We start from the raw sequence: 57671 nt of genomic DNA, 5'->3' as shown, positions 1-57671 counted from the left end.
ACAGCGCGCGTTAACGTCGAACTTACTGATCAATGCTTCTACTTTTGCACGGGTTGAGTCAGTAGAAAAGTCATCAACAACAATGACTTCAAACTTGTCTTTTGGGTAGCTCTGCTTCAATAGAGAGCCAAGGCTGATTTCAATATTGTCTTCTTCATTTCGCGCAGGAATAATGACGGAAACAGTCGGCCACTCAGTTCTTTTGAACGATATTTTAGGTTCAATGTGAATACGATGGCGCTCTAAGTTCGCAAGTGTGATTAGAAACTTGACGGTAACGATGCAAAGCAAGGTCGTAATAATAGCTAAAATCATAATGACTGTGGTCGGAATAAAGTGATGGAGAGACGGGAAAGAATATAGTGGAGTGTGATCTAACGCACATCTTGTATGTAGGACTTAACCCTTCAAACTGGAATGCGCTTCTGTTAGCGTTTGCCTTGGAAAGATGTGAAACAGTGACTGACAGGCGGTAAAATAAGCATTGTATTCACCAGCGACTCTAGCGATATAATCGAACCCAGAACCGTTACTCAAGATAACGAATGATCATAATCCAATAATAGGTACGCCCGACATGCCCCAACAAAACATCAAATTTATCGCGACTGATATGGATGGCACCTTACTCGATGAGCATGGAAAGCTCGACCCTGAGTTTTTCAATCTTTATGAGCGCTTAGAAGCGCAAGATATTATTTTTGCTGCCGCGTCTGGCCGCCAGTATTACAGCTTGCTAGAAACATTTTCCCCGCTTAAAGATCGCATGATGTTTATTGCTGAAAACGGCACATTAGTGATGCACAAAGGCCAAGAACTTTACAGCTGCTTGCTTGATACCGATGCCATTAAAGAGATCATTAAAGAAGCTCGAGCTATTGAAGGCGCGCATGTGGTGCTATGCGGTAAGAAATCGGCATACATCGAAACCAAAGATGAGCGTGCTCTGGCGGAGATCTCTAAGTACTATCATCGCCGTGAGCAAGTAGAAGACTTACTGGCGGTAGAAGACGATTTCATCAAGGTGGCTATCTGTCACTTCGACGGTTCACAAGAGAAAGTGAACCCAACTATTGATGCCAAATTCGGTGAGAACTACCAAGTGGTTGTAAGCGCAAAAATTTGGTTAGATGTGATGAACGCTGAAGCGTCAAAAGGTGCGGCGATTAAACATCTACAGAACACATTAGGTTTCACTTACGAGCAGACCATGAGCTTTGGTGATTACCTAAATGACTTGGAAATGCTTAAAGAGAGCTACCACTCTTACGCGATGGAAAACGCGCATCCAAAGTTAAAAGAGATCGCGCGTTTTGGCGCGCCAAGTAACGTTGACGCGGGTGTGTTCCAAGTACTTGAGAAGTTGCTAGCGTAACGCTCTTAAGCTAGATTCGATTTTTATCAAAGCCAACTCGTGAAAATGAGTTGGCTTTTTTGTTGGCTGCTGTTGTATTGAGTTAAATTTGAACGAGTGTTCAGCTTGTTGTAGTCTAACCAGAAAGATGGGTATTCACTTTGAATTGGATACGCCTTAGTAACGATATTTGGAATGATTATGAGCAAGAAACTTCAACTTGATATTATTTCTGACGTAATGTGCCCGTGGTGCGTAGTCGGTTACAAAAACTTAGAGCTAGCCGTTGCGGAACTTGGTTTAGAAGACCAGATTGAACTTGAATGGCAGCCGTTTGAGCTTAACCCTGACATGCCGCAAGAGGGCGAAAACCTGCGTGCCCATATCATGAGAAAATACGGTTCTAGCGCAGAAGAGAGCCAACGTTCACGAGAACAGCTTTCGGCTCGCGGCCAAGCGGTTGGTTTCGATTTCAATTTCTATGACAGTATGAGAATGGTCAATTCACGTCATCTACATGTACTTCTCGATTTTGCACTAGCGCACGGCAAACAGACTGAGTTAAAGCTACGCTTCTTTGCTGCTCACTTCACAGAGCAAAAAGACCTGTCCGATCTTGAAGTCATTGCACAAGAGCTTGAAGCGGTTGGCTTAGACTCAACGAAGGCACTGAAGCGCCTAAAGAACACCGACAACTTGAAGCAAATTGAAGCGCAAGAGTTTGAATGGCAACGCATGGGGATCTCTGCGGTTCCTACTGTGGTGTTCAACCGTAAGAGTGCAGTAACGGGCGCGCAGACGGTAGAAACCTACAAGCAGATTCTTCAAGAGCTTATTGCTGAATCATAAACGGATCATTGCTATCAATTAGAGTCTGAATTTCATGGAATCACTGTCACTCGCTCAAGCGCAAAAACTGGTATTGCTTTCGCAAAAGCTGCCGCCTAAGAAGTTGCCACCTAAAAAGCAACGCAATGGGGGCGCTTTGGCGAACACGTTGTCTGCGATTGAAAACCTTGGCTATGTGCAAATTGATACCATCTCTGTGATTCAGCGAGCTCACCACCACACGCTTTGGAATCGCAATCAAGATTACCAACTGAACCATCTTGATAAGCTGTTAGAGCGTCGAGAAGTATTTGAGTATTGGTCGCATGCCGCCGCGTATTTACCCATGCGTGACTTCCGATTCAGCCTACACCGCAAGAATGGCTTTGCGAGCGGTAAGCTCAAGCATTGGTATAAAAAGAATGACGCACTGATGGCTCATGTTCTCAAACGTATTGAGAATGAAGGGCCGTTGATGGCGAAAGATTTTGAAGGGGATAGGCCAAACCCCGGCGGTTGGGGCGGTAAACCGGCCAAGCAAGCATTAGAAACATTGTTCATGCAAGGCGACTTAATGGTGCCAAGCCGAGTTAACTTTCATAAGGTGTATGACCTAACCGAGCGAGTTTTACCGAGCGGAATTGATTCCTCTGAGCCGACAGAACAAGAGTACATCGAGCATCTGATAACACGTTATTTAGAGGCTAACGGAGTTGGAATAGCGTCGGAAATGAGCTACCTACTCAAGAACACAAAGCCTTTGATTCAGAGAGCACTCCAACAGATGCTTGAAGATAAGCAGGTTCTGAAAGTAGATATTCAAGGCTCTGATTACTATGTCCTGCCAGGTGCTTTTGAACTGCTGAATCAACCTCTTTCCAGAACCAAGCTTAAGATACTGTCTCCGTTTGATAACCTGCTGATTCAACGAAAGCGAATGCAATCATTGTTCAACTTTGATTACCTCCTAGAATGCTATGTTCCAGAGGCCAAGCGTCAGTTTGGTTATTTTAGCTTACCGATTCTGTGGCAAGGTGAGCTGGTGGCACGAATGGATTGCAAGGTCGACAGGAAGAGTGGTTTGCTCAATATCCGTAACTTGGTTGTGGAAGAGCGAATTAAAAACCATGAGTTGTTGGTTCATGCTTTATGCGATGAACTAAAACACTTCATGGTGTTCAACCAATGTGATGAGATGATCGTCCATAACACCACGCCCTCTGATCTTGGCAAGCGCTTGATGAGCCAATGGCAAACAGTCTAGCGGTCTTTGTTGTTTAGAAAGCGCTTAGTTACTCAGCAAACGCAGCTAACAAGAACTCGACAAAGGTTCTGTTCTTCAACGACAGTTGCTTGGTTTTGTAGAGCAAGTGAATCGGCTTTGGTAACGGCGCCATGCCGGGTAGGATTTCCAACAGCGCTCCACGATCAATCTCTTCTGCGACTAAGATAGTCGGTTGCAACAACACGCCCACACCCTGCAGGGCGGTATACCGCAACACATCCCCATTATTCGACACCAAACGCACTTGCCCTTTATTCACTGCGCTATCCGTTGCTTGGTGTTTCTGAGAGGCTAGGATTTGTGATTCACTGCTTTGCGCACTCCGCGTTTGTGCATCTCGACCACTCACATCACGACGACTGCTATAACTGAATCCAAGCGATGGGTGTTGTGCCAAGTCTTCTAATACTCTGATCTGAGCATGTTGGTTAAGGTATTCGGGCGCCGCGCAATAACACATCTCATAATCCCCTAAATACCTTGCGACCAAGCTTGAATCGGACAGGTCGCCAATTCGCACAATCAGGTCAATGTCGGATGAATAAGGGTCGACAAGGTCATTATTCAACATCAGCTCAACGTTGATGGTTGGGTGATGTGCGAGAAATTTGGCCACGATAGGGGCGAGCACCTTGTTTCCATAGGTAACTGGGCAGTTAATTTTTACCGTGCCTTGCGGTTGATTTTCTAAGGTTTGAATCAGGTTCTCTGCATTGCTGATGTCTTCGAGAATTCGCTTACACTCACGATAGTAAAGCTGTCCTGAATCGGTTAACGATTGCTTACGCGTGGTGCGGTGGATCAGCTGAGACTTCAAACTGGCTTCTAAGGAATGGACATGTTTGCTTATCATGGTCGCCGACAGGTTGAAGTGGTTTGCGGCGCTGCGAAAGCTACCTTGTTCCACCACATAGACGAAGACTTTCATGCTGGTTAACTTATCCATTGAACACTCTTGGTTGATAAACAATAAACAAAAGGTGAGTTTATCAATTATTAGGGGGTAATTATATTAATGGCAAACCGATAATTAACTAAAATAAGAGCGTGCAATGCCTCAAACGAATGAAACTATCTTTGTTACTGCCGAACTTAAGATCAAAACCAACATAGAACGAGCAGCTGCGCTCGAAGCTATCGAACAGTTTTGTTTAGACATGCAAAGCGAACCGGGCTGCCTACAAGCAATTGCAACCTATGATCAAAGCCAAAGCGATCGTGTGATCTTGCTTGAGCAATACGTAAACCGCGAGGCGATCAATCAGCACTTTGTGATGCCTCATACCCAAGCGTTTATTGAGCGTGATATTACCGAGTTGGTTCAAGCATTCGAAACGCAACGTGGGCCTATCAAAGCACAAGAGCAGGAGATCTAAGACATGAAATGGGGAATCCTAGGAACCAGCTTTATCTCAGGCGTAATGGCGGATGCGATTAAAGGCGATGCTCAAAGTGAGCTGTATGCTGTTGCTGGACGCACAGAGAAAACACTCAATGAGTTTGCTGCCCAATACCAGCCAACACGAACCTTCAACAACTATGAAGCCTTGATTGAAGATGAGTCGGTCGACATTATCTACATTGCTCTACCAAACCACGTTCATCATGAGTATGTGATTAAAGCGGCTCAAAAAGGCAAAGCGATCTTGTGTGAGAAGTCTTTGTCGGTAGATATGGAAAAAACCGAGCAAGCTTTACTAGCCGTGAAAGAAGCGGGCGTATTCTTTGCTGAAGGTTTGATGTATTTAAACCATCCACTTATCACCAAGTTTCATCAAGAACTGGCAACTGGTGAGATTGGCGAAGTGCGTTCAATTCAAGGTTCCTACGTTGCGGCGATTGATCAGTTCGTGAATCCTGCGAGCAAAGGCGCGCTATACAACCTTGGCTGTTACCCAATGTCGCTGATTCACTCTGTTGCGCAGCAGCAATTTGGTGAGAGCGTGTTCGATGACGTGCAGATCTCAGCAATCGGTCGACGAGGCGAAGATGGCAATATCTGTGAATCGTCGGCGATGATGCATTTCAACGACCGTTTTACCGCACAAATCCACACTGCTGAAGACCACGGTTTAAAGCATGGTTTTACGATTTTAGGCAGTAAAGGCTGTATCATTCTCGACACCAACCCATGGTTACCGACCGAAGACAACACATTCACGGTTGAGATCTACGAAACATCGACACGTGAAGTAAAAGTCGAAGCGCAAGGTGATGGTTTCCATTATCAAGTGCGCAATATCCGCCAAGCGGTTGAGCAAGGTGATACACAACTTGCTGCGCCAATGGCAACCCTCCAAGACTCTCGCGTAATCATGAAGTTATTAACTGATTGGGAACAAGCGGCGAGCTAATGTTTTAGTAAATTCTATACTCGTCTCATGTTTGATCGCCTCGTAAGCTATCAAACATGAGGCGTTTCCTCTATATCTTCCAGTCGACTCTCCCCAATAAATACTTTGCATTTGAAACCGCCACAGTGTCCAATATCAGGTAGTACAAAACTGACCAAAAAACCTTATTTTTTAAGGTGTTAAATAGGACCTTTGCCGCATGCGTAAATCAGATAAGAAAATCGAGAATCAAATCAGAGACGTGTTAACTGACGTTTGTGAAGACACGCTGAAAGGCTTCGATGGTTTTTTATGGGTGACTCACTCGGTCAACTTCTCATCTTTTCCGCAAAGTTTGAAAATTGTCTGTGTATTCGATACCAATCAGGATAGAACGAACTTCTTAAGTGGCGAAGGTCAACAGAGTGTCTCAGGGGCTATTCAACAAGCGTTCAATCAAGTTGGAATTCAACTGAAGAATATCGATAAGCATGTTAGCTACGATACGCAAGAAAATTGCGATCGCGACCATCAAGGGAAGTGGAACAAGAGGCTTTAAGGAGCGTTGTCATCGTTCTTGTTTAGACAGCCTATCCAAATTGAGTTTCAATAGTGTGGCACTCAAACTGAGATTCGATACAGCAAATCCAAGTCCTATTCTGAGTTCTAGGCTCTGATAACTTCTCATCTTCCAAACCGTATTATTCTCATTTTGAGAAAATCTGAGCTGATTTCTCGTTAGCCGGAGATACTTGGTTTCCAAATAAAATTAAAATCACAAAAACTTATATTTTCCTTAATGCATTGATTTTGAATCGGCATTTGCTCGTTTTACTTGCCACCGATGAAACAAGACAGACGAGCACTTGAACAATAGAGCCATGTAGTCGATACTTTTTTCGTATTTTGATTCCTAAATTGACACGTAAGTTGGCTGACTTTTCGTTTTGTGATTTAAGGCATGACAGTATCGATTAGGAAATTTGAATCATGAAAACCTACATTTCTGGGCTGCTCGCACTCATACCGTCATGTTTAATCGCTGGTTACGCTTTTGCTGTTGGTACAGCGGTTGTGCTGCCAGGGCAACATGAAGTTGGTGTTGATCTTTTGGGCTCCCCACTATCTACGAATGCCGTCATTGATTGGGAAATTTCCAACAGTGATATTGTGTTCGGAGCTTATGCCGACAAAGCCGACAATGAGCGGGCCACGACAATTGGTTATATGTACAACCAAGTCATGGCGATGAACTCGGGTTGGTTGGAGAACGATCTCCGTAACCAAGCTGAGTTAGAAGGCCTCAATTTCGAAGACTATTTCCTGCACTTTTCTGAAGATACTGTCATTGCCGAAGTTGATAAAACTCATGGCGAAAAGACCCTTTTAAACCGAAAACCTATGATTTTGGGTTATACAGCCAGTGAAGACCATGCTGGTTTTTGGTTGTATCAAGAGCCTCCGTGGGATGCCGATGTGTTTGAGAATTTCGAACAGGGTGGGGCTTTGTATGTCTATCATGCTGAACAGTTCGAACGGCTGACCTTTAAGTTCTCACAGTTTGCTGGCAGCGGTGAATTTTGGATTGAATACCCAACTGCTATTGATTCTCAGGGTAGGGTTTCACAATGGGAAAGGCTTGATGTAAAGAAAGACAAAACGCTCAATATGACCAAAAACCAATCGGTGATCTGGAACCTTCCGGATAACTGGTTAAGAGCTACAACTCATGATGGGAGCGGTGCGAGTTATGGCGGCGGCCAGTATTTTGGTTCAACCTTTTTGAGAGATGGTGGGCGCTTATACGTTGTGAGAGTTCGTTGGCAAAGTGAGAATGCCGACGACAGGCCGCGTTTAAAAGAAGTAAAACTCAAAAACAGTTTTCCAACCGTCAAGTTAACCGATGCTCCGACTTCAACCCCGGACGGCAATGCTATCAGCCAATGGCGAAAAATCCGTGGTTTTGATGTGTCTGCAGACCTAGATGGTGATAACTACTTGTCGCCAAGCGAGTATCGAAATCGAACCAATAAGAACGCGACAGCACGTTTTCGTTGGGAATCAAGAGTGGTGCCATTTGGTCGAATGTGGAGCGCTAACTCATCTTGGTCGCTAACGAACGTCGCAAACGCGGATTATCTATCTGCTATTCATCGCTACTACAAGCAAAGCTGGGCAAGCCAAGGTTTGAATGGTGCGTACAACGACGACACAAATAAGCTTATTGGTTCGAATCAGTTCTATGTTCACTCTGGCGGGCATGTTCAAGAATTAGGAGCTGTTGTGGGTTCGAATCAAGCGGATGATCTCTACAAACAACAATTTTCAGAGTTTCTCAAAAATCTATCTGCTTTAGAAAGTGATGCGTCGATTGGGTTGAATATCGGAACTGCGAACTTGCTGGGTCGAAATGGACAGTCTCATCTTAGCGAGGCGGGCTCTCTGTATTTACGCGAGCACTACATTTTTCCGTCTACTGGGTTTAGTGGTTACTCGGGGATCTCAAAATTCTGGGATAATTCTGCGCTCGCCTACAATGGGCAAAGTGTTATTTTTCAGGCGACAACGCGTTATGGGCGAGTTCAGTATCTTGGAAATAGTGAAGAGAATTGGAAGCAAGACCAATACTCGACCCTAGCGATCTACCACCTCAATCGACACGCTCAACATAGCTACTTTAATCAGTGGAACAATGGTTACGTCTATGGAAGTGGCAATACGACGGCTGACACTTTCTGGCAAAGTGGTGTCCCTAAAAACATCGCCTACCAACCCAGTTCGTTATTGGCCGTTGACTTGGGAGAGCCGAGTCATCAAATCCCACATGGCTTTGCGCCGATTCCTTTGATGCTTTCGACAACGACACCTCAGCCTGCTGACTACACCATCGTTGGCGATTCCTCGATGAACGAAATGGTGCATGCTGATCTGCCCAATGGTATCACTCACGTTCTACCGACGTTCACGTACTTTATGTATCAATCTGAAAATCAGGTGGTTGCTGGTGGCCCTGAGGACATGGTGTTAGCGAGAGAGTTCAGCAATGGTCGTGTGTTGTATCGCACGGATTTCCACGGTAAGAATCCGAGCTTTTATGACGCGGCAAAACTCACCATCGCGCTGGATGTTCCAATGAAACCTGTTGATGCTAACGGTAACGTTGGTGACTATGTGAGTGAAATAGAAATTGGCGGTTATGAAGGGCTGTTCTTACTTTATTAGAACTAATGCGAGTGAGCACTCTCGAACCAGAGCAGACTAGAGCTTAGGTTCGGGATATGAGCTTATTCTTTTTACACTGCTTAAATTCTTTGGCGATCCACGATTGCTCGTTTAAACCATTGTCGATTAGAGCAAAAAGGTAGCCATCGACTTTGCCTGAAGCCGCAGGATATTCTTGAAAAGCGTGCTTAGGGTAGCCGGGGTAATCCATCTCGTATTGAGCGTCTAACTGCTTACCGAGTTGACGCCATTTTACGAATAACTCAGAAGAAGATGTCTCAACCTTATATTGCCCCAAAATGCGTTGGTGATGGGTTAACGCCACTTTAGCGCAGTGGTTGGTCTGTACGACTTTTTGTATCAATTCAACTTGTTCTTCACTCATGGTTTTCGCCAGTACATTCTCTTGTTCGATGCGCGCCATTCGTTCACCAAACGTTTCAGCATGGGTGGAAAACACAAAAGTAAGCGGTAAAGCCAATACCAAAAGACGCTTGTAGAACATAACCTAACTCTTTGAATGGATTCATGACTATTATGCCGTTGAGTAACAATATTATTAACGAATAAACACGCTTAATTGTAAGAATTATTTTTATCGAGTGGATAAATAGATGATTTTGGAGTTGTGGTATTCAGGCTCTGAATGTTTGGTTGGTGAGCCTGAAATTTGATGAGGGCTCCGTTACGAATTAATGACCTTGATGCCTTTGTCTTGAAGCTCATCAATCACACTACTCGAAAGATCAATGTCGGTGATCACGCCATCAAGCGCACTTAAATCTAAGGCGTGGAAAGTAGCGATACGTCCGTATTTGGTTGAGTCTGAAATCAGATAGTTTGAATGAGCTGCTTGAACAATGGCTTGTTTGACTAATACCTTATTTTCACAAGGTGTCGAGAGCCCTTTTAGATTCCAAGATGAAGAAGAGATAAACGCAATATCAATATTCATCCCTGCCAAGAACTCAGCTACTTTTCCCCCAATACTCGATTGATTTTCACGGTCAATCTTGCCACCAGTATGGTAAATCTCAGATTGTGTGCTGTTCATTAGGTATGCGGCAATCGCGAAGTCATTGGTGATGATAAGCAGATCATCTCGCCCTGCAAGTTGGTGAGCGATCTCCAAAGAGGTTGTTCCAGCGTCTAAGTAGATAGTCGAATACTCAGGAACCAATTGAGCAGCTAGTTGACCTATTTGAGCTTTTTCGCTTGCTTGCTGTTCTACCTTGATGTCGTGTGACAATTCGCTGTGAAGTGCTTTAGTCAGCTGAACGCCACCCGAAACTGAAATCACTTTCCCTGATGTCTCTAGCTTTACGATATCTCGACGAATAGTCATATGAGACACCTCTAAGTGCTCAACAAGCTCAGAAATACTGATCACTTCTTGGTGTGATAATAGTGACAAAATGGTTCTCTGACGTTCCGCTGGAATCATGATTCTTCTTCTATGTTCTTATTTTTCATCATCCTATCAATCTTTCTCTGTTTTGTGAATATCTGTGAATATCTGTTGTTAAATAGTAATTAGAACTGTGATAGTCGCCGAAATTACCATTATCAAATGCCTCGAAAGGGTTAAATTACTCATTAGTGTTAACTTTTGTTAAAAGTGTGACTTATCACTAAGTCGCATTCGATTGCTTCACATATAATCACAAACATAAACAAGAATTAACAAATTTAGAGTTTAACAATTACGTGAAAGGCATCTTGCTATGAATGAAGTTCAATCTGTTGGTGTTATCGGTTTAGGTTCTATGGGCATGGGCGCAGCGAAGTCATGTGTGCGAGCAGGGCTTGATGTATATGGTTTCGATTTGAATCCGCAAGCGCTTGAAACCTTGGGTGAATATGGTGCAAAAGTGGTCTCGACAAGTGCGGTTGAGTTTGCAGACAAACTTGATTCTGTTTTGATATTAGTTGTGAATGCTGCTCAAGTTAACACGGTACTGTTTAAGACTGGTCTTGCGGCGGCACTAAGACCTAATACACCGATTATGGTATCGGCGACGATTTCCGCGGAAGACGCAAAACAAATCGAAGCTCAGTTATCTGAGTACGGTCTTGTGATGCTTGATGCTCCCGTTTCAGGTGGTGCAGTAAAAGCAGAAGCCGGTGAAATGACCATTATGGCTTCAGGCGCAGTAAGTACATTTGAAGCTCTGGCTCCTGTACTCGATGCAACTGCAGCAAAAGTCTACAACATCGGCGAAGCGGTTGGACTTGGCGCGACTGTGAAGATTATTCACCAGTTACTTGCAGGTGTTCACATTGCTGCAGGCGCGGAAGCGATGGCATTAGCGGCACGCGCAAACATCCCTCTAGATCTTATGTACGACGTAGTGACCAATGCTGCGGGCAATTCTTGGATGTTTGAGAACCGTATGAAGCACGTAGTGGATGGCGACTACTCTCCAAAATCTATGGTCGATATCTTTGTTAAAGACCTCAATCTAGTATCCGATACGGCTCAGGATCTTAAATTCCCACTTCCGCTATCCAGTGCAGCACTGAATATGTTTGTGAGCGCAAGCAATGCTGGCTTTGGACAAGAAGATGACAGCGCCGTTATTAAGGTATTCCAAGGTATTGATCTACCGGGTGTGAATACACCAAAAGTGGAGAAGTAATCATGTTATTAGGCGTTATTGCAGACGACTTTACTGGTGCGACAGATATCGCGGGTTTCCTTGTTGAAAACGGTATGCGCACTATCCAATTAAATGGCATTCCTACTGGTGATTTTGAGGTTGCAGCGGATGCGGTCGTGATCAGCCTTAAATCACGTTCTTGCCCCGTTGATGAAGCTATTACCGACTCCGTTGCCGGGCTTAAATGGCTACAAGCACAAGGTTGCCAACAGTTTTACTTCAAATATTGCTCCACTTTCGACAGTACGGCTGAGGGCAATATTGGGCCTGTCACTGATGCGCTTTTAGCGGAACTTGGGGAATCATTTACGATGGTTTGCCCTGCATTGCCAGTAAATGGTCGTACGGTTTACAACGGTCACTTGTTTGTTTTTGGTGAGTTGCTCTGTGATTCAGGTATGCGTTATCACCCTGTTACACCAATGACGGATTCAAGTGTGGTTCGAATGATGGACGCACAGTCAGCAGGTGTTTCCGGTTTAGTTAACTTTCAAACGATTGAACAGGGCTCTGATGCTGTTACCGCTCGTCTTAACGAACTCAAAGCTCAAGGTAGTCGCTACGCCGTGGTAGACGCATTTAATGCAGAGCACTTGGTGACGTTAGGTCAAGCGGCTAAATCTCTGAAACTAATCACAGGTGGCTCAGGCCTAGCTGCTGGTATTGCTAAAAATTGGACGAAACATCTTGCTGACCAAAGTGATGCAAAACATGCAGGTAGCCCAGTCAAAGCACCAACGGTTGTATTCTCTGGTTCTTGTTCAGTGATGACTAACCAACAAGTTGCGCTATACAAACAGCTTGCTCCTCACTTTGCTATCGATGTGAAGGCTTGCTTAACCAATGATCAATACGCCAATGAAGTATTCGATTGGGTGATGACTCATATTCAAAGTGAATTTGCACCGTTGGTATACGCGACGGCTGAAGCAACGGCACTAAAAGCTATTCAAGAAGAGTATGGCGCGCATGCCTCTAGTTATGCGGTTGAACAGTTCTTTAGCCAGCTAGCGATTAAGTTGCAGCAGAACGGAGTGAAGAACTTCATTGTCGCTGGTGGTGAAACCTCTGGTGTAGTGACCCAAAGCTTGGCTGTGAAAGGTTTTCATATTGGCCCTCAAATCGCACCAGGTGTGCCTTGGGTGAGGTCGGTTGAAGGTGATCTTTCATTGGCACTTAAATCTGGCAACTTTGGTGATGAAAACTTCTTCGCTAAAGCTCAATCATTCTTTTCATAAGCGAGATTCAAATGAGTAAAGTTTTGATGAACGAGCAGCAGTTAAGAGAGCAAATAGTCACGCTCGCTCGTTCAATGTTCGAACGAGGTTACGCCACTGGTGGTGCAGGTAACCTGTCTATCAAATTACCTAATGGGCATTTTCTAGCAACACCAACAGGCTCTTCATTTGGTCGCCTTGTCGCTGAGGAATTGTCGGTTGTTGATATCGATGGCAACCACATCTCAGGTAAGAAGCCTTCTAAAGAAGCGGCATTCCACTTAGCGATTTATAGAAATAATGCAGAATGCAATGCGATTGTTCATTTGCATTCTACTTACCTTACCGCGTTGTCTTGCCTTGAAGGGTTGGATCGTAATAACGCGATTAAGGCTTTCACACCGTATTTCGTGATGCGAATTGGTGAGTTACCAGTGATTCCTTACCTACGTCCGGGTGACCCACAAATCGCTGAAGAGTTGGCAAAACGAGCAGGTGATTATCGAGCATTTTTGTTAGCAAACCACGGCCCAGTAGTAACAGGCACTGACTTTGTTGATGCCGTTGATAACGCTGAAGAGCTAGAAGAGACCGCCAAATTAGCATTCTTATTGAAAGGGAATGATATCCGTTACCTAACGGACGAAGAAGTGATGGATTTAAAAGGGAGAGGCAAATAATGGCTAAGTTCGCAGCAAACTTAACGATGTTATTCACAGAAGTACCATTTCTAGAGCGTTTTGAAAAAGCACACCAAGCCGGTTTCAAAGCTGTTGAATACCTATTCCCTTATGCATTTGAGGCCGAAGAGCTTGCAGCAAAAATGCAGAGATTTGGTTTTGAACAGGTGCTGTTCAACCTGCCTCCTGGTGATTGGGACGCAGGCGAACGTGGCTTTGCAGCGATTCCTGGCCGTGAAGATGAGTTTAAAGCCAGTGTTGATACCGCACTTATGTACGCCAAAGCGCTGAACTGCAAGAAAGTTCACGCGATGTCGGGTCTGCATGATGCGAAGTTCACGAGACAGCAACACGTTGAAACCTTTATCTCAAATATTCGTTTTGCCGCAGATAAGTTTGCTGAGCATAACATCGAATTGATGATTGAACCGCTAAATAGCCGTGATGTTCCGAACTATTTTGTGGCGCATCAACGTGAAGCTGTCGAACTGATTAAGTTGGTCGATAGACCAAATGTGAAACTTCAACTCGACCTTTATCACGCGCAAATCATGGATGGTGATTTAAGTACTTTGATTCGTGAAGTTGCTGCTTATACCGGTCATATCCAAATTGCTTCTGTACCAGAGAGGCATGAACCATCGGAAGGCGAACTGAACTACCCGCATTTATTTAGTGTTTTGGATGATTCAGGTTACCAAGGTTGGATTGGCTGTGAATATAACCCAAGAAGCACGACAGAAGAGGGGCTTAGCTGGGTAAAAAGTTATTTATAGCGCGGTGTGAATGGCGTTTATATGTAACGAATCATAAAAGTAAAAACTGATTTAGATAACACGGCTTACAGGTAAGCCAACACATAACGATAAAGTGCAATGGGTGACCCGGTATCACCCATATGCACCACCCTACAAATTTTCTAAAAATGAAGAAAGAGACAAAAGGAATATAAAAATGGATGGAGCACTGATAGGCATCGTAATTGGCATTTTAGCCATGATGGGCATGATCATTAAAACAAGAATCCCAGTGTCGCTTGCGATGATTATTGCAAGTATCATCATGGGGCTATTCGCTGGTATGGCACCAACAGAGCTGATCAACGCAATTAAAGCCGGCTTTGGTGGCGTGCTTGGTGGTATTGGTTTGATTATCGCGTTCGGCGTTATCATGGGCGCGTGTTTCGAGCGTTCTGGTGCGGCTGTTAGAATGGCAAAAACGTTTGTAAAGCTGTGTGGTAAAGGTCGTGAAGACTTAGCACTAGGTTTTACAGGTGTACTTGTCGCTATCCCAGTTTTCTGTGACTCTGCGTACATTATTTTACACTCTCTTGTTCGCGCAATTTCACGTGACACAGGTAAATCAGCGGTTGGCTTAGGTGTGACTCTGGCGCTTGGCCTACTGATCACTCATGCGCTTGTGCCACCAACACCGGGTCCAGTTGCTGTGGCTGGAATTCTGGGTGTAGATCTAGGTGAATACATGTTATGGGGTTTGATGGTTTCTATCCCTATGATGCTTCTTTCTATGATTTATATTCGCCGAGTAGGTAACGAGTACTACCGCGTACCAAACGGTGAGACATGGATTACTAACCAAGCTGATTGGGCAAACCTTGAGAAAGTAAAAGAAACAGATGACAGAGAGCTACCAAGTAACTTTTTATCATTCGGTCCAATTCTGCTGCCAATCGCATTCATCCTAATCAACACGCTTGTTGGTCAAGGTGACACTGCAATGCACAACGTTATTTCGTTGATTGGTAACCCAGTGGTTGCTGTTGGTATCGGTGTTCTTATGGCGCTATACGGTCTTACTCGTCATATTGAGCGCAAAGACATGGTTAGCTCTATGGATGATGCTCTGTCTACTACAGGTCTAATTCTTGTGGTAACTGGCTGTGGTGGCGCAATGGGTGCAGTACTTAAAGCATCAGGTGCTGGCCCTCAAGTAGCCGAAGCTATCGCGAGCAGCGGTATTCCACCTCTACTTGTACCACTAGCAATTGCTTCAATGCTTCGTCTAATCCAAGGTTCAGCAACGGCATCAATGATGGTTGCAGCAACGATGACGCTGCCATTGGTTGAAACGTTAGGTCTAGACCCAGTATTCGTAGCACTTGCATGTGCGGTAGGTCCGGTTGGCTTCTCTCATTTGAACGATTCATACTTCCACATCATTAACCGTACGTTAGGTATTACTGAACTTGCTGACCAAATTAAGATCTGGTCTGTGTCTTCAACTATCGCATGGGCGATTGGTGCAAGCATCATCATGATTCTAAACTTAGTGTTTGGTAAAGGCGGTACGTTGATCGACCCACTGATTCCAATTGCGGTTCTAGGTGCTGTATTCGTGTGGCTAAAAAGCAAAGAGAAATCACAAGTAAAGACAGCCGTTACTAACTAATACTACTTACCTTTATATACTGCCCCTATTAAGTGATTAGCTTGCTGATCTTCAATAGGGGCATTTTTGGATCGGGCACTCATCAAAATTACTAATCTTTTGGATCTCTCAGTATGAAAATTGTTATTGCACCAGACTCGTTTAAAGAATCTCTATCGGCTGTATCTGTGGCGGCGTGTATTGAAAAGGGCTTTCGTGAAATCTTCCCAGACGCTGAATACGTAACATTGCCTTTGGCTGATGGTGGTGAAGGGACTGTGGATGTATTGCTCCAAGGGCTTGTTGGTGAAAAGCGACATAGGCAAGTCGAAGGGCTGTTAGGGCAACAAGTTAATGCTGAATGGGCGATGCTTGAGTCATCCGATAGCAACCCGAACAAAACGGCACTGGTTGAAATTGCTGCTGCATCGGGTTTGGACTTGTTGAAACCAGAGCAGCGTGATCCATTGATTGCTTCTTCATTCGGAACGGGGCAATTGATTTTGGAGGCGCAAGCCCAGAACAAGTTGTGATGCTTGATAAGGCGCTTGAGAATTTTGCTCAAGTAGTTGAATCGCAAGGTTGTGTTCGTGGGGATGATCCCGTTCACAAGCGTACTGGTTATGGCGCGGCTGGTGGTGCTCCAATGGGGCTTGGTTTGTTGTTTAACATGCAGATTAAACCGGGTATTGAGATGGTGCTTGATGTTTTGCAAGCCGATGAAGTATTGAAAGGCGCAGATCTTGTGATTACCGGTGAAGGGCAAATGGACAATCAAACTCTGCAAGGAAAGACGCCTTATGGCATTGCCAAACGTGCGAGCTTACAAGGCATTCCGACCATAGGGATTGCAGGTTCTTTAGGTACAGAAGTCGAAGCCTTATATGGTGAAATGAACAGCTTGTTTGGTACAGTGCGCTCTCCTCAGTCACTCGAGCAAGTACTGCGAGAAGCTGAATTGAACCTAACCAGAACGGCGAGGAACATTGCCTCAACTCTGAGGTTAGGCCATGCCATTTTTAAATAAACCGAAGTTATACATAGGCTTATTCGCAGTGAAGTTCAATAGGTTTCATAGATAACAACGATAAATATAAACGATTATATTTTCTGCCAACTCAGGTCTATTCTTTATCCATATTGTTTTAGTGGTTTTTAAAGTATTGAATCCACTTAAATCTAAGATGTGGCAACGATGCGATATCTTTAACCTTAAGGAATAGACCATGAGTAAAAAAACTGACCACAGCTGCGGGTTGTCCTGTCGCTCATAACCAGAATGTTCAAACGGCGGGCAAACGTGGTCCACAACTTCTTCAAGACGTTTGGTTTTTGGAGAAATTGGCCCATTTTGATCGTGAAGTGATTCCAGAGCGTCGTATGCACGCGAAAGGCTCAGGTGCTTACGGCACATTTACCGTTACACACGACATCACCAAATACACCAAGGCAAAATTGTTCTCTGAAATAGGTAAAAAAACCGACTTGTTTGCACGTTTCACAACAGTTGCGGGTGAGCGCGGTGCTGCCGATGCTGAACGTGATATTCGTGGCTTTGCATTGAAGTTTTATACTGAAGAAGGCAACTGGGATATGGTGGGCAACAACACGCCAGTATTCTTCCTTCGTGATCCTCTTAAGTTCCCTGACTTAAACCACGCGGTGAAACGTGACCCACGCACCAACATGCGTAGCGCGAAAAACAACTGGGATTTCTGGACTTCTTTGCCGGAAGCTCTGCACCAAATTACTATCGTAATGAGTGACCGTGGTATCCCTGCGACTTACCGTCACATGCACGGCTTTGGTAGCCACACGTTCAGCTTCATCAACGCTGATAACGAACGTTTCTGGGTGAAATTCCACTTCAAATCTCAGCAAGGTATTAAGAACCTTTCTGATGCAGAAGCGGCACAAGTGATCGGTGATGATCGCGAAAGCCACCAACGTGATTTGCTAGACAGCATCGATAACCAAGATTTCCCGAAATGGACGTTGAAAGTACAAGTGATGCCAGAAGCGGATGCAGCGAAGGTTCCATACAACCCGTTCGATTTGACTAAGATCTGGCCTCATGCAGATTACCCGTTGATCGAAGTGGGTGAGCTAGAGCTTAACCGTAACCCTGAGAACTTCTTCGCTGAAGTTGAGCAGTCTGCATTCAACCCAGCGAACGTGGTTCCGGGTATCAGTTTCTCTCCAGACAGAATGCTGCAAGGTCGTCTGTTTGCTTACGGTGATGCACAACGTTACCGTTTGGGTGTAAACCATCAGCACATTCCAGTGAATGCGCCTCGTTGCCCAGTACACAGCTACCACCGTGATGGCGCGATGCGTGTCGATGGTAACTTCGATGGCACATTAGGTTATGAGCCAAACAACGAAGGTCAATGGGCTGAGCAACCAGATTTCGCTGAACCAGCACTGAACCTAGATGGCGCAGCAGCACACTGGGATCACCGCGAAGATGAAGATTACTTCTCGCAACCGGGTGACTTGTTCCGCCTAATGACACCAGAGAAGCAAGCGATTCTTTTTGATAACACTGCTCGCAACCTAGGCGGCGTGCCAAAAGAGATTCAATTGCGTCACCTAAGACACTGTTACAAAGCTGACCCTGCATACGGTGAAGGCATTGGTAAACTGCTTGAAATCGATGTGAGCGAATTTAAGTCGTAATCAATCATCTTGATTCGTTAATTGAAAGGCCGTTGAGTGAACTACTCGATGGCCTTTTTTGATCTCGCTGAATATCAAGCAACCCTAAGCCATTGAAAAATCTAACAATCCACATTGATAGTTTTTACCTATCGAATTGATAAATCTATCCCATTATCTTTGTAAGAGTGATGGGATTATTCTACGACTATCAGTTTATAAAGTAGAAGAGTTTGAGATGAATAAGAGCGCATTAATCGTTGAAGGTGGAGCAATGAGAGGTATTTTTGCTGCTGGAGTTTTAGACGCCTTCATGCAAGACGATTTCCGTCCTTATGATTTTGCCATCGGCGTATCTGCAGGTGTGTCGAATCTGGTTGGCTACTTATCTCATGCACCAAAACGCAGTTATGATGTGATCACCACGATGGCGACGGATAAAACTTTCTTTAATCCTGCTCGCTTTGCCAAAGGCGGTAACTTAGTGGACGTTAAGTGGTTATGGAACGAATCCAATCAACGTTATCCGCTGGACTGTGGCGAGCTATTTTCAAGTATCCCACTCATTGCTGCTGTCACAAATGTCGATACGGGCAGTGCAGACTACTACCATATTAAGCCAGAAAACCTTTCTAATGTTGTTGAAGCAACAACGGCTTTACCTATAGCTTACCGCGAAACACCGTGTTTCTCGGGTGGTTGTTATACCGATGGTGGTGTAGCGGATTCGATTCCGGTTCGTGAAGCATATCGCCGTGGCGCACGCGATATTACCGTGATTCTGTCTCACCCATTGAGCTACCGAATGAAGCCTCAAAAGCACCAATGGATGCTGAAGAAACTATTAAAGAAATTCCCGAATATTGCTGAGTCGATGGCGGTACGTGCTGAAAACTACAACCAGTCTCTGGAGTTCATTCGTAACCCACCCAAAGATGCGACTATTAAAGTGATAGCGCCACCTGAAGCCTTCGCGGTTAAGCGTTTAACTATGGATCAAAGTACTCTTAATACAGGTTACGAGATGGGCGTCAAAGCCGGTGAAGAGCACCTTGCTATTAGAAAAGGCGTTTATGGTTTAGACACTGAAGATTGTCATTTCTGCGTCTAGGAACGGCTTTAGAATACTGAATAAACGACGAAGCCACGCTGTTCACTTCAGAATAGCGTGGCTTTGTATCTGTAGACCTAGTTTGTTTTTAACTCAGCCTGCTATTAACTCAATTAGCGATTAAACGAGTTCGTTACCGCTGGTGTTGCCAGCAAAGAAGGCATCAACACTGGTGAGCGTTGTATTGGCGATGTTGAACAGAGCATCTTTGGTCAAGAAAGCTTGGTGACCTGTGAACAATACATTGTGACAAGCAGATAGGCGACGGAATACGTCATCGACAATCACATCGTTAGATTTGTCTTGGAAGAACAGCTCTTTCTCGTTGTCGTAAACATCAAGACCAAGCGCGCCGATTTTGCTTTGTTTGAGCGCTTCAATCGCTGCGGTTGAATCCAGCAGTTCACCACGGCTGGTGTTGACGATCATCACGCCATCTTTCATCTTCTCAAATGCCGTTGCATCCAATAAGTGGTAGTTCTCTTTACTCATCGGACAGTGCAGAGAAATCACATCAGACTCTTGGTAAAGTTCGTCGAGTTCAACGTATTTAGCGCCTAACTCAACAGCTAACGGGTTTGGATATGGGTCATAGCATAGGATATTCATGCCTAAACCCTTCAGAATTCGCATCGTCGCTAGGCCAATCTTACCCGAGCCAATCACACCGACCGTTTTACCGTGGAAGTTAAAGCCAACTAACCCCTCAAGAGAGAAGTTCGCATCACGAGTGCGTTGGTATGCCTTGTGTAGTTTACGGTTCAAACACATCATCATGCCAACCGTGTGTTCTGCTACCGATTCTGGTGAGTAAGCCGGAACGCGAACCACTTGCAGACCAAACTCTTTGGCTGCGTCTAGGTCGACCTTGTCAAAGCCCGCACAGCGCATCGCGATTAACTTGGTGCGGCCCTGAGCAAGAATCTCTAACACGTCTCGCGATAGGTCATCGTTTACAAACGCACAAACCACTTCGTTGTCGTGCGCCATTTTTGCTGTTGTTGTGGTGAGTCGAAAATCGTGAAAATGAAACTCGGCGTTGAGTTTGCCTTTTGCAAGTTCAAATGATTTTTCGTCGTATGATTTTGAGCTAAAAAAAGCAATGTTGAGCATGGCTTCCTCTCTTACCTAAAATATAAACAACCCACTGATTCATTATCTGAAACGGGATTAAAACTAATAACTCTGTTCAGTGTGCTAGAGTTTTTTTTCTTGTCTATCACCATTAGTCATTGTAATTATTATGGTTATTTGGTCTTTCGTCTTCACTTCTTGAACATTAAAAATCACAGTACGAGGCAGCTTGCTTATAAGTTCATCAATATTGAATGGATCTTACTTTCGGGTGTTGAACATCTTCTTGGTCTCTTTCCCTGACCAAAAGTTAATGTTGAATTGTGTCAAATCGACTTATTTAAACTTGAGTCTAAATGACTCATTTGTTTTTTTAAATCCTGATTTTGTTGATTCAGAACGATGAATTGCTCTTTCGACACAGACAAAATGAGTACAGTGGTTTGACCCCTAGTGTATTCAACCAATTACTAAAGAGAATATTTTGCAGATGAGTATAATGGCGGCCTTCGATCTCAATATAGCCGTGTTTTATGCTTGATAATCTTCGTATGGCCTTGAACGTATTGTTCGTGACCATCAATACCGCAGTAGCAGCGTTAACCTTGAGTCTGTTTGCTTTCATTAAACTTATTGTTCCCATCTCTGTGGTGCAAACGTCATGTACTCATTTAGCTAACTTCACATTTTGGTGCTGGGCTTCGCTTAATCTTTGGATGCTGAATATCAACAACGATATTGATTGGCAGGTCGAAGGTGGGGAAGACATTTCGACCAAGCAGTGGTACTTAATGATATCGAATCACCTGAGCTGGGCAGATATTGTAGTCCTCTCTTCGATCATGAAAGACAAGATGCCGATGGCTAAGTTCTTCGTTAAGCATGAGCTGCTGTACGTCCCTTTTGTTGGTTTAGCTTGCTGGGTATTGGATATGCCCTTCATGAGACGCCACTCGCGTGATTTTTTGCTGCGTAACCCAGAGCGTCGTAATGATGACTTTAATGCCATCCACAAAGCATGTAATAAGTTCAAGCTGGTACCGACAACCTTGGTCAATTTTGTTGAAGGCACTCGCGCTAACCACAGCAAACTGGCGACAGCAAACACGCCATATCGACACCTATTGAAGCCGAAAACGGGCGGTGTCGCATTTGCTTTATCTGCCATGGGCCCGATCTTAGATGGCATCGTTGATGTAACTCTGGCTTACCCAGAGAACCAGACCTCTCCGTTTGAAGATATGCTGAAAGGAAAAATGACGAAAATCGTGGTGCGTATTAAATTACACCTGATGGATGAGAACGTGAACGGTAATTACTTTGAAGATAAGGCTTTTAAACGTCGCTTCCACAATTGGTTGAACAGCACGTGGAAAGAGAAAGACGTCTACCTTGATACGGTTTATGGGGTTGATAAGCCTTCTGAGGTAGAGACAGTTGACGAGCCTGATGTGGCTTATAAGAAACAAGAACAGTAAGCTAAAACTGAATCGATAGCATTAATAAAGCCGATAGCTCATTGAACTATCGGCTTTTTTATTAATTTGACTTTCTTAATATTCAAACCATTAAGTTAGTACTTACTATGGCTTAACCGCCTGGTAAGCATCAATAATATGCTTTACTTGGCTAGGTTTGCCTTGCTTCTCTTGTCCTTGATGGATACGTAAGTAGTGCTGCAATGTTTTGGCTTTGTATTGCTGTGATACCTTCACTTGTTCATCACAACTTGGTGTCCAGATCTTGTCACCGACGTTTGATATCTCGCTAACGGTTTGGCTCTTTTCTGAATCACCGCGACTATTACTCACCAATAAAATCTCGTAGTAACGACGGTTCTCTTCAATCAACACTTCATCAATAAGACCAAAATGGATCGCCTTTAAATGGCTTCTCAACTCGAATTGCTGATGCACCGGACAAAGCAAGAAATCGATCGCTTTGTCTGGGTGTTGACGATGAATATCATCGACGAGCTTTTGAGTAAGATCGCCACCGACGCCCGCAATAATCACCAGGTGTTTGCCAGTATGTTTCTCAAGCGGGATAGCGGCGACATCCATACAGTAGACTTGCCATTGGCTAGTCACTTTCTGTTCTGCTATTGCACCTTGCGGAAAGTAACGCGTAAGTTTGCTTTCCAAATCGCTCATCAGAGACGGGACAATATCGACAAAGTGAAGCTGAGGTGCTTTGTTATCCGACAACAGTTGAACACCCAAGAAGCCGTGATCACAACAACAGTCCCAAATATGTTGGTAGTCATTGCTGACAAGGGAATGGAGAGTTTGCAGTCGGTTACTTAGCTTCATAAGGCTCGTGTCGTTAGAAAAGGGGTATTGTCGTGTTGAACGCGCATTGTAATGACTTTCCATAAAAACAAAAGCACCTAGGGTATGAATCCTAGGTGCTTTGTTTTCATCGGTATCCAAGTAAAGGATAAAGTGAGCTTGTTAGGACAACCTATGAAGCCTTTGCAACAGCCCTGATGTGGCCTTCAACTCGATTTTTTCCAAGCTGTTGAGCAATCAACTTTGCTTGCTCCGCCAGTGCTAGAGCTGTATCTGGCTCTCCCTCTATTTGTGAAAAACCGACACTCACGCCTAAAGAGAGGCTGATGTCTGGCGTCACAATAGTTTTCTCTGCTACGCCAATTCGGCACTGGTCTAGTTGGAACTTGGCGTCGTTGCCGTCGTTTGCTTTAAATAATACTGCGAACTCTTTGCCTCCAATACGAGCAAGGCATAGTCCTTTAGGCTTCGGAAAGTACGAGCGTAGTGCTTCTGCTGTCAGCTTGATCATCTTGTCACCCACAGCTTCACCATAAGCACGGTTCACGTGGTCAAAACTATCGATATCGAGTAGAGCTATATAGGTTTCAGGCTGGTTGGCGTAGTTTTCCAGTGCAATATTAAAGCTACTTTTGTTGTCTAATTGCGTCATCAAGTCCTTGCTACTCAACTGGTGCTGAAGCAGTAAGTTGGACAGTGAGACTTCCGTGTAATCTCTGATCATACGCAGAATACTCTGGCTGATCGGTAAGTTTACGTTTACGTACAACACTGCGATCAACTGCTGACGAGAGTGCAAAGGAATACAGTAATGACGTTGGTGTATTTTGAGTTTACACGCCAGTGGATCGGCGTACTTACCACTTCGGTAAGCCATAGTGTCCGGTGTAAATCGCTCTGCAAGGGCTTTGTCACAATGTACCGTGGATTTGTTTCCGTGATAGTCGATGGTACTGAATGCGTGGTTCTCAAGCTGATAGAGACAGAATTGAATGCCTTTTTGGTAGGTGAAACTATCCAGTATGGATTTTAACTCTCGCTTAAAGCTTACAAGGTCATCGACTTTATTCAGTTGCGACAAGGACACGTTCAAACGATAAGCCAGATAGTTGGCACCAATCCACAATAGCAGGAGTGAGCCCAGTACTAAGCCCGTCAACGTAAATTGATGTGAGCTGGTTAAGATGTCATGGCGGTCAGTGCCCGCAATGAACACCCAATTTAAGCTGTTGTCTGCGTCAAATACTGATATTTTGAAGTTATCTTGATAGTAATATTCGTGCTTACCAACGGTTTCACCTTGTGAGAGTTGGTGGCTGATCCCTGCATGGAAGCTGATGGATTTAGAACCGATACGCTGTGGATCCGGGTGGAATACCAGTCGCTCTGTTGCTCTGTCTACAACAAATACATAGCCATTATTAAGCGTTTTTAAATCTCTTAAACCTTGCGTGGTATGCATTAAATCAAACTCAATCCATATTTCTTCGTTGAGCTTTTCTGCAGTGTGTTTAACGGCGAAAACCCATCGTCCATCGGCTTTTTGGTAAACGGAAGAGATGTAAAAATCTTCTACAACACCGTCTATTGAATGCCATTGTATTGTGGCGATTTGTTCATTGGAAAGAGGAAGGCCACGAGTGGAGACATAATGTTGGGAGTTAGGTTGGTATCGAACGATATCGGAGAAATTTGGTGTTCTTCTTAGAATATTATCACTCAATTCTCTGAATTTTTTATCACCGATTGGAGCCGTTTTAGGCAAGCCTAGACTGGTTTCTAAAAAATAGAGTTTGCCGAATGTGGCTTCGATGTTGGAACGAATGGTAGAGCTTGCGATACGAATGTTTGATGATGATTGTTCTGTTGCTGCTGTTTCTACTTTTTCAAGCTGAGTCATAGCAAGATAGAGCATCCCTCCAGTTAATAAAATAATGTATGGTTTAAAAAGCCGAATTAATGTTTTAGGTAAAGCCATGATATCCAAAGACGTTATAGATTCATTTTTATAGTACGGCAATACTAAACAGTTTCATTAACCACATCAATGCAAATGATTCCATATGGATGAATGATTTTTGTTATATTCAGCTAACAAAAAAGCCAGCTGTAAATATAACTGGCTTCTATGGTTTTCGGTGTTTTATTAAGCTGACTAAGCTTTTGCTTTAATCAAATCAGCCTGATCTGGCGAATAGTGCAAAATTGCCATCGAAGTTGGCGACAACAACATTTCACCTTCTGCATGACCGGGTTTAACGTTTCGCAAGTTGGTATCACAGATGGTTACCCAGTTTTGTTCACGGTCATTCGGTAACGAGAAACGTGCTGGCGCATTGGTTTGGTTGATAAGATAAATTAACTCGTCGCCATCTTTACCAATACCTAAATGCAAAGCGACTGAGCTTAAGCGGTTCCAGTCGTCATGCTCCATAAGTGTGCCATCGACACGGCTCCAGAAGATGCGGTTAGAGTTACGCTTTTCGCCACTGAATGCCTTAATAAACGGCACCATGTATTGCTGACGAGCAGAGATCATTTCAGATAACCAAGTCTTGAAGTAAGTCTTGCGCTCTGAATCTTCCCAGTTAAGCCAGCTGGTCACGCCATCTTGGCAGTAAGCGTTGTTGTTACCTTTTTGAGTATGAGATAACACATCGGCCGTCAAAATATGAGGAATACCAAAAGCAAACAGCAGGCTCGCCATGAAGTTGCGTTTCTGCTTTTCACGTGTTGCGATAACTAACAGGTTTTCGGTTTCACCTTCAACACCGTAGTTTTCAGAACGGTTATCCCCATGCCCATCGCGGTTATTCTCACCATTTTCTTCATTGTGCTTGTGCTTGTACGAGACAAGGTCCTGCATGGTGAAGCCATCATGGTAAGTGATGTAGTTGACGGTGAGTTTGTAAGGCCAGTGCGCTGCACTGTAGATATCACGAGAGCCCATTAGGCGTGTAGCAAACTCTTTTAGGTAACCCTGATCACCGCGCCAGAAGCTACGTGTGATGTCTCTCAGCTTGTCATTGCATTCATTCCAACCAAGCGGGAAATTACCCACTTGATAACCATTAGGACCAATATCCCACGGCTCTGCGATTAACTTAGTTTCTTTAAGTACAGGGTCTTGAGCTACGGCTTTAAAGAAAGCAGCCTCAGGGTTGTAGTTGTCACCTTCGCGCCCCAGTGTCGCTGCCAAGTCAAAACGGAAGCCGTCGATTTGGAACTCACTTACCCAGTAGCGAAGCGTATCCATCACTAGGTTAAGTGCAGGCTGGTGGGTGAGATCAACGGTGTTACCACAACCCGTGAAGTTCGCGTAATGACAGCCATGTTTAATGTAGTAGCGGCTATCTAGCGCTTTGAGGTTGAAGGTTGTACCACCTTCGCCACCTTCTGCCGTGTGGTTGTATACCACGTCTAGAATGACTTCGATGCCATTGCGGTGAAGTTCACGAATTGCGGTTTTGAGTTCATTAACGGCGTCTTTTTCTGCGTAGCGTGGGTCTGGCACCATGAACAAGTATGGGTTGTAACCCCAATAATTCACTTTATCCATGTCCAATAGATGAGGTTCATGCATACACGCAGCAACGGGTAGAAGCTGTAGCGAGTTGATATTTTGTTGTTTGTAGAACGCAAGCATTTCAGGGCTCACTAACCCTAAGTAACGACCTTTAGTATTGGCTGCCACTTCTGGGTGCAGTTGAGATAGGCCTTTGACATGCGTTTCAAAAAGAACAGTATCTTCACGGCTAATGCGTGGCTTTTCTACGTCTTGCCAGTCGAAGGTGTCATCAACAACAACACATTTCGCCATCGCAAAGCTTTTTTCATTGGTATATGGCGTGACGTAATCGAGCGGTTCGCTTATTGCTTTGGCATACGGGTCTGAAAGCAGGATAGGGCCATTGTCCGTTTCTGCAATGAAACCGTATTTTTGTCCCGCTTTAATACCATCAATAAAGACATATCTGATATCAGCGTATTCATTTTCCAATTTATAAGTGGTGAATTCGTCGTTCTCGTCAAAAAGAGCGAGAGAGAGAGATTTACAGTCAGGAGAATAAATTGAAAAGTTACAGCCAGTGTTACCTAGCGTTGCGCCTAGCGGATAAGGGCGAGCGAGCGTTCTAGTCATTGCTTGATTTCTTGTTCGTTTATCAACATCAGTGAACTATAAGTAAAAAGCTTTGTCACAGTAAGGTCAAGCAACTTCACAGAATAATTATTGTTAAAAAAATAATTTACCGATTAGGTTCAAATTATATATTTGAACTAGATCTCACTTATGTTGAATAATTAGATCTGTGTGCTGTCTACTCCTCCTATATTAAGTGATCTACCTCTTTAAAACACCATTCTGTATATTTTCTACTCCCCTCTAGTCCCCCTTAATTAACTTAGGGGCGGAGGAAGTCAAACTTGTCATCCCCTCTTAATATTGACCCCGTTGAAACGAATCAGGGGAAACCCTAAACCTCTCTATCTTACGTCCGCCATAACTGCCTTTGGTTGTCGCAAGAGAGCAAAAAGATAAAAACCTAAAATAAATCGTCCTTAATGGAGTTAAGAATGAAAAAAGTAAGTTTGATTGCTGCAGCAGTGGCTTCGACATTGATGGCTGGTTCAGCTTTCGCTGCCGAAGTTGATTTTCATGGGTATATGCGCGCAGGCTTCGGTATGAATGCTGATGGTGGCTCGCAATATTGTTATGGTAATGGTGGCCCTACTACATTTGGGCATGCAGTTGGTCGTTTAGGCGATGAGTGTGATAACTATGCTGAACTTTCTCTAGGCGTAAACAAGATTTGGGAAAGTTCAGATGGCGATGCATTCAATATCCATACTCTAATGGCATTTGGCACGTATGAGAATGGTGGCTTAGATGGACGTGGTAATTCGTTCCAAAGTATCGGTACAGATCCTGATGACCCATGGTCTGGTGAGAGAGCTTCGTTCCGTGAAGCTTGGGCTGACTACACTATGGCAAACGGCATGAGCATTTGGGCTGGTGAACGTTATTACGGACGTAAAGATGTTCATATTATGGATATGTACTACGTAAATAACTCCGGTGCTGGTGCCGGTGTTGAAAACATTGATTTGGGCTTTGCGAAGCTTCATGCTGCAGTTGTTCAGCATAAATGGAAGGCTCCATTACTAACTGCAGATGATCCATCGACACCTGAAGATGAAAGACAGCCACTTGAGGGTACACAAGTTTACTCAACTGCTAATTCAATCGACCTTCGCTTGACAGGTATTGAAACAAATGACAAGGGTAGTATGGAGTTCATTTTAATGGCTGCAGACCCTTCTCATACAGATGTACAAAGTGATGCAATTGACGGCGGTATTGGTAATGCAGGTGATTATGGTCTAGATAAAGCAGGCTTTTTCCTTACAGCTGAACACACTCAAGGCCATAGCATGGGCTTTAACAAAGCTGTTATTCAGTATGCAACTGAAGGTTATGCTTGGGCTGGTTTCGTAGGTAACCACGCAGGTGATTCGTACAACATGGAATTAGGTCAGGAAGGACGAGAGTCTTTACGTCTAATCGATTGGGGTGTAATCGAAGCTGAAAAATGGAATCTTGGTTACTCGTTCGTTTATGCTCAGTTGTTGGATGACGGCAATGGCAATAGTGATGGCAAAGCTATGAGTGTTGTTCTTCGTCCTGGCTACAAATGGTCTGAAACAATGAGCACTATTCTAGAGCTTGGCTATCACCAAGATGAATACCCTTGGGCTGATAAAGAAGACTTAACGAAAGTTACAATTGCTCAACAATGGCAAGCCGGTTCAAATTTCTGGGCTCGACCTGCAATTCGAGTATTTGCATCTAGTTACAGTGGCGACAAAGCTGTTGATAACAATGACTTAATGTTCGGTGCACAAGTTGAAGCTTGGTGGTAATCTAGCATTTAGTCATTAATAAAAAACAGTAGCCAGCTTACAAGCTGGCTACTGTATTACAAGGGATAAGTGAATGAAAAAAATAGTATCGATTCTAATGGGGGCGACCGTTTTATTTGGTTGTGCGAGCCACCAAGATTTTTCTTCTTCGAGCTCGGAACAAGCAAGTATCTCTACGGTGGAGCAAATTAGTTGGAATCAAGTTGGCGTTCCATCAAGCTTTTCTATTCACTTTTCTGAAGATTCTCAGATTTTAAATAGCACAGACATAATGGGACCAGTGGCTGGTTTTTCTTTTGATGTTTCTGAGCCTCAGGTCATAATAGAACTTTCGGGCATGGTTAAACGCTTAGAAGTATTTTCTCCAAATTTAGCCATTTATGATCAAAATTTTAAATTATTGCGAAATTACGACTCATCCTTTTTTGATTATGATAAAAATGACTTTATAAAGGGTGATGTTTTATTTGGTGAAGTTGAATTGAATCTACCGATGAGTACCACTCGTATTTATGGTGTTGTTTACACTACTAAACAAGATTTAACACAAACTACCCAGCTATTGCACCCGGCCAAAGCAATGGCTATTGCCAAGCGAAATGTTGTCCCTGCTATTGATGATCCTGAAGCGAAGCATGTTGACATTGGTGAAGTTAGAGTTGCTATAAAACGTGAAGGTTTCTTTAGTGGGTTAACGAAACCTTCAAAATCTGCATCAGCTCCTGAAATTCCTGTTATTGAAAGCAAGAAGCTAACAATAGAAGCAATTCAACCAGAAACACAAACTTACTACCATAATGCCATTCAAGCAGCAGTAGACGCAGACAATATTCCCAAAGCACTTAGCTTATTAGATGAAGCAAAAGCCCTTGGTATTGAAGGTGCACAAGAAGCCTTTGTGCGAGCCGTCAACGCCAAGTAATATAGATAAAGGGTTCCTTTAAAAGTGCAATGCTTGTAAGTTAAGCATCGGTTAGCATCTTCTAAGGAACCCTATCGAATACCGCTTTAATGTATATGCTTTTTATTTGCAATGTTCAGCAACTTTCTCGCCTAAAGGGACTTCTGTATTTTCGCATTTTGATACGTGACCAGTAGTCGTTTCCCCTGCTTTATCCGTTTCCATATATTGATCAACATTACCGTTGCTTTCAAGTGTTTGCAGTGCCTGTTTGTGCGCGGCATTTTCAGCTTGTATTTGTTGCGTTGTTGCAGTGCTAGGAGTATGTGCCAGGGCGCGAGCAGCGTCGGTAGATTCTACAAGATCAGTGGTATTAGCCAAAGCCATCCCGCCCATCAATGCTGTAGTCACGATGCCCATTTGGATGGTTTTGATGATATGTTTACGGTTCATGGAAGTTTTCCTAATCAAAATTTAACGACACCGCAAACAACTGCGGTGTTTTGCTGTTGATAGAATATTACATCGAGAATTGAATGTATTTTAATCGTAATTGTAGGGCGTAACCCTTCAAAAAAGGCTGCCAGGATTAATTCTGTTCACTTAAGGGAGAGCGGCATTCCTACTATGATATATCGTTAAGATTTGGTTTTAACGGTTCTAAGGAATATCCTTTCCCTTTAGTTCTAAGTTTTCAGCCATGTAATCGAATGTAGGGGCTATAAAGTATGGTTGGAAATGCCCCGAATTTTAATGGGCGATGCAGTTGTTTATTATTTGCTTAAATCTGCTGGGTTCAATAGTTGTAAAAAAGGGAGACTGACGTCTCCCAAAGGCTAGCTTTCGCTTGTTTTATTATCTGTTACTTGAACCTAAGCTTGGAGCTTAATTCTTAGTGACAGATACCACAGCTTTGTCTACATTGTCGTCAAGCTCGTGAATGGCATTCAAGGTGAAGGTGTAGCTGCCCGCTTCCGTTACGCTCAATTGGCAATTGCCACCTGTGCCAATATCGATTGACCCGCTTGCAAGCTCTACAGAATCGCAACCAAAGTTAGGTGTTTTCCAATCAGCATCTGCAAACTTGAAGCCATAGTTACCTGCTTCCAAATTGCCTGTTACAGAGTACACTCCATTAGCAACAAAGTTCATTGCCCAAGCATCAACAGGGTTCCAACCATTCATATCCCCACGAACATACACGGTTGTTTGGCCGTATGGCGGAATGCTCGATACATCCTTGCCAGAGTTATCAACTGGCAGGCCAGCACCTTGTGCATCACCTTGAGCTTGTACAAATACAGCGGTAGTTAGCGCAGGGACTGTGAAGGTTTCAGCGGCAAAGCTTGCGCCTTTCACTGTGTCGTCAGCCGAGTTTTGTTGAACGTCATGAAGTGTAAAGCCGGTTGCTCCTGTGATTTTGAATGATTGAGATTTATTAGTTGAGTTTACAACTGCCACAATCGCATCATTTGCAGGGTCAAGATCGTCGCCCGCAGACACGCCATCATCGATCGACATGACAATCAGGCCTTCGACTTGATCTTCGCCAACGTTACGGAAGTCGACACGCTTCATAACTTCGTCAGCTGTATCTAAGCGGAACAGTTCGCTTGAGCTACGGATCTTTAATAGCTCTAGGAATTGCTGCTTAGTCAGCTCAATGTCGTCTGAGTCTGGTTTAGCCGCGCTGTCAGCAATGATTGTTTTGATCAGATCCCAGTTTGCACCATCTTTATCTTCACGAGGTAAGCCAACATTCCAGTTGTTGTCCGTCCCATCAAACATGACGCGGTTGTACCAGTCACCAGAATCGTAAGAATCGCGCTGCATAGACTTAGATCGTAGCAGTTCAGAACCCATATGGATGAATGGTATGCCTTGGCCTAGCATCACGGTAGAAAGCGATACAGACTGCATACGCGCACGCTCTGCAGAGCTAGTACCAGTGGCGATCTTGTAAGCGTTGTTATCCCAAAGTGTTTGGTTATCGTGTTTGGAAACGTAAGAGATGTTCTCGGAAGGCATCTTGGTGTAACCAGCTGGCGCGCCGTTGTAATCAACGTTTTTACCCAGTTTGGTATCGCCTTTGTAATCAATCAGTACGTATTCTGCGAGGTTACCTGCCATACCTAAACGAACAAGGTCTTGGTTATGTAAACGACCATTGATCGAATCTTGATCAACTTTGGTTTCTTCGTTGGCAATCGCTGCGTTACCAAAGCCTTGGTTAAAGCGAAGTGGGTGGTTCCCTTCTGAGTCGACACCACCATCGAATGGGCTACCACCACGAACGGCGTCACGCAAACGGTCTGAGAAGGTACCGATTTCTGTACCTGCCATGTTGATTTGGTTCGCTTGATCGAAGCGGGCGTTGTTGGCGACTTCACCAAAGTCCCAGCCTTCCCCGTAGAACAGAGTATTCGGGTCGATTTTGCGTACTTCTTCCAATGCTTCGACCATTACATCTTTTGGCTGGTGGCCCATCAAGTCAAAACGGAAACCATCCACTTTGTAGTCGTCAGCCCACACCTTAAGTGAGTCGACCATCAATTTACCCATCATCAGGTTTTCGGTCGCAGTGTTGTCACAACAAGTCGAGTTTTCTACGCCACCAGTGTTGACGTTAAGACGGTGGTAGTACCCAGGGACAATCTTATCCAGTACCGACTTATCGTTCACACCAGACGCATTGGTGTGGTTGTATACCACGTCCATGATCAGCTTAAGATCCATGTCGTGCGTAGCTTTGACCATCTGACGGAATTCGAGAATACGCTGAGAACCATTAGGATCGGTCGCGTAACTTCCCTCAGGCACTGTGTAATGGAATGGGTCGTAGCCCCAGTTGAAGCTATCAAGCATACGAAGGTCATTCATTAATGCTTGTGCGTCACCCGTTGAAGGGTCATAACCATCGAGTACGTCTTCGATGACTTTGTTTTCGTCTTCGCTTCCACATAAGGTAGCTGTCGGTTTTACATCACACAGTTTTCCTACGGTGTCGGTGATATCAACACGGCTCGCGGCATCTTCATCGACGGTAGCGATATCAAATGCTGGTAAGATATGCAGCGTAGTTAAACCTGCTTCTTGGAGAGCTTGTAGGTGTTTGACCGACTCACGATCGGCTTCTGTAAGAGCGAGGTACTTGCCATTTAGGCTAGCTGTGCCGAGCTTATCGCTGAAACTAAAGTCACGTAGGTGTGATTCGTAAAGTACGTGGTCTTCGTCTTTCTCTACGGTTGGTCGTTGGTAGTTGTCCCAGTTCGCTGGTTTCAAGGTTGAATCATTCAGGTCAATCACTTGAGAGTATGCTGAGTTCTTTGACAAACTGAGAGAGTATGGGTCTGTCACAAGGCGAGTTTCGATATTGCCTGTGGTTGGGTGATAAACCTTCACTTGGTAGCGATAGTAACTGTTGACAGCGTTAGGTACCGCGTCAGTCGCCCAAATACCCGTCTCAGTGCTTTCCGTCATCGGGATTACTTGTGAACTTAGCAGATCTTCACTGTATAGAACGAGTTCTACATCTTGCGCGGTTGGTGCCCAAAGCTTGAAGGTCGCCGCACTGCCTTCAACAATTGCGCCTAGTTCTTCAGCCATTGCATTACCAGCATCTTCGCTAGCAAATACCGCATCAAGCACACCAGGTTTTTGAACCTCAGTTGAAGAGATAACATCGCCATTGGCATTGTAGGCAACAAAAATTATCTGAGATTTTAAAATAGTGCGAAGTGTGCTGTCGTCAACATCGATAGCTAGGGCAGGTAAGCTTGCAAGGTGTCGGAAACGCTCTTTCAATTCAGAAGATAGTTCTCCGTCTTTGCTTAGTTCAATTGCAGTTCCACCGACAATCTCTTTGTCATCGTTCATTGTGATGCTGTTGTCTAGTGCATAGAAAAGCTTCACAGAGTCTGCATTGCTAGCCGCTTCCCAACCAATTGTGGTTGCATCTAGCCAGTGTGCTTTTTGACCATCAATATTGACTGGTCGCTCTGAAACAGGGTCGTAGTACAACTCGCTGCTGCCATGGAAACCAAATACGCCTTGTGAATCGCCAAGCTTAGTTAACTCGACTTTAGAATTGGCACTGCCAAATGCTTTCTCATCACCATTGTGCAAGATGAAGTTCATGCATTTGTGTGGGTCAGAGGCATCTGGGTCAACTTTCAACACATAATAGGCACCGTAAGTATCGCTGATACCATCATATTCGTAAGGGCTGTTCCAGTCGGTTCCGCTTTCACTTAATCCCATGCCGACTAAATCTGTGCTGGTACAGCCTTCACCATTCCAAAGGTGCAGCCCCCAACCGTCGTAAGTTGAGCCAGATGAGCTGGCAGCGGCAACATCGCGTTTGTAGTAAATAACGACTTCGTTTTCAGCTGCAGGGTATAAACCACTGTTGCCAGGGGCTGTACCGTTGTCGCTATCATTATCACTACCACAACCCGCGATCAAAGTAGCGGTGAAGAGCGGTAACATTGCTTTGGCCAATGTAGAGCGTTTGAAGCTCTTCTTTTTGGTATTGTTGAAGGTATTTCGTAGAGAGATAATTTTATTAATATTTATGTTGTTCACGTTTTGATATCCATATTTCACTTTTTATGAAGATGAATATCCTAGCTTTAACCAAGGTCAACTATTTGTGATGGCAATGTATAAAGTTATTTTAAATTCGTAAATATAGGAAACCTAGTGTCAATATCACGCTTTGTATTTGGTTATTGTTAAATTAATTGGATCAATGACTCATTTGCATAATATCAATAATGTAAGGCGTAGAGGATGGGAGTAGATAATAAGGATGAGAGCTCATCCTTATTAATGTGAGGAAGGTATCGAATTGAGAGGGTGTTAATTTAATGTGGGAATTAAGTTATTTATCAATTAATTAAAACTCAGGCTTTTTGGGAATTAATAATAAATATCCTATTCAGATAAGGGAAATACCCAAACCAACGAAGCTAGTGGCTTTAGATCAAGACTAAAACGGCCAATACTTTCCTCAACTTTTAATACCTGTTGTTGAATGCCTTCAATATGTTCATCTAACAAGTAACTGTCATCAGCGATTGTGAGCGTTTGTATAACATCACTTGGAACGGTTAAGTGAATATTCTCGGTGACATGTTGGCTGAAATTCGCAGCAACTATTGTCAACTCTTGGTTGTCATAGCGCAGAAATGCGTAAACCGAATCACTCAAATTATTGCTCTGGTGTAAGTCTAGGTACTGCCCCGTCATTGAAGTATGCTCAAGCGAAAAGTTCATTACCTTTTGATAGAAGTGACGCAGCTGCTTTTCGTTTTCGTCTAATAGCCCGCCATCGAATGCGCCGTGGTTCATCCACTTTTGGTGTTGTGGGACTCCGATGTAGTCAAATATGGAAGTTCGTGAGGGCTGTCCAAAGCCTGCATTCTCCGCGCCCGGTTCGCCGACTTCTTGCCCAAAGTAGATCATGGTTGGAGAACTACTCAATAACGCGCTGACTAGCATTGCAGGCTTCGCTATATTTGGGTCACCTACAAATTCAGGAGACGCGATGCGTTGTTCATCATGGTTATCCAAGAAGTGCAGCATGTGATGTTCAATATCCATCATTTGATGTTGGATTTTGGGGATGATAGCCGTGGAAGTATTGCCTAGCATGATGTCTTTTAGACCGTCGTACAGATCTACTTTGTCATAGAGGTAGTCCATTTTGCCTAAGTGGATATAGTCGCGATATAAGTCCGGTTGGTACACCTCAGCCATTAAAAAGGCATCTTGGTTTTTCATCTTTATAGATGAATTAAGGTAGCTCCAAAATTCGACTGGAACCATCTCAGCCATATCGTAGCGAAACCCATCAACACCTTTATTCAACCAAAACAAGGCGATATCTCGGAATTTAGCCCAAGAGTTAGGCACATAAACAGATTCCCAGAAACGGAAATGATCCATGTAATTGCGTTGAGCATAGTCACTCGGTAGTTCAGGGAAGTCTTTTGAACCGTCTGGTCGCATGCCATAATTGATTTTCACCGTTTCATACCAATCATCGAAACTAGGCTTGGCTAAACGTGAGCCGTTACCTGTCCATTTGGCGGGCGTCTCTATAAACGGGGAGTTTAGGTTGGGATGCTGTTCACCACCTAGCGGCGTAAAGGCGGGCTCTATGTCTGGCAATTCAAAGGTGCTGTTGGGAATGTAGTAGAAGTTATTGTCTTTGTGGTATTCCAACGTTGTGTCATCTTGAGCGCCGAAGTCACTGACACCTTCTGGGTTGTTTAAGCCTTTATAATGACGCGCAACGTGATTCGGTACGATATCGATAATCACTTTTAAACCATTGTCGTGACTTCTTTTGATTAGTGCCTCGAACTCCTCTAGTCGGCATTCAGGGTTGTCTGCGAGATCTGGGTTTACGGAATAGTAGTCTTTGACGGCATATGGTGATCCCGCACGGCCTTTTACCACGCTAGGGTGATCGTCTGAAATACCAAGGTGCTTGTAGTCATTGATGAGCGCATGATGTGGCACTCCGGTATACCAAATATGAGTCATACCGAGTTTGCGGATTTCAGACAGCGCTTTGTCGGTAAAATCACTGAACTTACCGACGCCATTTTGCTCGATTGTGCCCCATGGAACATGTTGGGTGTTTTTATTGCCAAATAAACGCGTAAAAACTTGGTAGATGGCGTACTTTTGGTTGTACATATTTATAATTCCTTTAACTTCCATCATGTTATGTAGGGATGAAAGGGCTTGTTTATTCTTTGCAGGCTAACCGAATTACAATATGCCTTACTCATCCTTATCAAAATCTACAGGGCGTAATTGCTACAGTATGTGAGCTGTTGCTCAAAAGGAGTCATGTTGTCTTCATCTATTCAAATCGTTATCACTTATTTGGTTCTGGTGGCGGTGTCTGTGTTGTTTGCGGAAAGTTCTAAAGCGCTGTTGGTGTGGTATTTGGTTATCGGTTTCGTGACGTTTTTTGTGTACGCGAAGGACAAGCGAGCAGCGATCAATGGCAATTGGCGTGTGCCAGAGAAAACTCTGCATATTTTTTCTGTTGCTGGTGGCTGGCTAGGGGCGTTGATTGCTCAAGATAAGCTGCGTCATAAAACGCAGAAGCAGCCGTTCAGAGCCATATATTGGGTGACAGTGGCAGTGAATGTTGCGGCGTTTGTGTGGACGTTAACGCCGAGCGGGCAGACGATGTTTGGTCGTTGGCTTAGTGAACTTGTGGGTTATTTATAAAGAGAATAACGGTTAGCACAGGAGTACCAACCGTTAAAATACAGAAGTTATTCGACTAGAGCATCGGAATGGTCGATGCTAGAAGCAAGCCAGCCATACCGTAGTTGAAGCTTTTAATGCGGACTGGTGTTGTTAACCAGTGTTGTAGTTGCTTGCCTGCTGCCGTCCAGAAGGTCACAGAAGGCAAGTTGGCTAGCGTGAAGATACCTGCGATGATTGCAAGCTCCCACCATGAACTGCCGCTGCTATAAACTGAAATCGCAGTCAGCGCCATTGACCAACCTTTAGGGTTCACCCACTGAAAACTGGCAGCGCCGAGGAAGGTCATTGGTTTAAAAGCTTCAGTACTTTTCGCTTTGCCGCTCAATGCTATCTTGATTGCAAGGTACACGAGGTAAGCAAGGCTCAGGTATTTCAGTATTTGGTGAGTAACTGGGTACGCGTTGAAAATACCCATTAAACCGAAGCCAACTAGCAGCAACATGGCTGCAAACCCTAGAGCAATGCCAAGCATGTGCGGAATAGTACGGGCAAAGCCAACATTTGCTCCTGATGTCATGAGCATGATGTTATTTGGACCTGGTGTGAAGGTCGAGACGAACGCAAACAAGGCAAGTGCGCTAAGTTGCTCTAAAGGCATTATGGTTCTCCAGCAAAAAATGAACGAAGTGACTGACCGGTCATGACTTTCACGTGTTGAGAAACATAGTAGGTGGAAAGTGAGGCAATTATGTGCTTTTATTTCCTCTATTATCACTAAATGCACAATAATAAGTACTTATGGATAGATTTGACGAAAGGATATTGCAAGAGCTTAAATTGGACGGCAGAATCTCCAACATTGAGCTTTCAGAACGGATTGGCTTGTCGGCTTCTGCGACCTTAAGGCGCGTCCAGGATCTTGAGCGTAAAGGTATCATTCAAGGTTACCGTGCGGTTCTAGATAATGGGCTGATGGGGGTAGGTTTTATTGCTTATGTTTCGATTGGTTTATCAAGCCACAGCAAAGCGGCTCAGCTGGAGTTTGAACAGCACGTCAGTATGGAAAAAGAGGTGGTGGAGTGTCACAACATTACCGGTGCCAACGAGTACTTGCTTAGAGTTGAGACCAAAGATCTACCGGGCTATAAGAAGTTTCATGCCGATGTGCTTGGGGAATGTGCTCAGGTTCAATCCATTACGACCATGGTTGTGATGGATACACCCAAAGATGAACGTTAGTCGAGTTTTATTTCAGGAGAGGCGCAGTGCCAAATACGAATCAGCTGTTATTGTTCTTAGATGTGGTTCAACAAGGGTCGTTTACCAAAGCGGCAACCTTGCATGATATGGACAACTCATCACTCTCTAAACAGATAAAAAAACTCGAGCAAGATTTAGGTGTTCAGTTGCTCAACCGTTCTACGCGTTCGTTCTCGTTGACGTCGGCAGGGGAAGATATTCTCGCGCAAACCTATGTGCTGAAAGATACTATCAATCAGATCCAAGGCATTGCTGATTCATACCAATCAGAACCCAAAGGCGTGCTGCGAATTACTTCACCGATCTATTTTGGGCAGCAATATTTGCAACCTATCATCACTCAGTTCATGAGAAAGTACCCAGATGTTCAGATCGTACTTTCACTAGACGATAAGATCGCCAATATCATTGCAGGGCAGTTTGATATCGCGTTTCGCTTCAGTAAGCTTGTTGAATCGAATTTGATTGCGAAGAAGATTGCCGACAGTAATTTCATGTTGGTCGCGTCAAACGATTTTGTGAAGCAGCACGGTGAACCGAAAACGCCACAAGATCTACTCGCTCTACCTGCGGTGATTTATACCAATGGTGATATGACGGTCGACCATCTGCGCATTAGTGAAGAGCCGGGAGGAAATACTTTCCAGAGCCTGACGATTCGTGGCAACTATAAGGTGAGTGATGTTCGTACTATGGTGTCTTGTGTGAAAGATGGTCTAGGTTATGGCTTTCTTGATCAATCAAATCTGTACGCCTCCATGAAAGAGTTGGGCTTAGTGACACTGCTTCCTGATTACGCCATTTCAACAGCGGATACTGCTATATACGCCGTCTACCCGCACCGTAAGCAGACCAAGCTAGTGAAAGAGTTCATCACCTCAGTGCAAGATTATATTGGGTCGCCAACGATTTGGGAGAAGATGCAGCAAGATTAACGATTTCTCTGCCATGCCAAACCCAAGAAGAAGCCAGAACGTCACACGAACTGGCTTCTTTTTACTTTTCTAGCGTTCACTAATTTACAATGTAAAGTTCAGCTATAGCTAGCGTGAGCGGCTTTTCCCACAAAGAGTACCCTTTGGTTGAAGTTAGTGATTGTGAATCACTTCTTTACCACTTGGATAGGCTTTTGTACCCAATACATGACCATCAACTTCTTTGCCATAGTAACCTTGGTGGTTGTGGTAACGCTTAGCATTGCCAGCAACATCACCCTTGTATCGAGGATCTTGTGGGCGTTCATGACTATTCACAAATGCAGCCACATCCCATGCATCTTGAATCGAAAGTTGCTGGCTCTTTCCAAGCGGCATGTTTTCATAGATAAAGTAGGCAGCTGTGTTCACGCGGTGCATACCCGCGCCCCAGTTATACGCGTTTTCGCCCCACAGTGGTGGGAAGTACGATCGGCCGTCTGCTCCTTTAATACCTTCACCATTTTGACCATGACACGTTTGACAGCTGGTTCGGTAAACCTTCTCACCACGCACGATCGAAGGTTCTTGTTCTGGGTTAGCAATCTTAGGATAGCCACGACCTGCCAACTTGCTGCGATCATCGATCGGGTATTTACTTAACAGCTCTTCCGGAAGAGGGAAGCTTTCCGCTTTACCACCGATTTGTAAATCTGCATCACTGATCTCAGGAACGGGTGTGTCTTGCATGCCGTTCTTGTCTAAGATTCCCCCCATCGCCAGCCAGTATGAATAAGCCGTTAGTGCGACCATTTCTTTTGAACCCTCAGCCGGTGGCAGACCATTCATTGAGTAGGTGAAGCAACCTTGGATACGTTCTGCGTAGCTGTTTACCTTGTCATTCTTAGAACGATACGCAGGGTAGGCCATGTACGCACCCCAAAGAGGGGCAGCGTTAGGCTTCATGCCCGCTTGCATGTGGCAGTTGACACAGTTTTGTTCATTGCCGACGAACGTACCACGCATCTGTTGTGAATCGACAAACAGCGAATAACCCAATTTTACTTTGTCGCCAAATTCCCCAGCAGGGATATCAACCAAGTCGCGTGGCACCAGATATTTGTTATCTTGAGGCTTCTCAACGGCTGGCAGTTCGGTTTGGCGATCGGGCAACTCTGCTTCGGCATAAGCGATTCCAGAGGCAAGGGTTGCGGTAATTAGAAGTAATGTTTTCATGCGAGCCCTTTAGTATCGGAAAGAGGCGAAGTAGTAAGACAGGTTTTTGATCTCATCGTCGGTTAACTTGCCCGCGATATTACCCATCATGTTCAAATCATCACCCTTACGAGTGCCATTTTTCCAAGCGTTGAGCTGAGTTTGAATGTAGTCGGCATGCTGGCTTGCTAGGCGAGGAAATTTGTCTACGCCCATACCACTTGGTCCATGACAGGTAGCACAAGCAGGAATGTTTCGATCCCAATCACCTTAGAATACAAGTTTACGATACGGGTTATCGATATCGGCTTGTGAGCCGCGCTGCTCTAAATCGGTAAATTCGTATGAAGGTAGTGATGCAAAGTATTCTGCGACCTCACGACGAACTGCGGGATCAGATACACCGTCAGCCATTCCCTTCATGATCGCGCTTTGACGCTCACCACTTGAGAACAGAACCAGTTGATGTTCTAGATAGTCAGCATTGAGCCCTGCAAGCATAGGGGCAATGTTGGGCATGCCTTTACCGTCGGCTTGATGGCAGCCGCTACAAGTTTCTGCAGCTTCTGGCATTGGATTGGGTGCTGCTTGTGCAAAAGCGGATAAAGAAAGGCTTCCTAGAGCAGCGATGCAAAGCGTTAGAGTTTGAGTTTTAATGGTCAGCTTAGTCATGAGGCGTCGCTATTGGTTGTAATGCACGCATTTTCGACATAATTGGTTGTTCGCGCTATTGTGGATTTCCACATTAATTCACTTGGAACTTGAGGTAAGTCTCACATTAATAACCTCAATCATCACAATGGTATTAGTGTGGATTTCAATAGGCGAATCCAGCTGCCGTTAACGAAGTGCAAGGGAACTGCCATGTTCGCCTCGGTGTGACTGCTTGTTAAGGCTCTTTATGGCACCGATTGTATAAGCATAGACGCTTGATGGGGCTAGGAGAGAAACTTGCAGGGAAGTGATGTTAAGAATTGATGGTTTGGCGTTGAATAGCTTAAAAAGAAGAGCAACCTCGAATGACGAAGTTGCTCTACTCTGCCCAGTCTTGATTTGACTGAAATAGGGGAGGTTTGAACGCCTAGACTTTGTAGATTTTAGCCGGAAGCGCTTGTCTTGCTGCTGCGCCCACAACCCAATCCAACATGACGCCTTTGCCTTCTCTCGTCGGGTCAATTAAGCCAATATCATTGATGTTAACGCCATCGTTCGACTTCATCTTTACAGGTTGTTGTGTGTCACCGATCCAGTGCGCACGCTCACCGAGCTCTTTATGACCAAAGCCGTGTTCAAAGCCTAATGTTCCCGGTTTGATGCCATCAATCACCATCGCCAACGCATGTGTGGTTGAGCTCGGTGTTTCAATCGCAAATACATCACCTGTTTTGATACCGACAGAAGAAGCGTCTTGCGGGTGGATGTAAACCGGATTTACTCCTTTAATCGATTCCAAGCGTGGTGACAAATTAGAGACCGCACTGTGAATATTGGACTTAAAGTTGGTTAGGGTGAACGGCCACTCTTGTGCTGGGAACTGCTCTGCCAAAGGTGTGCCGTCTGCAAGCCTTTGTGGATACCATGTCGGGCAACCCATATATTGCTCGCCACTGATGGTGTTGCGAGAAGTACCGAGTTTTTCATTCCAGATAGCCAAAGGTTTGGTCCATTTGTACTTCATGGTTTCATTGGTGTAGGCATTGGTGGCGTCTTCAAAACGGCCGCCACGCGCAAAGATATACGCTACCTTAAGCATCTCTTCAGGCTTGAGTGTTTTGTTCATCACAGGCACTAGGCGTTCTAGACCAGACCAAACAATATCTTCCGCATCCACATTCGGCACGCCACCTTTTACGAACGCTAAGTTAGCAGCTGAGCGCAGGTAGAAATCTTCAGCGCTATGAATACCGTGCCAGTTACCTTGGTTGTCTTTGATTACGTTATCGCCAAAGCCACCTAAGCCCAGTGTTTTCGCCAGATCAATAAAGAAGTTCTCTAGGTTGATGGCGCGTCCGTCTTGAGTGCGTGAGGTTTTAGGCTCAACAATCGGCCAACGAGCGGTGATCGCTTTGGTCGCGACGCCATGCCACGGGGTTGCCATGCCCCAGCTTTCGTAGGTCACAGTGTCTGGCACTAGGTAATCCGATAAGGCAGTCGTTTCATTGATGAAGGCATCGATAGACACGATCAAGCCAAGCTGTTTTGGATCCTTAAGCTTCTCGCCTAGCAGGTTGTCTAAGCCTGGGACACCATATAGTGGGTTCGCCATGTGGTTGATCCACGCTTTTGCACGGTAAGGGTAACCGTCAATCGCAGCTGATAAGTGCTCAGTTAAAAGCGGAGCTGATATTGGGTACCACGGCGCGCGGGTCGGGTAAGGTGACTCGCCTGCGGCAACGCGACGTTTGTATTCGCTAGTTTTTTGATACGGGAACTTGCTGCGGGACAAGAATACACCTTGAGGCTTAGTCTTACCTTTAAACTTGGTAAAGTCGTAACGTGGACCAGCAACCGAAGTCGGGTAGCCGCCCGCTTTCGCCATCGCACCGCCTTTCGCGTTGATGTTACCGATCAGCGCGTTCAGCATCAGAATAGAGAACGAGTTGTAGAAGCCGTTGGTGTGCATGTTTCCACCGTGAGTATCCACGACTGCTTTTGTACCGTAACTGGTGAAGCGTTTTGCCAGTGCAATAATCTGGTCTTGTGGGATCTCACACTGCTCACTGTAGTAAGCAAGGTCGTATTTGAAGGCTTCTTCTTTCAATCTTTGCAGAGAAGATTTAACGCGAACAGTCTGACCATCAACTTCTACGTCTTGATCGACGAACAGAGCCGCTTCATTCACCTGAATATGTGACGCCAATAGTGACGTTGTCACATCAAGTGCAATAAATCCGTCATCGTCAGACATCGGTTCGCCTGTTTCTAGCAACCCTATATCCGATGCACGAAGCATACGCCCATTTTGTGGGTGCGACTCGTCACTGATCACAAGGTGAGATGCATTACACCAGTGTGTGGTGCCTGCTTGCTTCATCGCTTGCGCACTTGGGCGAGACAAGAAGTCGTGATTGTAGCGCTGGTTGTCGATGATCCATTGGATCATGCCCAGAACTAATGCTGAATCGGTGCCCGGTTTGATCGGTAGCCAGTTGTTGCGATCGCCCGCCGCAAGGCTTGACGATCCTGCCGGAAGGCTTGGAGTCACAATGGTGTAGCTGAGTTTTCCGTTGGTACGAGCCTCAGCCAATTGTCTCGCTTGGCGCTTAAACGGGTTACCCGCTTGAGCTGGAGACATGCCGATGAAAAGAATGAACTCTGCGTTGTTGAAGTCGGGCTTTAAGTGCGAGAACTTGTCTAGATCGTTCATGATCGCGCCTGAACCTGCGCGGAACGCGTAGCCACAGTAAGATCCATGGTGACCAAAGTTGCGTGTGCCGTAGCTGTTAAATGCAAAGCGCTTCAATATGTCGTCACGGCCTTCATTACCTGCATTGGTCACAAGCAGTTGGTTGGCTTTTGGACCGTATTCAGGGTTGTTTGGATCGAGTGGTGTTTCGATGTCGCGAATCGATCGCAAGCCTTCAACTTCGCCTTCACCGAACAAGTCACCACCTTCGGTGATCTCAGAGATAAGCTGTTCGTAGCTGATCGGTTCCCACTTGCCTTCACCACGTTTACCAACACGTTTTAATGGTTGAGTGATTCGGTATGGGCTGTTTTGAATCTCTAACATGCCGTTGCCACGGGCGCAGGCTGTCGAACGGTTATTGATGCCTGATTCACCAGACAAGCCAATGTAGGCGTCTTTTACCGATGTTTTGAATGGGATCTGTTGGTCACTTGATAGCGGGTGATACGGGTTGCCCGAGATGCGTAAGATCTCGTCATTACGGTTGTCGATACGTACACGTAATCCACACAGTGTCCAGCAACCAAAACACATTGATGGTGCAACGCGTTGGTTTGGATTCGGCGAGATCTTACCTTGCTCATCGACACTGTATTCTGTCTCTAACGAATTACCGTTGTGGATGTGATTGGTTTTCTTACCTGCGGTGCCATCGATAGCACCGTGAACCATGTGCTTTGTGGTTGTCGCATAACCTGCAGCAAAAGCTCCAACACCACCGGCAGCAAGGCCTGTTTTCAAAAATTGACGACGTTTGTTATCCATGATGATTCCTCAGACTACAAGCTATGTGAGCGGTTAAGTGGTGACGATGATGTATTTTGGTTTGGTTTCAATACTGTCTTAGGTGTAGAACCAGTAGACACGATCTCAGAAGCAAACAACGCAAGTGCTAGCCAAAGGCCGCACATGCCAACGATGCCAAGTAACCCAGCACTACCCATTGGTAATTCATAAGGGAATGAACCCACATCAAAACGGGGAATGGTTTGAACTTCCATCATGGTGACCCAACGTACCGCCCATGCAGAAACTATGGTCGCAAGCGCAACACAGACAATTCCTAGCTTACTTTGCGATAGGCGTTGCAGTGGTAGAACCAAGATCATGCACAGCAAAATGCTGGTGGTCATGATGCCTAAATTGATGCCCCAAGCGTCGTTCTCATACAGGCTGAAGTGACCATGGTTAGATGCCCAAATCGACGTGAGAATGATGGCAAGGCCACCCGTTAAGGTAATGGTTCTTTGTATCAGAGCTAGGTCTGTTGGTTTTAAGCTTGGCTTGCTTGAAGGCAGAAGAGCCCAAATCAACAGCGTTAAACCCGTTGCAGCAAAGAATGCGGTAGTGAACCAAAGCAGCGGAGAAGCCGGTTGATGCCAAAGCGGTCGGCTCGCCAAAATCGCAATCTCTGCGCCTGTGTAAAGCGCGATGCTTAGGCCCGAAATAGCCGTCACAGCAGCGAGCGCAATCATCAGCTTTGACGATATTTGCCATTGACCTAGCGTCAGCCAAGCCAAACGTTTTAGAAGTGGGTTTTCACTCTCTTTCAGTTGTGCGATGTCATCACGCAGGTAAACCCATGCGGTTGCGACAGCCAGACCAGAGAACAAAGGTAGAAACAGAGAGCCCAATGACATCCATGACCAAGGTGTGATGTGAGCATAGAAATGCCACGCACGTCCGGGTTGATGCAAGTCACCAGTAAGCGCTAATGGCCCAACAATCGCACCGATTGCCATCACAAGCACAAGGGCAGAACGAAATTGGTGGCTGGTTGAGTTCTTAAATATCAGTGCAATCAAAAACAGAATAGCGGCCGCGTAGGCTGAACCTATGTAGAAGAAATATTGAACCGCCCACGGTAGCCAAGCGATCTCTTGAGCGGGAACTAACATCTCAGTGATATTCATGCTGTCTCTCCTTGTTTGCCTTGTGTCGCGATTGCCAATTCTTGTTTGCTAGAGGATGAGTTATCGATGGCGGCTGGATCATAAATCGCAGGTTGGCCTTCAATGTGGCTAACGAATCGCTCGTTCATGCCGATATAGAAAACATGGGGGTTGGTATTCTGCTCTGGCTTAAGCACCTTAATGTCGTCTTGGTTTTCATTGAGCAGACGGTTGATCTCGCTGTTTGGATCTTTAAGGTCGCCAATGACACGCGCGCCACCGACACAGGTTTCTACACAAGCAGGCAGTAAGCCGTCTTCAAGGCGGTGTGCACAGAAAGTACATTTGTCAGCGGTAAGGGTGTCGTTATTAATGAAGCGAGCATCGTAAGGGCAAGCTTGAACACAATAAGCACAGGCTACACAGCGTTCGTTGTCGACCATCACTATCCCATCTTCACGCTGGAAGGTCGCTTGAACAGGACAAACCTTGATGCAGGGGGCGTTATCACAGTGATTACATAGGCGAGGTAACATGAATGATTTCACGTCTTGTTGAGCCGTCGAACCATCATCAAGGGAGACTTCATACTGTTTTACGGTGGTTCTGAACTGGCCAATTGGTGCTTGGTTTTCAACGCTACAGCCAACAGTGCACGCCTGACAGCCAACGCACTTACGTAAATCAATCGCCATGGCGTAGCGTTTACCTATTTCGCCTTTGCGGTCAGGTTGGTTGTTATTGCGAATGGCTGTGCTTGCGACTGCGGTGTTGATTCCGGCAATGGGAATGAGCGCAGCACCAGCGGAAACCTTGCCGAATTGGCTGAGAAACCGTCTTTTCAATGAGTCCATGTTGGTACCTATAAATGGGTATTCTATCTGTTGGGCTTATTGTCAGATTTTGACTGTTCACGGGGTATTGTGGATTTCCACATACCCAGATCAAAGTTGATCTAGAACAAATGTGGTTTTACCAATCTAGCTGTTATGCTTTGTTTTAGAGGCTTATTTAAGGCGTTCAAGCATGAGCTAAGCGCGAAACACGCCGCTGACATAAAATGAATCGAGAATAAATTGAATAAACAGTCCGTTTGGAGAAAGAGATTTCAGTGACAGTCAGAAACCTAATATCAATCGTTGGCCTTTGTTGGTTGAGCTTAACCGCAGGAATCTGTTTAGCCGCTCAATCGGAGCAAGAGATTGCAACGACAAGCACTGTTGAGTCTGAGCAAATCATAGAGGTTGGCGTGTTGGCGACTCGAGGTAAGCTTTCCGCTCAACAGCGTTGGCAGCCGACAGTGGATTGGTTGTCGGAGCGCATTCCCGGAAAATACTTTGTTCTCAAGCCTTTCAACTTGGAAGAGATGGCCGAAGCGGTAAAAGATGTGACTGTTGATTTTGTTATCACCAACCCCGGTCAGGCGGTTCGATTAGGACGCCAGTATGCGCTTTCTTGGATGGCCACCATGACCAGTCATAACTTTGAAGCTCAAGACATTAGTAATACACGCAGCATTGGTTCCGCCTTGGTGGTCAGAAGAATGTCGCCTTATATCTCTCTCGAACAACTCAGCGGTAAGCCGATTGCGGCAGTATCTGAAAATGCATTCGGTGGCTATCTCACTATGCGTTACCAAGTGATGCAACAAGGGCTTAATCCCAACCACTTTTTCTCTAATACTCAGTTCTTAGGTTTCCCTATTGATGCTAGCTTGTATCAACTGCGTGAAGGACACATTGAAGCTGCGGTGGTGCCTGCGTGTTTGGTCGAGAGCATGATCAGCGAAGGTTTGCTGGTGGCGGGTCAATATCGTGTTATCGAGAATCAAGCACCAGAAGGGTTCCGATGTCAGGTGTCTACACCGTTGTACCCTAACTGGTCGTTTGCCAAAACAGAGCGAGCGTCTTCGGCACTGGCCAAACAAATGAGTCAGGTGTTATTTGCTATGCCAAAAAGCAGTGCGCCAGCCATTGCAGCGAATGCATCGGGCTGGACGTCACCGACAAGCCTGCTGTCGATCGATAAGCTATATCAACAACTCGACATGCATCCACTGCAACAACCTTGGTGGAAAGAAGCGTTAATCTGGCTCAAGTACAATCAACAGTGGGCATGGGCGTTCTTTATTCTTGTCGTGTCTCTAAATGCTTACCACTTCTGGCTAGAATACAAATTCAGTCGCAGTAAAAAGCAACTAGAAGCGACGCTGTATAAGCTGAAAAGTAAGAGTGAACAACTAGAGCACTCACAACGTATCGCGGTAGTTGGTGAACTGGGAAGTAGCTTGGCACACGAGATTAATCAGCCTCTGGCAGCAATTCGGAATTATAGCGAAGGTGGTTTACTGCGGATTTCGAAGAACAAACCGCTGACTGACATAGAGCCTGTATTTGAGAAGATCCAGTCTCAAGTGGACCGTGCTGACGCCATCATCCAGCGCTTAAGAAACATGATCAAAAAACGCTCATCAGATAAATCTCAAATTGATATAGAAGTGCTTCTTACAGATACCATCGAGCTACTGCAGTTTAGATTACAGAAACACAAGATAACCATTGAACGTTATGTTGTGGGTAAACCTATCAAGCTACATGTTGACCCTGTCGGATTGCAGCAGGTGGTTGTAAATTTGATCAACAATGCGACTGATGCGTGTAATGCTCAGATGCATCGCGAACAAAGCGCTACGTCTGATATTGGTAACAAAAACAACGAACCATCGACAATTAAAGTGATTACCGAGTATCAACCGGATAAAATGATGTTGTCGGTTATCGATAACGGCACGGGCTTAGATTTTACCGAGCAACAAGTCACTCAAGCCTTTGTGAGCAGCAAAGGAAACGGCTTGGGATTAGGGCTTGCGATTTGCCAAGATGTGATTGAAGACCACAGTGGCAAAATGAGCATTACTTCACTGACTCCTCATGGTTGTCATGTCGCGGTGACACTACCTTCCTCTATTTCAAATGATTAATAAGGAATCTTGTTATGTCTGAACTTCATCAAAGGCTTCCTGTCTACGTGGTTGATGACGATGAGTCGATGCGTGACTCATTGGTGTTCCTATTAGAAGAGCATGATTTCACTGTGTCAGCTTTTGAAGATGGCCCCAGTTTTTTAGACTCAGTGGATTTGAGTGCGCCGGGGTGCGTGGTGTTAGACAGCCGAATGCCTGAAATGAGAGGGCAACAAGTTCATGAATTGATGGTGAAAGCGCAGAGCCCACTGTCGGTGATTTACCTGACGGGTCACGGTGATGTGCCAATGGCGGTTGAAGCCTTACAAGCCGGCGCGGTGAACTTCTTTCAAAAGCCAGTTAAAGGCGGTGAGTTAGCTGAGGCAATCAAACAAGGTTTGGACGCTTCTGAAAAGCATTTACACATGAATGTTTATCGCCAAGCGTATGCGTCGTTAACCGAGCGTGAGATAGACATCCTCAAACAAATTATCGACGGTAAGCGTAACCAGAAAATAGCCGATGAATTGTGCATTGCCATGAGAACAGTGGAAGTACACCGAGCAAGCTTGATGAAGAAATTCTCAGCGAAGACGGTTGCCGAGTTGGCTTACATATACGGCCAACTGAACTAACTACAGCGACATAAAATTGCTGATAGGTATTCATCAATTTCGTTATCGTTTTTTAAGATTATTTTGCTCAAAGGTGGTCTTCATTATCGAACTCTATTGAAGCAAGATCACACCATTTATGGAGTGCATAAGGATAGGTCTTAGTAGACTTTTTATCGCTATGTATTCCTGAGATACTGAACTGAGTTCATTTTAGGGCGGAACGTTTTAATAACGGCGCTTTTCCCTGTAATTAGAAACATACCATTCACTATGGGTTGATCACTTTCCCGATATCGGGGCTAGTATCAGTCGAGTTAGGTTAAAATATTTTATGAGTACAATGGGAATCGCAATTGGTGCGACCGCTCTTTCGTTAATACTTGTCGCCGTGTGGCTGATCTCTTTATCGCTAAGAAAGCAGCGCTTGGAACAAGAACGTAAGGCTCGTGCTGTCGCTTATCGAAAAGCGATTGAAAAAGCGCGCATACAAGAGCAAAAAGAGCGTCACTTCAAAGCCGAAACTGGGCATGTACCGTCGATTCTGTATTTGGCAAAAGAAGCGGAACGTAACAATATCAAGGAAGCGTTATATTGGTACGATAAAGCGGCGCATTTGGATAACGTCAACGGCATGTACGGCATTGTTCGCTTAAGTATGAAGCGCAAAGAAGATCTGATCTTGAGAGAACAAGCCAACTTTTGGCAGCTTGCGATCTCTGCCTTAGATAACGATATGTCGGCGAAATTTGAGATGGGTAAAGCCCTGGTTCATGGACGTGGGACCGTGAAGAACATCCCCAAAGGCTACACCTATATTGAAGAGTCTGCCGCTGGTGGTAATACCGAAGCGATGCTATTCATGGGTGACTGGTGCCTAGACAAAGAAAATCCAGACTACTCTGCAGAAAGCTCTGTTGATTGGTATCGCAAAGCGGCAGAGAAAAACAACCTAGACGGCAAGATCAAACTGGGTATGAGTTACTTAAATGGTGTTGGCGTAGAGCCGAACCATGGTGAGGCTGTGTACTGGTTTGAGACAGCAGCAGAAAAGAACAGTGCAGAGGCAATGTTTAGAGCGGGTGAAGCGTGGATCGACCATGGTGAACACGGTAATGCAATTGCTTATATCTGGCTATTCCTATCTGCTCATTTTGGCTACTCAGAAGCTAAGCAGCAGAGAGATAAAGTGGGCGGTGAGCTAGGTGTCGATGCGGTTGTGGGCTTACAAGCACTGACTAAACCGATCATGACCAAGCTGACCCAACAAGCAATCACCAAGCACTCAATTATTAAGGCGCTCAACAAGCTTTACAAACGCAATATACCGATTCCAAAGAAAGTGAAAGAAGCGTCTGATGAAGAGGCTGAGCCATTAAGTGTAGAGACCAGCCATCTAGATACTCAAACGGCGAGTGCTCAAGATACGAATGTTGATTACAGCCAACAACCTAATTCCGAGCAAGCATCAACAGAGAGACAAGCGACCCCAAATAGTGACCCTCTAGACTTCAGTCAGGCAGCCGTGGATCCAAGCTGGAAAAGCAACCACTAAAACGTGTTGGTTAGCTTTGATGAGTTAGACAAAAATGACTGAATCTATAAATCTATAAATCTATAAATCTATAAATCTATAAATCTATAAATCTATAAATCTATATAGCTTCTAACCGTAATCTAGAAAACCAAGACAACAAAAAAGGGAAGCGAATGCTTCCCTTTTTATTTGTGTGCTATTTGCTTTTAGAGCTTAGAGCTTAGAGCTTAGAGCTTAGAGCTAAAGCCTAATACCCAAGAGCTGTTAAGCTTTGTTTTGCTCAGCTTTACATACAGCCGCAGTGAACACTACGTCAGTTGAGCTGTTAAGCGCTGTTTCAGCCGAATCTTGAATCACACCAATGATGAAACCAACCGCTACAACCTGCATCGCTACATCGTTTGAGATACCGAATAGGCCACAAGCTAGAGGAATCAGTAGCAGTGAGCCACCGGCAACGCCTGATGCGCCACATGCTGAAATTGCAGCAACAAGGCTTAGTAGAATCGCAGTGAAGATATCAATCTCAATACCCATTGTGTGTACAGCTGCAAGCGTTAACACAGTGATGGTGATTGCAGCACCTGCCATGTTGATGGTTGCGCCTAGAGGGATTGATACAGAGTAAGTATCTTCATCTAGCTCTAGCTTCTTACAAAGGTTCATGTTCACTGGGATGTTTGCAGCGCTTGAACGAGTGAAGAATGCCGTTACACCAGACTCACGAATACATTGCAGTACAAGTGGGTATGGGTTCTGTTTTGTCTTTACAAAGACAAGCAGTGGGTTAACGACAAGAGCAATGATCAGCATTGAGCTTAGTAGAACCGCTAGTAGTTGACCGTAGCTTGCTAGTGCATCGAAGCCCGTTGTTGCGAATGTAGTCGAAACAAGGCCGAAGATACCGAATGGCGCAAGACGAATAATGAAGCGAACAATGTGTGAAACACTGTGGCTAAGGTCTTCGAAAACCGCTTTGGTTGTTGCAGATGCGTGGTGCAGTGCAAGACCAAGACCGATAGCCCAAGCAAGAATACCGATGTAGTTCGCGTTCATTAGTGCGCTAACTGGGTTATCTACAAGCTTGAATAGAAGCGTATGAAGAACTTCTGCAATACCTTGAGGAGGGTTAGCACCTTCAGCGCCAGCAACCAGTGTCAAAGTGGTTGGGAACATGAAGCTCAGTACTACAGCAGTCAGTGCTGCAGAGAACGTACCAATCAGGTAAAGCACAATGATTGGACGCATATGAGTATGCTGACCTTTCTTTTGGTTTGCGATAGAAGCTGCAACAAGAATGAATACTAAAATTGGGGCAACAGCTTTCAGAGCACCAACAAACAGACTACCTAATAGGCCTGCATCTTGAGCTGCTGAAGGAGAAACCATGGCGAGAACGACACCGAAAACAATACCAGCAAGGATCTGTAGAACGAGATTTCCACGAGCGATGCGGGCGAGCATGTTGTGATTTTGCATAAAATACCTGCAATTGTTAATTTATTATAGTGATGTATTTTTTTATAAAGTTGTACCAAATCCAACTATACACTAGTGGAATGGGCGGTCATATTAGCGGGATCTAAGAGGGTGTCTAGGAATAGTTTACTTTTAGGGTGATTGTTTGCGCTGCGTGGTGTTTTTAGGGCTAAATGTTAATCAAATGTGTTTTGATTGAGATATAAATCTACAAAATGACATTTAATAGACTCAATATACTGTAAATTTGGAAATGTAAACGACTATTGGTAAGAACATTGTGTGCATAAATAGTCACACTAAGACCAAATTGAAACAAAAAGCCCCACGTGTTTAACACTAAGGGGCTAAGCTTGTCTCAAATACAACTTATAGTCGTTAACTTAAAGGTTTAGTCAGAAGCTTTTTTAAGATTTCGACTTTCTGATTGAACGGTTTTGTACATCTTCGAAAGCTGCTTACTGTTAGCACGTTGCTCTGCCAATGAGGCACCATTTCTGGCTTGCTCTCGCAATAGCTTTTGATAGTTATTAAATCGTCTTTCAGACAACTCTCCACTCTCAATGGCTTTGCGTATTTTGCATCCAGGCTCTGATTCATGATGGCAATCAGAGAAACGACAGTGCATAGCTAACTCTTCGACATCAGAAAAGGTTTCGCTTACCCCTTCGGCGCAGTCTGCAAGTTGCAACTCTCGCATTCCTGGCGTATCAAGCAGTAAGCCGCCCGATGTCAGTAAATGCAGTGAGCGTGACGTCGTTGTGTGTCGACCTTTGCTGTCGTCTTCACGAATGCCACCCGTGGCCTGCTGAGTCTCCCCAAGCAGCGAGTTGACCAGCGTAGATTTCCCAACACCAGACGACCCCATCAAAGCCACCGTTTTGCCCGTTTTACACCAAGGCGACAATACTTGAGTAGAGTCTTGGTCTAGGCTATTAACGGCTTCGATCATCAGCATTGGGTCTAGGCTTTGTACTTGCTGTACTTTGTCTTGGTAGTCGTCACACAAGTCTTTCTTGGTGAGTACGATAACGGCTTCAACTTGCGCTTCATTAGCGAGAGCGAGATAACGCTCGATGCGGCTTAGGTTAAAGTCGTTATTTAACGAAACCACGATAAAAACCGTGTCGATATTGGCTGAAATATATTGTTCAGCCACACGACTGCCTGCAGCTTTTCGGCTAAAGAGCGATTGGCGTTCTAGTAAGCGATCGAATTGCAGTTCAGAGTTCAATATTACCCAATCGCCAACCGTCATTGCAGGTTGGTTGTGATGAATAGGTAGAGTGATTTCGCCTTGTTCAGACGCAAATGTGTAGCCACTGCGATGGTGCGCGGTGATACGGGCGATCACTGAATAGTCGTAGTCTTCAAGTGTCAGTTGTTGTTGAAATACAGGTTGCCATCCAAGTTGTTGAAGTGACATTGGATGAGAAAATGCAGTTTGTGAATTCATGTCTATTTACCCAGACGTGCGAGCTTTCTTTTCTTGTGAGAGCATTAAAGTCTTATCAGTGCATTAAAGTCTTATGAGAGCATTAACGTCTTGTAAGATCTCAGGTTGTCGATGAGATCGAAAAGCGTTGGTCAGTTCAAAAAGCGTCGAGACGTCAAAAATGTTTGAGCTTGGGTCGAATTCAAAATCGATAGGACCCCGGATTTGAGTCATGCTTTACAGGCATGCAGATATTGATCACTTACGATCAACAGTAAACCGGGTAAAAGTGTGCGGTAGCCAGCTGATGGCTTAATGTTGGTAGTTCGAGATTAAAGTTTGATTAACCAAACAAATTAACGCGTTACTTTTACTGCCAGTTTTAGTGTTTTCATTACAATCATCTTCTATTCTCCTTGGTTTATTAATGTGTTCAGGCTTTGAATAAAAAGCGCGCTCAGTTTAACAAAAAGCCACGATGGCGAGAAGTCATCGTGGCTTAAATTATTTTATCAATTGTGAATACGATTAATGATGGTCGTGGTTCATCTTTTTCATGCCGCTCATCACTTTCTTCACTGGTGCGTCGAAGGTCTGTGTTTCACCATTGGCAAAGGTCAGAGTCATCTCGATTTGCTCACCTTCTTTTAGGCTACTTTTTAGGTCGAACAACATGATGTGTAGGCTACCAGGTTTAAGTACCGCTTCACCGTTTGCAGGGATGGTGATCTCTTGAACTTGGCGCATTTTCATAACATCGCCATCCATGATTACATCATGAAGTTCTACTTTACCTGCTGCAGGTGTTGTTGCAGAAACAATAGCGCGATCTTTATCGCTGTGGTTCATCAGAGTCGTGAACACCGCGCTGTTCACTGCTGAAGGCGGGGTTGCACGAGCGTACGCGTCATGAACCATAATATCGCTACTAGCCTGAGCAAAAGGGGTGAGCAATAAGCCTGCTAGAGCAAGTGCTTTTAACTTCATGTTGTTGTCCTTAATTTTTATGTTTTTGGTCTGGGACCTGACTTTTTGTTCGAACTTTATTAGTTAAGTTCTTTGTTTTTACGTTTTACTGCGTCAGCTTGTTGATAGCCTCAACAATTGGTGCTGGCGTCAACGTGTGCGGTACTTTGGTAATCAAGGTACCGTCGGGCTTTAAAAAATAAAAATATGAGCTGTGGTCTAGGGTGTATTCCAACTCTGAACCTTCCAGCTTGGTCTTTCTGAAAATAACACCGTAGTTGTGTGCAAGCATGGTTGTCACATCCAAAGGACCACTTAATCCTTCCATCATTGGGTGGAAGTATTGTGCGTATTCGTATGAGGCTTCTGCTGCATCACGCTCAGGGTCGAGAGAGACAAACATCGGGCGAATCTTGGCTTTTGCTTCATCAGAGACTTGGTTTAGTGCTCCGGCCAACATAGCCAAAGAAGTGGGGCATACATCCGGGCAACGTGTGAAACCGAAGTAAACGATACGAATTCTGTCATCGGTTTGGTCAAAGATTTCCGTTGGTTGGTTGTCTTTGCCGAAAAGAGTCGTTGCGGAGAACTCTTGTTTTGCAGCGTGTTGTTCTTGAACTTCGTTTTGCCCATCAAGATAGCTTTTGACACCAAAGCCAAGTACAAAAGCGACAACCAATGCTAACGACCAATTTCTACTCATCTTGCCATCCTTATTGCAGGGTTTACAGTATCGACACCATCAGTGAGTTCACCGATCCATGTCATTTTATCTAAAGTACATACAGGTAAAATCACATCACCTTCATAGGTATTGTTGCCAATGCTCTTTAATTGAAAACGCGCTGATCCCATTTCCATTTCTAAACCTGTGAGCGATAGCATCAAGGTTTCAGAGGCCGCGCCTTCCCACACCACTTTGATTTTTGTTGGGACTAGAGGTTGAGCTGTTTCATGCTCAAGGGTCATAGCAACGCTGTCTTGCTCACACCATGTTGTTGAAAGCATGCAGTAGTCATCTAAGTTGACGTCAGGAGAGTGGCTCTCTACTACCGATTTAAATTGCTCGACTGCCTGTGGTCCATAAAAGCCAGCGACCAGCGCAATACCGAGCGCAGCAACCTTTAATGCTGGGTGCATGTCGTGTTCTCATTTGATTTTATAAGAACGGCGATGGTATCACACCACTCAATACGTGCTTGTATCAAAAAGCAATTTTGTGCGTATGGTAGAACTAAAAAAGCGAAGCCATTGGCTTCGCTTTTGTCTGTTTAATAGATATGTGAGCTTAGTATTTCTAAGCATTATCCGTTCTAAACGCTTTCCAGAAGCTGGCTGAATGATTAGTCAGCATTACGCTCTGCAAACTTCTCCAGGCCTAAAACCAATGCAATCGCAGCAAACATCATCACAATCGCCATGACCAACTGAGAAGGCTGAGAGGTTACCGCTTCAAAATCAAACGGTGATAGGTTTTCTTGAATCAGAGGAACTTGTTCACCTTTTGAGTTTGTGCGCCAGCTGATGGTCTCTTTCCAAGGCCAGATCTTAGGCAGCGTACCGATCATCAAACCGGTTAAGAATACCAATGTGAAGTCGCGGAATGAACGCAATAGCCAAGACAGTACATGTGAGAAAGTCAGCAGTCCGATCACACAGCCCGCAAGGAATAGCGCAAGTACATCGACTTGAAATGATTTAACGGCGCCAAGCACGGGGCCATACATGCCAATCAGGAGCAGAATAAAGCTGCCTGAAATACCGGGTAAAATCATCGCGCAGATAGCAATCGCACCCGCAATCAATACGTTGATGCTGGTTGGTTCCATTTGCAGCGGTTTAAGCACGGTAATGCTATAAGCGAAAGCAACGCCAAGCAGCAAAAACACGAAGCGAATCATATCGCGTTTCTCTACTTGCTTAAGAATATGGAAAACCGAGACCAAGATCAGGCCGAAGAAGAAAGACCACAGTGGAACAGGGTGGGTGACTAATAACCAAGAAATCAATTTTGCGAATGTCGCAATGCTCGTGAATACGCCCGCGAACAGTGAAATTAGGAAGAAACCATTGATGTGATTAAACGCGGCTTTGAAGCCTTCGAGTTTCCATAAGCCAAGTACGCTAGGGTTAATTCTGCGAATGCTTTCTAGCAGCGTATCGTAGATACCAGTGATGAATGCGATGGTTCCGCCCGACACGCCAGGTACAACGTCTGCTGCGCCCATTGCCATGCCTTTGAAAAAAGTACTTAAGTAGTTCATTGCTTCATAGAGTTGAGGATGATTTTGTGCAGTATACAAACTTTAGTGTAAAAAAAGTATGAATATGCTTTTGGGGAAGGGCTTTTATTACTCTATTAATTGTAAGGCAATAAGTTGAAGTGAATATTTGCCTAACATTTATATAACAACCACTTAGTGATTTGTCATTAAGAGCAGAGATGAAACTGATCCCTTATCGATATTGCATCTTGGTTGCAATATGCAAATGCACTTTGCAATTCGCATGACAAATTCATGGTTTTTATGCGGTGCAGGGCTTATAAAACGTCGAATAAAAGTTGGCACGCTAACTGCATTATATACATTGACCCTTCTTAAGCCGAGGGTCACCTAGCCAACTGACGTTGTTAGTGAACTTATGATTTGTTCACAAATATATAGAGCCAATCGCGATTATTGCGGTTGGCTATTTTTTTGCCTGTCGTTTGGTGATCGTCTTTTTACTTTTCCCATTCCTACATTTTTAGGTTCTAAACTTCAGATGAAAAAAAAGCCAGCCACCATAGGTGACTAGCTTATGTTTTCTCGAATCAATCTCGAATC

Annotated in this window: 45 protein-coding genes and 3 pseudogenes (1 of these 48 only partly in view); 24 read left to right on the top strand and 24 right to left on the bottom strand. The window is 44.7% G+C overall.

The window, feature by feature from the left end:
- Positions 1-315, bottom strand: partial view of a glycosyltransferase family 2 protein gene (locus AB4583_RS05505; protein ID WP_017064013.1) — the 5' end (the start) only. The gene continues 849 nt to the left of window position 1, outside the view; the window shows 315 of its 1164 coding nt (coding positions 1-315); its start codon is at positions 313-315; the stop codon falls past the left edge of the window.
- A 262-nt stretch (positions 316-577) separates the two neighbouring features.
- Here AB4583_RS05505 and AB4583_RS05500 point away from each other — a divergent pair, with 262 nt between their 5' ends.
- The 3 genes from AB4583_RS05500 (at position 578) to AB4583_RS05490 (ending at position 3446) form a co-directional block, all read left to right on the top strand.
- Positions 578-1375 carry a Cof-type HAD-IIB family hydrolase gene (locus AB4583_RS05500; protein WP_017069716.1) on the top strand — a complete coding sequence of 266 codons (798 nt, stop codon included), beginning with the start codon at positions 578-580 and terminating at the stop codon, positions 1373-1375.
- Between the two features lie 180 nt (positions 1376-1555).
- The gene (locus AB4583_RS05495) at positions 1556-2203 is read left to right on the top strand and encodes a DsbA family oxidoreductase (protein ID WP_017060931.1); all 648 of its coding nucleotides are present in this window, start codon (positions 1556-1558) and stop codon (positions 2201-2203) included.
- Positions 2204-2237: 34 nt separating this feature from the next.
- Positions 2238-3446: a winged helix-turn-helix domain-containing protein gene (locus AB4583_RS05490; RefSeq protein WP_372116694.1), complete on the top strand. Its 1209-nt coding sequence runs from the start codon at positions 2238-2240 to the stop codon at positions 3444-3446.
- A gap of 28 nt (positions 3447-3474) precedes the next feature.
- Here AB4583_RS05490 and AB4583_RS05485 read toward each other — a convergent pair whose 3' ends face one another.
- Entirely contained in the window at positions 3475-4413 is a 939-nt protein-coding gene (locus tag AB4583_RS05485; protein ID WP_372116693.1) for a LysR substrate-binding domain-containing protein, read from the bottom strand.
- A gap of 106 nt (positions 4414-4519) precedes the next feature.
- On the opposite strand from AB4583_RS05485, the gene AB4583_RS05480 reads away from it, so the two are divergent.
- From AB4583_RS05480 to AB4583_RS05465, 4 genes are all read left to right on the top strand, one after another.
- Positions 4520-4843 carry a putative quinol monooxygenase gene (locus AB4583_RS05480; protein ID WP_229648088.1) on the top strand — a complete coding sequence of 108 codons (324 nt, stop codon included), beginning with the start codon at positions 4520-4522 and terminating at the stop codon, positions 4841-4843.
- Between the two features lie 3 nt (positions 4844-4846).
- Entirely contained in the window at positions 4847-5821 is a 975-nt protein-coding gene (locus tag AB4583_RS05475; protein ID WP_372116691.1) for a Gfo/Idh/MocA family protein, read from the top strand.
- A gap of 199 nt (positions 5822-6020) precedes the next feature.
- A complete protein-coding gene (locus tag AB4583_RS05470) occupies positions 6021-6359 on the top strand; it encodes a hypothetical protein (protein WP_017060926.1) in 339 nt (112 codons plus the stop codon).
- 431 nt (positions 6360-6790) lie between these two features.
- A complete protein-coding gene (locus AB4583_RS05465) occupies positions 6791-9022 on the top strand; it encodes a hypothetical protein (protein ID WP_372116689.1) in 2232 nt (743 codons plus the stop codon).
- A 43-nt stretch (positions 9023-9065) separates the two neighbouring features.
- Here the strand turns inward: AB4583_RS05465 and AB4583_RS05460 are convergent, their stop codons facing one another.
- Together AB4583_RS05460 and AB4583_RS05455 are read right to left on the bottom strand one after the other, a co-directional pair.
- On the bottom strand, positions 9066-9527 hold the full coding sequence (locus AB4583_RS05460; RefSeq protein ID WP_017069722.1) for a hypothetical protein: 462 nt from the start codon (positions 9525-9527) through the stop codon (positions 9066-9068).
- Between the two features lie 180 nt (positions 9528-9707).
- On the bottom strand, positions 9708-10466 hold the full coding sequence (locus tag AB4583_RS05455) for a DeoR/GlpR family DNA-binding transcription regulator (RefSeq protein WP_017072299.1): 759 nt from the start codon (positions 10464-10466) through the stop codon (positions 9708-9710).
- A gap of 280 nt (positions 10467-10746) precedes the next feature.
- Between AB4583_RS05455 and ltnD the strand changes: the two genes are divergently transcribed.
- The 8 genes and pseudogenes from ltnD to AB4583_RS05415 all read left to right on the top strand — a co-directional run bounded on the left by ltnD (position 10747) and on the right by AB4583_RS05415 (position 19736).
- Positions 10747-11661, top strand: a complete 915-nt coding sequence (gene ltnD, locus AB4583_RS05450; protein ID WP_010431740.1) for an L-threonate dehydrogenase — start codon at positions 10747-10749, stop codon at positions 11659-11661.
- Positions 11662-11663: 2 nt separating this feature from the next.
- The gene (gene otnK / locus AB4583_RS05445; RefSeq protein WP_016767372.1) at positions 11664-12920 is read left to right on the top strand and encodes a 3-oxo-tetronate kinase; all 1257 of its coding nucleotides are present in this window, start codon (positions 11664-11666) and stop codon (positions 12918-12920) included.
- A gap of 11 nt (positions 12921-12931) precedes the next feature.
- Entirely contained in the window at positions 12932-13579 is a 648-nt protein-coding gene (locus tag AB4583_RS05440) for an aldolase (protein WP_372116686.1), read from the top strand.
- Positions 13579-14355, top strand: coding sequence for a 2-oxo-tetronate isomerase (gene otnI / locus AB4583_RS05435; RefSeq protein ID WP_372051636.1), 777 nt, complete (start codon positions 13579-13581; stop codon positions 14353-14355). Before AB4583_RS05440 ends, otnI begins: the two co-directional genes overlap by 1 nt.
- Before the next feature lie 178 nt (positions 14356-14533).
- Positions 14534-15988 carry a GntP family permease gene (locus AB4583_RS05430; protein ID WP_372116683.1) on the top strand — a complete coding sequence of 485 codons (1455 nt, stop codon included), beginning with the start codon at positions 14534-14536 and terminating at the stop codon, positions 15986-15988.
- Between the two features lie 113 nt (positions 15989-16101).
- Positions 16102-16994: pseudogene (locus tag AB4583_RS05425) on the top strand (glycerate kinase).
- Positions 16995-17206: 212 nt separating this feature from the next.
- Positions 17207-18646: a catalase gene (locus tag AB4583_RS05420; protein ID WP_372116748.1), complete on the top strand. Its 1440-nt coding sequence runs from the start codon at positions 17207-17209 to the stop codon at positions 18644-18646.
- Between the two features lie 217 nt (positions 18647-18863).
- Positions 18864-19736 (top strand): patatin family protein, encoded by an 873-nt coding sequence (locus AB4583_RS05415; RefSeq protein WP_065583767.1) that lies wholly within the window; start codon positions 18864-18866, stop codon positions 19734-19736.
- Between the two features lie 120 nt (positions 19737-19856).
- Here the strand turns inward: AB4583_RS05415 and AB4583_RS05410 are convergent, their stop codons facing one another.
- Positions 19857-20849, bottom strand: coding sequence for a 2-hydroxyacid dehydrogenase (locus AB4583_RS05410; protein WP_372116681.1), 993 nt, complete (start codon positions 20847-20849; stop codon positions 19857-19859).
- A 222-nt stretch (positions 20850-21071) separates the two neighbouring features.
- Positions 21072-21143 (bottom strand): annotated as a pseudogene (locus tag AB4583_RS05405) (cytoplasmic protein); the annotation flags it as partial.
- Between the two features lie 200 nt (positions 21144-21343).
- On the opposite strand from AB4583_RS05405, the gene AB4583_RS05400 reads away from it, so the two are divergent.
- Positions 21344-22288 carry an acyltransferase gene (locus tag AB4583_RS05400; RefSeq protein ID WP_017069729.1) on the top strand — a complete coding sequence of 315 codons (945 nt, stop codon included), beginning with the start codon at positions 21344-21346 and terminating at the stop codon, positions 22286-22288.
- 105 nt (positions 22289-22393) lie between these two features.
- On the opposite strand, the gene AB4583_RS05395 is transcribed toward AB4583_RS05400, so the two are convergent.
- The 3 genes from AB4583_RS05395 to glgX all read right to left on the bottom strand — a co-directional run bounded on the left by AB4583_RS05395 (position 22394) and on the right by glgX (position 27242).
- A complete protein-coding gene (locus AB4583_RS05395; protein ID WP_017069730.1) occupies positions 22394-23122 on the bottom strand; it encodes a tRNA (adenine(22)-N(1))-methyltransferase TrmK in 729 nt (242 codons plus the stop codon).
- A 151-nt stretch (positions 23123-23273) separates the two neighbouring features.
- Positions 23274-25016, bottom strand: coding sequence for a diguanylate cyclase domain-containing protein (locus tag AB4583_RS05390; protein ID WP_372116679.1), 1743 nt, complete (start codon positions 25014-25016; stop codon positions 23274-23276).
- A gap of 240 nt (positions 25017-25256) precedes the next feature.
- A complete protein-coding gene (glgX, locus tag AB4583_RS05385) occupies positions 25257-27242 on the bottom strand; it encodes a glycogen debranching protein GlgX (RefSeq protein WP_372116677.1) in 1986 nt (661 codons plus the stop codon).
- Between the two features lie 434 nt (positions 27243-27676).
- On the opposite strand from glgX, the gene AB4583_RS05380 reads away from it, so the two are divergent.
- Together AB4583_RS05380 and AB4583_RS05375 are read left to right on the top strand one after the other, a co-directional pair.
- On the top strand, positions 27677-29023 hold the full coding sequence (locus AB4583_RS05380; protein ID WP_081229325.1) for a carbohydrate porin: 1347 nt from the start codon (positions 27677-27679) through the stop codon (positions 29021-29023).
- 73 nt (positions 29024-29096) lie between these two features.
- On the top strand, positions 29097-29945 hold the full coding sequence (locus AB4583_RS05375) for a MalM family protein (RefSeq protein ID WP_372116675.1): 849 nt from the start codon (positions 29097-29099) through the stop codon (positions 29943-29945).
- A gap of 102 nt (positions 29946-30047) precedes the next feature.
- On the opposite strand, the gene AB4583_RS05370 is transcribed toward AB4583_RS05375, so the two are convergent.
- From AB4583_RS05370 to AB4583_RS05360, 3 genes are all read right to left on the bottom strand, one after another.
- Positions 30048-30377 (bottom strand): hypothetical protein, encoded by a 330-nt coding sequence (locus AB4583_RS05370; RefSeq protein WP_017058851.1) that lies wholly within the window; start codon positions 30375-30377, stop codon positions 30048-30050.
- Positions 30378-30809: 432 nt separating this feature from the next.
- Positions 30810-34508, bottom strand: a complete 3699-nt coding sequence (pulA, locus tag AB4583_RS05365; RefSeq protein ID WP_372116673.1) for a pullulanase-type alpha-1,6-glucosidase — start codon at positions 34506-34508, stop codon at positions 30810-30812.
- A gap of 351 nt (positions 34509-34859) precedes the next feature.
- Positions 34860-36632, bottom strand: coding sequence for an alpha-amylase family protein (locus AB4583_RS05360; protein WP_372116671.1), 1773 nt, complete (start codon positions 36630-36632; stop codon positions 34860-34862).
- A 156-nt stretch (positions 36633-36788) separates the two neighbouring features.
- Here AB4583_RS05360 and AB4583_RS05355 point away from each other — a divergent pair, with 156 nt between their 5' ends.
- Positions 36789-37178 (top strand): DUF1294 domain-containing protein, encoded by a 390-nt coding sequence (locus AB4583_RS05355; RefSeq protein WP_017064222.1) that lies wholly within the window; start codon positions 36789-36791, stop codon positions 37176-37178.
- A 55-nt stretch (positions 37179-37233) separates the two neighbouring features.
- Here AB4583_RS05355 and AB4583_RS05350 read toward each other — a convergent pair whose 3' ends face one another.
- Entirely contained in the window at positions 37234-37818 is a 585-nt protein-coding gene (locus AB4583_RS05350; protein WP_017064223.1) for a LysE family translocator, read from the bottom strand.
- Between the two features lie 140 nt (positions 37819-37958).
- Here AB4583_RS05350 and AB4583_RS05345 point away from each other — a divergent pair, with 140 nt between their 5' ends.
- Both AB4583_RS05345 and AB4583_RS05340 read left to right on the top strand, forming a co-directional pair.
- Entirely contained in the window at positions 37959-38399 is a 441-nt protein-coding gene (locus AB4583_RS05345) for an Lrp/AsnC family transcriptional regulator (RefSeq protein WP_009845852.1), read from the top strand.
- Positions 38400-38425: 26 nt separating this feature from the next.
- On the top strand, positions 38426-39355 hold the full coding sequence (locus AB4583_RS05340) for a LysR family transcriptional regulator (protein ID WP_372116669.1): 930 nt from the start codon (positions 38426-38428) through the stop codon (positions 39353-39355).
- A 153-nt stretch (positions 39356-39508) separates the two neighbouring features.
- Here AB4583_RS05340 and AB4583_RS05335 read toward each other — a convergent pair whose 3' ends face one another.
- The 5 genes and pseudogenes from AB4583_RS05335 to dsrO form a co-directional block, all read right to left on the bottom strand.
- Positions 39509-40570, bottom strand: a complete 1062-nt coding sequence (locus AB4583_RS05335) for a c-type cytochrome (RefSeq protein WP_372116668.1) — start codon at positions 40568-40570, stop codon at positions 39509-39511.
- Between the two features lie 9 nt (positions 40571-40579).
- Positions 40580-41221, bottom strand: a pseudogene (locus AB4583_RS05330) (c-type cytochrome).
- A 409-nt stretch (positions 41222-41630) separates the two neighbouring features.
- Positions 41631-44723, bottom strand: a complete 3093-nt coding sequence (locus AB4583_RS05325) for a tetrathionate reductase subunit A (protein WP_372116666.1) — start codon at positions 44721-44723, stop codon at positions 41631-41633.
- Between the two features lie 14 nt (positions 44724-44737).
- Positions 44738-45871, bottom strand: coding sequence for an NrfD/PsrC family molybdoenzyme membrane anchor subunit (nrfD, locus tag AB4583_RS05320; protein WP_372116664.1), 1134 nt, complete (start codon positions 45869-45871; stop codon positions 44738-44740).
- Complete coding sequence (gene dsrO, locus AB4583_RS05315; RefSeq protein ID WP_017086571.1) at positions 45868-46704, bottom strand: sulfate reduction electron transfer complex DsrMKJOP subunit DsrO; 837 nt, start codon at positions 46702-46704, stop codon at positions 45868-45870. Before dsrO ends, nrfD begins: the two co-directional genes overlap by 4 nt.
- A gap of 257 nt (positions 46705-46961) precedes the next feature.
- Between dsrO and AB4583_RS05310 the strand changes: the two genes are divergently transcribed.
- From AB4583_RS05310 to AB4583_RS05300, 3 genes are all read left to right on the top strand, one after another.
- Positions 46962-48830 (top strand): PhnD/SsuA/transferrin family substrate-binding protein, encoded by a 1869-nt coding sequence (locus AB4583_RS05310; protein WP_372116662.1) that lies wholly within the window; start codon positions 46962-46964, stop codon positions 48828-48830.
- Between the two features lie 14 nt (positions 48831-48844).
- A complete protein-coding gene (locus AB4583_RS05305; protein WP_108091664.1) occupies positions 48845-49447 on the top strand; it encodes a response regulator transcription factor in 603 nt (200 codons plus the stop codon).
- Positions 49448-49769: 322 nt separating this feature from the next.
- Positions 49770-50981: a tetratricopeptide repeat protein gene (locus AB4583_RS05300; protein WP_102320670.1), complete on the top strand. Its 1212-nt coding sequence runs from the start codon at positions 49770-49772 to the stop codon at positions 50979-50981.
- 246 nt (positions 50982-51227) lie between these two features.
- Here AB4583_RS05300 and sstT read toward each other — a convergent pair whose 3' ends face one another.
- The 6 genes from sstT to AB4583_RS05270 all read right to left on the bottom strand — a co-directional run bounded on the left by sstT (position 51228) and on the right by AB4583_RS05270 (position 57107).
- On the bottom strand, positions 51228-52442 hold the full coding sequence (gene sstT, locus AB4583_RS05295) for a serine/threonine transporter SstT (RefSeq protein WP_004732110.1): 1215 nt from the start codon (positions 52440-52442) through the stop codon (positions 51228-51230).
- A 391-nt stretch (positions 52443-52833) separates the two neighbouring features.
- Positions 52834-53898, bottom strand: a complete 1065-nt coding sequence (gene rsgA, locus AB4583_RS05290; protein ID WP_372116660.1) for a ribosome small subunit-dependent GTPase A — start codon at positions 53896-53898, stop codon at positions 52834-52836.
- A gap of 507 nt (positions 53899-54405) precedes the next feature.
- Positions 54406-54864, bottom strand: a complete 459-nt coding sequence (locus tag AB4583_RS05285; RefSeq protein ID WP_017068936.1) for a copper chaperone PCu(A)C — start codon at positions 54862-54864, stop codon at positions 54406-54408.
- Positions 54865-54949: 85 nt separating this feature from the next.
- Positions 54950-55546 carry an SCO family protein gene (locus AB4583_RS05280; RefSeq protein ID WP_372116658.1) on the bottom strand — a complete coding sequence of 199 codons (597 nt, stop codon included), beginning with the start codon at positions 55544-55546 and terminating at the stop codon, positions 54950-54952.
- Positions 55543-55983 carry a hypothetical protein gene (locus tag AB4583_RS05275; protein ID WP_372116263.1) on the bottom strand — a complete coding sequence of 147 codons (441 nt, stop codon included), beginning with the start codon at positions 55981-55983 and terminating at the stop codon, positions 55543-55545. The genes AB4583_RS05280 and AB4583_RS05275 overlap by 4 nt, the downstream gene beginning before the upstream one ends.
- 203 nt (positions 55984-56186) lie before the next feature.
- The gene (locus AB4583_RS05270; RefSeq protein ID WP_017068934.1) at positions 56187-57107 is read right to left on the bottom strand and encodes a DUF368 domain-containing protein; all 921 of its coding nucleotides are present in this window, start codon (positions 57105-57107) and stop codon (positions 56187-56189) included.
- Positions 57108-57671: the final 564 nt, after the last annotated feature.

Origin of the sequence: Vibrio sp. 10N.222.49.C12 (genome assembly GCF_041475025.1) — a bacterium.
GTDB lineage: Bacteria > Pseudomonadota > Gammaproteobacteria > Enterobacterales > Vibrionaceae > Vibrio > Vibrio crassostreae_C.
This window is presented reverse-complemented; position numbering and strand designations above follow the sequence as displayed.

What these genes read in the sequence shown, in the direction of transcription:
- AB4583_RS05500 (WP_017069716.1), top strand. Translation starts at nt 578, where the DNA reads ATGCCCCAACAAAACATCAAATTTATCGCGACTGATATGGATGGCACC.
- AB4583_RS05495 (WP_017060931.1), top strand. Translation starts at nt 1,556, where the DNA reads ATGAGCAAGAAACTTCAACTTGATATTATTTCTGACGTAATGTGCCCG.
- AB4583_RS05490 (WP_372116694.1), top strand. Translation starts at nt 2,238, where the DNA reads ATGGAATCACTGTCACTCGCTCAAGCGCAAAAACTGGTATTGCTTTCG.
- AB4583_RS05485 (WP_372116693.1), bottom strand. Translation starts at nt 4,413, where the DNA reads ATGGATAAGTTAACCAGCATGAAAGTCTTCGTCTATGTGGTGGAACAA.
- AB4583_RS05480 (WP_229648088.1), top strand. Translation starts at nt 4,520, where the DNA reads ATGCCTCAAACGAATGAAACTATCTTTGTTACTGCCGAACTTAAGATC.
- AB4583_RS05475 (WP_372116691.1), top strand. Translation starts at nt 4,847, where the DNA reads ATGAAATGGGGAATCCTAGGAACCAGCTTTATCTCAGGCGTAATGGCG.
- AB4583_RS05470 (WP_017060926.1), top strand. Translation starts at nt 6,021, where the DNA reads ATGCGTAAATCAGATAAGAAAATCGAGAATCAAATCAGAGACGTGTTA.
- AB4583_RS05465 (WP_372116689.1), top strand. Translation starts at nt 6,791, where the DNA reads ATGAAAACCTACATTTCTGGGCTGCTCGCACTCATACCGTCATGTTTA.
- AB4583_RS05460 (WP_017069722.1), bottom strand. Translation starts at nt 9,527, where the DNA reads ATGTTCTACAAGCGTCTTTTGGTATTGGCTTTACCGCTTACTTTTGTG.
- AB4583_RS05455 (WP_017072299.1), bottom strand. Translation starts at nt 10,466, where the DNA reads ATGATTCCAGCGGAACGTCAGAGAACCATTTTGTCACTATTATCACAC.
- ltnD (WP_010431740.1), top strand. Translation starts at nt 10,747, where the DNA reads ATGAATGAAGTTCAATCTGTTGGTGTTATCGGTTTAGGTTCTATGGGC.
- otnK (WP_016767372.1), top strand. Translation starts at nt 11,664, where the DNA reads ATGTTATTAGGCGTTATTGCAGACGACTTTACTGGTGCGACAGATATC.
- AB4583_RS05440 (WP_372116686.1), top strand. Translation starts at nt 12,932, where the DNA reads ATGAGTAAAGTTTTGATGAACGAGCAGCAGTTAAGAGAGCAAATAGTC.
- otnI (WP_372051636.1), top strand. Translation starts at nt 13,579, where the DNA reads ATGGCTAAGTTCGCAGCAAACTTAACGATGTTATTCACAGAAGTACCA.
- AB4583_RS05430 (WP_372116683.1), top strand. Translation starts at nt 14,534, where the DNA reads ATGGATGGAGCACTGATAGGCATCGTAATTGGCATTTTAGCCATGATG.
- AB4583_RS05415 (WP_065583767.1), top strand. Translation starts at nt 18,864, where the DNA reads ATGAATAAGAGCGCATTAATCGTTGAAGGTGGAGCAATGAGAGGTATT.
- AB4583_RS05410 (WP_372116681.1), bottom strand. Translation starts at nt 20,849, where the DNA reads ATGCTCAACATTGCTTTTTTTAGCTCAAAATCATACGACGAAAAATCA.
- AB4583_RS05400 (WP_017069729.1), top strand. Translation starts at nt 21,344, where the DNA reads ATGCTTGATAATCTTCGTATGGCCTTGAACGTATTGTTCGTGACCATC.
- AB4583_RS05395 (WP_017069730.1), bottom strand. Translation starts at nt 23,122, where the DNA reads ATGAAGCTAAGTAACCGACTGCAAACTCTCCATTCCCTTGTCAGCAAT.
- AB4583_RS05390 (WP_372116679.1), bottom strand. Translation starts at nt 25,016, where the DNA reads ATGCTCTATCTTGCTATGACTCAGCTTGAAAAAGTAGAAACAGCAGCA.
- glgX (WP_372116677.1), bottom strand. Translation starts at nt 27,242, where the DNA reads ATGACTAGAACGCTCGCTCGCCCTTATCCGCTAGGCGCAACGCTAGGT.
- AB4583_RS05380 (WP_081229325.1), top strand. Translation starts at nt 27,677, where the DNA reads ATGAAAAAAGTAAGTTTGATTGCTGCAGCAGTGGCTTCGACATTGATG.
- AB4583_RS05375 (WP_372116675.1), top strand. Translation starts at nt 29,097, where the DNA reads ATGAAAAAAATAGTATCGATTCTAATGGGGGCGACCGTTTTATTTGGT.
- AB4583_RS05370 (WP_017058851.1), bottom strand. Translation starts at nt 30,377, where the DNA reads ATGAACCGTAAACATATCATCAAAACCATCCAAATGGGCATCGTGACT.
- AB4583_RS05360 (WP_372116671.1), bottom strand. Translation starts at nt 36,632, where the DNA reads ATGTACAACCAAAAGTACGCCATCTACCAAGTTTTTACGCGTTTATTT.
- AB4583_RS05355 (WP_017064222.1), top strand. Translation starts at nt 36,789, where the DNA reads ATGTTGTCTTCATCTATTCAAATCGTTATCACTTATTTGGTTCTGGTG.
- AB4583_RS05350 (WP_017064223.1), bottom strand. Translation starts at nt 37,818, where the DNA reads ATGCCTTTAGAGCAACTTAGCGCACTTGCCTTGTTTGCGTTCGTCTCG.
- AB4583_RS05345 (WP_009845852.1), top strand. Translation starts at nt 37,959, where the DNA reads ATGGATAGATTTGACGAAAGGATATTGCAAGAGCTTAAATTGGACGGC.
- AB4583_RS05335 (WP_372116668.1), bottom strand. Translation starts at nt 40,570, where the DNA reads ATGAAAACATTACTTCTAATTACCGCAACCCTTGCCTCTGGAATCGCT.
- AB4583_RS05325 (WP_372116666.1), bottom strand. Translation starts at nt 44,723, where the DNA reads ATGGATAACAAACGTCGTCAATTTTTGAAAACAGGCCTTGCTGCCGGT.
- nrfD (WP_372116664.1), bottom strand. Translation starts at nt 45,871, where the DNA reads ATGAATATCACTGAGATGTTAGTTCCCGCTCAAGAGATCGCTTGGCTA.
- dsrO (WP_017086571.1), bottom strand. Translation starts at nt 46,704, where the DNA reads ATGGACTCATTGAAAAGACGGTTTCTCAGCCAATTCGGCAAGGTTTCC.
- AB4583_RS05305 (WP_108091664.1), top strand. Translation starts at nt 48,845, where the DNA reads ATGTCTGAACTTCATCAAAGGCTTCCTGTCTACGTGGTTGATGACGAT.
- AB4583_RS05300 (WP_102320670.1), top strand. Translation starts at nt 49,770, where the DNA reads ATGGGAATCGCAATTGGTGCGACCGCTCTTTCGTTAATACTTGTCGCC.
- sstT (WP_004732110.1), bottom strand. Translation starts at nt 52,442, where the DNA reads ATGCAAAATCACAACATGCTCGCCCGCATCGCTCGTGGAAATCTCGTT.
- rsgA (WP_372116660.1), bottom strand. Translation starts at nt 53,898, where the DNA reads ATGAATTCACAAACTGCATTTTCTCATCCAATGTCACTTCAACAACTT.
- AB4583_RS05285 (WP_017068936.1), bottom strand. Translation starts at nt 54,864, where the DNA reads ATGAAGTTAAAAGCACTTGCTCTAGCAGGCTTATTGCTCACCCCTTTT.
- AB4583_RS05280 (WP_372116658.1), bottom strand. Translation starts at nt 55,546, where the DNA reads ATGAGTAGAAATTGGTCGTTAGCATTGGTTGTCGCTTTTGTACTTGGC.
- AB4583_RS05275 (WP_372116263.1), bottom strand. Translation starts at nt 55,983, where the DNA reads ATGCACCCAGCATTAAAGGTTGCTGCGCTCGGTATTGCGCTGGTCGCT.
- AB4583_RS05270 (WP_017068934.1), bottom strand. Translation starts at nt 57,107, where the DNA reads ATGAACTACTTAAGTACTTTTTTCAAAGGCATGGCAATGGGCGCAGCA.